This is a genomic window from Methylocystis sp. SC2 (genome assembly GCF_000304315.1).
Classification (GTDB): domain Bacteria; phylum Pseudomonadota; class Alphaproteobacteria; order Rhizobiales; family Beijerinckiaceae; genus Methylocystis.
Map to the genome: position 1 here is coordinate 3703313 of NC_018485.1, position 53535 is coordinate 3756847.

General features: G+C 61.3%; 61 protein-coding genes, 2 tRNA genes and 1 pseudogene (2 of these 64 only partly in view). 36 read left to right on the plus strand and 28 right to left on the minus strand.

All coding sequences use genetic code 11. The features are described 5' to 3' along the window. Positions 1-476, plus strand: the 3' portion of a protein-coding gene (locus BN69_RS17890; protein WP_014893063.1) for a ribonuclease T2 family protein. Its footprint begins 232 nt before the window's first position; the window shows 476 of its 708 coding nt (coding positions 233-708); the start codon falls outside the window, past its left edge; its stop codon occupies positions 474-476. A gap of 5 nt (positions 477-481) precedes the next feature. Beyond that, the gene (locus tag BN69_RS17895) at positions 482-1327 is read left to right on the plus strand and encodes a 23S rRNA (adenine(2030)-N(6))-methyltransferase RlmJ (protein ID WP_014893064.1); all 846 of its coding nucleotides are present in this window, start codon (positions 482-484) and stop codon (positions 1325-1327) included. A 70-nt stretch (positions 1328-1397) separates the two neighbouring features. Here the strand turns inward: BN69_RS17895 and BN69_RS17900 are convergent, their stop codons facing one another. Then, the gene (locus tag BN69_RS17900; protein ID WP_014893065.1) at positions 1398-1640 is read right to left on the minus strand and encodes a hypothetical protein; all 243 of its coding nucleotides are present in this window, start codon (positions 1638-1640) and stop codon (positions 1398-1400) included. Positions 1641-1810: 170 nt separating this feature from the next. Between BN69_RS17900 and BN69_RS17905 the strand changes: the two genes are divergently transcribed. Next, positions 1811-2407 (plus strand): glutathione S-transferase family protein, encoded by a 597-nt coding sequence (locus BN69_RS17905; protein ID WP_014893066.1) that lies wholly within the window; start codon positions 1811-1813, stop codon positions 2405-2407. 73 nt (positions 2408-2480) lie between these two features. Here BN69_RS17905 and BN69_RS20125 read toward each other — a convergent pair. Next, a pseudogene (locus BN69_RS20125) lies at positions 2481-2702 on the minus strand (LysM peptidoglycan-binding domain-containing protein); the annotation flags it as partial. 333 nt (positions 2703-3035) lie between these two features. Between BN69_RS20125 and coaD the strand changes: the two are divergent. From coaD to BN69_RS17955, 9 genes are all read left to right on the plus strand, one after another. Next, the gene (gene coaD, locus BN69_RS17915) at positions 3036-3560 is read left to right on the plus strand and encodes a pantetheine-phosphate adenylyltransferase (protein WP_014893068.1); all 525 of its coding nucleotides are present in this window, start codon (positions 3036-3038) and stop codon (positions 3558-3560) included. A 9-nt stretch (positions 3561-3569) separates the two neighbouring features. Next, positions 3570-4121, plus strand: a complete 552-nt coding sequence (locus BN69_RS17920) for a peptidylprolyl isomerase (RefSeq protein WP_014893069.1) — start codon at positions 3570-3572, stop codon at positions 4119-4121. Between the two features lie 42 nt (positions 4122-4163). Then, positions 4164-4619, plus strand: a complete 456-nt coding sequence (locus tag BN69_RS17925) for a peptidylprolyl isomerase (protein ID WP_014893070.1) — start codon at positions 4164-4166, stop codon at positions 4617-4619. Positions 4620-4785: 166 nt separating this feature from the next. Continuing rightward, complete coding sequence (locus BN69_RS17930; protein ID WP_014893071.1) at positions 4786-5487, plus strand: PRC-barrel domain-containing protein; 702 nt, start codon at positions 4786-4788, stop codon at positions 5485-5487. 93 nt (positions 5488-5580) lie between these two features. Beyond that, positions 5581-6642 carry a tRNA preQ1(34) S-adenosylmethionine ribosyltransferase-isomerase QueA gene (gene queA, locus BN69_RS17935; protein WP_014893072.1) on the plus strand — a complete coding sequence of 354 codons (1062 nt, stop codon included), beginning with the start codon at positions 5581-5583 and terminating at the stop codon, positions 6640-6642. 59 nt (positions 6643-6701) lie between these two features. After that, positions 6702-6971, plus strand: a complete 270-nt coding sequence (locus BN69_RS17940; protein WP_244434991.1) for a hypothetical protein — start codon at positions 6702-6704, stop codon at positions 6969-6971. Then, the gene (gene tgt, locus BN69_RS17945; protein WP_014893074.1) at positions 6968-8092 is read left to right on the plus strand and encodes a tRNA guanosine(34) transglycosylase Tgt; all 1125 of its coding nucleotides are present in this window, start codon (positions 6968-6970) and stop codon (positions 8090-8092) included. Before BN69_RS17940 ends, tgt begins: the two co-directional genes overlap by 4 nt. A gap of 324 nt (positions 8093-8416) precedes the next feature. Next, the gene (locus BN69_RS17950; RefSeq protein ID WP_014893075.1) at positions 8417-8851 is read left to right on the plus strand and encodes a HigA family addiction module antitoxin; all 435 of its coding nucleotides are present in this window, start codon (positions 8417-8419) and stop codon (positions 8849-8851) included. 3 nt (positions 8852-8854) lie between these two features. After that, positions 8855-10057, plus strand: coding sequence for a DNA methyltransferase (locus BN69_RS17955; RefSeq protein WP_014893076.1), 1203 nt, complete (start codon positions 8855-8857; stop codon positions 10055-10057). Between the two features lie 8 nt (positions 10058-10065). Here BN69_RS17955 and recG read toward each other — a convergent pair whose 3' ends face one another. Together recG and BN69_RS17965 are read right to left on the minus strand one after the other, a co-directional pair. Then, positions 10066-12168 carry an ATP-dependent DNA helicase RecG gene (gene recG / locus BN69_RS17960; RefSeq protein ID WP_014893077.1) on the minus strand — a complete coding sequence of 701 codons (2103 nt, stop codon included), beginning with the start codon at positions 12166-12168 and terminating at the stop codon, positions 10066-10068. Between the two features lie 34 nt (positions 12169-12202). Beyond that, on the minus strand, positions 12203-12847 hold the full coding sequence (locus BN69_RS17965) for a M15 family metallopeptidase (RefSeq protein ID WP_014893078.1): 645 nt from the start codon (positions 12845-12847) through the stop codon (positions 12203-12205). An 81-nt stretch (positions 12848-12928) separates the two neighbouring features. Between BN69_RS17965 and BN69_RS17970 the strand changes: the two genes are divergently transcribed. Next, positions 12929-13222, plus strand: a complete 294-nt coding sequence (locus BN69_RS17970; protein ID WP_014893079.1) for a hypothetical protein — start codon at positions 12929-12931, stop codon at positions 13220-13222. Positions 13223-13281: 59 nt separating this feature from the next. After that, positions 13282-13992 carry a superoxide dismutase gene (locus BN69_RS17975; protein WP_014893080.1) on the plus strand — a complete coding sequence of 237 codons (711 nt, stop codon included), beginning with the start codon at positions 13282-13284 and terminating at the stop codon, positions 13990-13992. Between the two features lie 13 nt (positions 13993-14005). On the opposite strand, the gene BN69_RS17980 is transcribed toward BN69_RS17975, so the two are convergent. Both BN69_RS17980 and BN69_RS17985 read right to left on the minus strand, forming a co-directional pair. Then, a complete protein-coding gene (locus tag BN69_RS17980) occupies positions 14006-14689 on the minus strand; it encodes an orotate phosphoribosyltransferase (RefSeq protein ID WP_014893081.1) in 684 nt (227 codons plus the stop codon). Between the two features lie 44 nt (positions 14690-14733). Then, on the minus strand, positions 14734-15438 hold the full coding sequence (locus tag BN69_RS17985) for a glutathione S-transferase N-terminal domain-containing protein (protein WP_014893082.1): 705 nt from the start codon (positions 15436-15438) through the stop codon (positions 14734-14736). Between the two features lie 98 nt (positions 15439-15536). On the opposite strand from BN69_RS17985, the gene BN69_RS17990 reads away from it, so the two are divergent. Beyond that, positions 15537-16019 (plus strand): DUF2165 family protein, encoded by a 483-nt coding sequence (locus tag BN69_RS17990; RefSeq protein WP_014893083.1) that lies wholly within the window; start codon positions 15537-15539, stop codon positions 16017-16019. A gap of 4 nt (positions 16020-16023) precedes the next feature. Here the strand turns inward: BN69_RS17990 and BN69_RS17995 are convergent, their stop codons facing one another. Beyond that, entirely contained in the window at positions 16024-16218 is a 195-nt protein-coding gene (locus tag BN69_RS17995) for a hypothetical protein (protein WP_014893084.1), read from the minus strand. Between the two features lie 146 nt (positions 16219-16364). Next, positions 16365-16982, minus strand: a complete 618-nt coding sequence (locus BN69_RS18000) for a lytic transglycosylase domain-containing protein (protein ID WP_244434992.1) — start codon at positions 16980-16982, stop codon at positions 16365-16367. A gap of 743 nt (positions 16983-17725) precedes the next feature. On the opposite strand from BN69_RS18000, the gene BN69_RS18005 reads away from it, so the two are divergent. Further along, positions 17726-18490: a hypothetical protein gene (locus BN69_RS18005; RefSeq protein WP_051013491.1), complete on the plus strand. Its 765-nt coding sequence runs from the start codon at positions 17726-17728 to the stop codon at positions 18488-18490. A 333-nt stretch (positions 18491-18823) separates the two neighbouring features. Continuing rightward, positions 18824-20170 (plus strand): radical SAM protein, encoded by a 1347-nt coding sequence (locus tag BN69_RS18015; RefSeq protein ID WP_014893087.1) that lies wholly within the window; start codon positions 18824-18826, stop codon positions 20168-20170. A 399-nt stretch (positions 20171-20569) separates the two neighbouring features. Here the strand turns inward: BN69_RS18015 and BN69_RS18020 are convergent, their stop codons facing one another. Together BN69_RS18020 and BN69_RS18025 are read right to left on the minus strand one after the other, a co-directional pair. After that, a complete protein-coding gene (locus tag BN69_RS18020; RefSeq protein ID WP_014893089.1) occupies positions 20570-21601 on the minus strand; it encodes a hypothetical protein in 1032 nt (343 codons plus the stop codon). Between the two features lie 313 nt (positions 21602-21914). After that, a tRNA-Ile gene (locus BN69_RS18025) sits at positions 21915-21990 on the minus strand. A 173-nt stretch (positions 21991-22163) separates the two neighbouring features. Here BN69_RS18025 and BN69_RS18030 point away from each other — a divergent pair. Further along, positions 22164-22817, plus strand: a complete 654-nt coding sequence (locus BN69_RS18030) for a class II aldolase/adducin family protein (protein ID WP_014893090.1) — start codon at positions 22164-22166, stop codon at positions 22815-22817. A 117-nt stretch (positions 22818-22934) separates the two neighbouring features. On the opposite strand, the gene mtnA is transcribed toward BN69_RS18030, so the two are convergent. After that, positions 22935-24023: an S-methyl-5-thioribose-1-phosphate isomerase gene (gene mtnA, locus BN69_RS18035; RefSeq protein WP_014893091.1), complete on the minus strand. Its 1089-nt coding sequence runs from the start codon at positions 24021-24023 to the stop codon at positions 22935-22937. Positions 24024-24142: 119 nt separating this feature from the next. Here mtnA and BN69_RS18040 point away from each other — a divergent pair, with 119 nt between their 5' ends. From BN69_RS18040 to BN69_RS18050, 3 genes are all read left to right on the plus strand, one after another. Then, positions 24143-25357 carry a GNAT family N-acetyltransferase gene (locus BN69_RS18040; RefSeq protein ID WP_014893092.1) on the plus strand — a complete coding sequence of 405 codons (1215 nt, stop codon included), beginning with the start codon at positions 24143-24145 and terminating at the stop codon, positions 25355-25357. A gap of 89 nt (positions 25358-25446) precedes the next feature. Then, complete coding sequence (locus BN69_RS18045) at positions 25447-26205, plus strand: proteasome-type protease (RefSeq protein ID WP_014893093.1); 759 nt, start codon at positions 25447-25449, stop codon at positions 26203-26205. Next, on the plus strand, positions 26202-27167 hold the full coding sequence (locus tag BN69_RS18050) for an L-threonylcarbamoyladenylate synthase (RefSeq protein ID WP_014893094.1): 966 nt from the start codon (positions 26202-26204) through the stop codon (positions 27165-27167). Before BN69_RS18045 ends, BN69_RS18050 begins: the two co-directional genes overlap by 4 nt. Positions 27168-27233: 66 nt before the next feature. Here the strand turns inward: BN69_RS18050 and BN69_RS18055 are convergent, their stop codons facing one another. Together BN69_RS18055 and BN69_RS18060 are read right to left on the minus strand one after the other, a co-directional pair. Continuing rightward, positions 27234-27560: a hypothetical protein gene (locus tag BN69_RS18055; protein WP_014893095.1), complete on the minus strand. Its 327-nt coding sequence runs from the start codon at positions 27558-27560 to the stop codon at positions 27234-27236. 171 nt (positions 27561-27731) lie between these two features. Next, on the minus strand, positions 27732-28772 hold the full coding sequence (locus BN69_RS18060; protein WP_014893096.1) for an Ntn hydrolase family protein: 1041 nt from the start codon (positions 28770-28772) through the stop codon (positions 27732-27734). A 172-nt stretch (positions 28773-28944) separates the two neighbouring features. Between BN69_RS18060 and pgi the strand changes: the two genes are divergently transcribed. Further along, the gene (gene pgi, locus BN69_RS18065) at positions 28945-30579 is read left to right on the plus strand and encodes a glucose-6-phosphate isomerase (RefSeq protein ID WP_014893097.1); all 1635 of its coding nucleotides are present in this window, start codon (positions 28945-28947) and stop codon (positions 30577-30579) included. 285 nt (positions 30580-30864) lie between these two features. On the opposite strand, the gene BN69_RS19350 is transcribed toward pgi, so the two are convergent. From BN69_RS19350 to BN69_RS18080, 3 genes are all read right to left on the minus strand, one after another. Then, entirely contained in the window at positions 30865-32412 is a 1548-nt protein-coding gene (locus BN69_RS19350) for a hypothetical protein (RefSeq protein WP_014893098.1), read from the minus strand. A gap of 15 nt (positions 32413-32427) precedes the next feature. After that, positions 32428-32760, minus strand: a complete 333-nt coding sequence (locus BN69_RS18075; RefSeq protein WP_041927037.1) for a hypothetical protein — start codon at positions 32758-32760, stop codon at positions 32428-32430. Between the two features lie 275 nt (positions 32761-33035). Beyond that, entirely contained in the window at positions 33036-34151 is a 1116-nt protein-coding gene (locus BN69_RS18080) for a methyltransferase (protein ID WP_014893099.1), read from the minus strand. Positions 34152-34282: 131 nt separating this feature from the next. Between BN69_RS18080 and BN69_RS18085 the strand changes: the two genes are divergently transcribed. Next, positions 34283-34359: transfer RNA gene (locus tag BN69_RS18085), tRNA-Arg, on the plus strand. Positions 34360-34449: 90 nt separating this feature from the next. Here BN69_RS18085 and BN69_RS18090 read toward each other — a convergent pair. Then, a complete protein-coding gene (locus tag BN69_RS18090) occupies positions 34450-35325 on the minus strand; it encodes a LysR family transcriptional regulator (RefSeq protein ID WP_244435101.1) in 876 nt (291 codons plus the stop codon). Between BN69_RS18090 and BN69_RS19920 the strand changes: the two genes are divergently transcribed. The 3 genes from BN69_RS19920 to BN69_RS18100 all read left to right on the plus strand — a co-directional run bounded on the left by BN69_RS19920 (position 35227) and on the right by BN69_RS18100 (position 38436). Beyond that, positions 35227-35430: a hypothetical protein gene (locus BN69_RS19920; RefSeq protein WP_244435103.1), complete on the plus strand. Its 204-nt coding sequence runs from the start codon at positions 35227-35229 to the stop codon at positions 35428-35430. The two genes, BN69_RS18090 and BN69_RS19920, sit on opposite strands and share 99 nt — an antisense overlap. Next, complete coding sequence (locus tag BN69_RS18095; RefSeq protein WP_014893101.1) at positions 35427-36833, plus strand: LVIVD repeat-containing protein; 1407 nt, start codon at positions 35427-35429, stop codon at positions 36831-36833. The genes BN69_RS19920 and BN69_RS18095 overlap by 4 nt, the downstream gene beginning before the upstream one ends. Positions 36834-37401: 568 nt before the next feature. Next, entirely contained in the window at positions 37402-38436 is a 1035-nt protein-coding gene (locus BN69_RS18100; RefSeq protein WP_014893103.1) for an AI-2E family transporter, read from the plus strand. A gap of 569 nt (positions 38437-39005) precedes the next feature. On the opposite strand, the gene BN69_RS18105 is transcribed toward BN69_RS18100, so the two are convergent. Both BN69_RS18105 and BN69_RS18110 read right to left on the minus strand, forming a co-directional pair. Then, entirely contained in the window at positions 39006-39695 is a 690-nt protein-coding gene (locus tag BN69_RS18105; protein WP_014893104.1) for an HD domain-containing protein, read from the minus strand. A 116-nt stretch (positions 39696-39811) separates the two neighbouring features. Further along, a complete protein-coding gene (locus BN69_RS18110; protein WP_014893105.1) occupies positions 39812-40831 on the minus strand; it encodes a patatin-like phospholipase family protein in 1020 nt (339 codons plus the stop codon). 368 nt (positions 40832-41199) lie between these two features. On the opposite strand from BN69_RS18110, the gene BN69_RS18115 reads away from it, so the two are divergent. Further along, positions 41200-42801 carry an alpha/beta hydrolase gene (locus BN69_RS18115; RefSeq protein WP_014893107.1) on the plus strand — a complete coding sequence of 534 codons (1602 nt, stop codon included), beginning with the start codon at positions 41200-41202 and terminating at the stop codon, positions 42799-42801. Positions 42802-42870: 69 nt separating this feature from the next. Here BN69_RS18115 and BN69_RS18120 read toward each other — a convergent pair whose 3' ends face one another. The 3 genes from BN69_RS18120 to BN69_RS18130 form a co-directional block, all read right to left on the minus strand. Further along, entirely contained in the window at positions 42871-43200 is a 330-nt protein-coding gene (locus BN69_RS18120) for a hypothetical protein (protein ID WP_014893108.1), read from the minus strand. Between the two features lie 149 nt (positions 43201-43349). Beyond that, positions 43350-44396, minus strand: a complete 1047-nt coding sequence (locus tag BN69_RS18125) for an AI-2E family transporter (protein ID WP_014893109.1) — start codon at positions 44394-44396, stop codon at positions 43350-43352. Between the two features lie 409 nt (positions 44397-44805). Continuing rightward, complete coding sequence (locus BN69_RS18130) at positions 44806-45084, minus strand: hypothetical protein (RefSeq protein WP_041927038.1); 279 nt, start codon at positions 45082-45084, stop codon at positions 44806-44808. A 371-nt stretch (positions 45085-45455) separates the two neighbouring features. Here BN69_RS18130 and BN69_RS18135 point away from each other — a divergent pair, with 371 nt between their 5' ends. The 7 genes from BN69_RS18135 to BN69_RS19980 all read left to right on the plus strand — a co-directional run bounded on the left by BN69_RS18135 (position 45456) and on the right by BN69_RS19980 (position 48797). Continuing rightward, complete coding sequence (locus BN69_RS18135; protein ID WP_014893112.1) at positions 45456-45668, plus strand: cold-shock protein; 213 nt, start codon at positions 45456-45458, stop codon at positions 45666-45668. Between the two features lie 146 nt (positions 45669-45814). Next, positions 45815-45967 carry a hypothetical protein gene (locus BN69_RS19610; protein ID WP_173370399.1) on the plus strand — a complete coding sequence of 51 codons (153 nt, stop codon included), beginning with the start codon at positions 45815-45817 and terminating at the stop codon, positions 45965-45967. 65 nt (positions 45968-46032) lie between these two features. Continuing rightward, complete coding sequence (locus BN69_RS18140) at positions 46033-46299, plus strand: hypothetical protein (RefSeq protein WP_014893113.1); 267 nt, start codon at positions 46033-46035, stop codon at positions 46297-46299. A gap of 15 nt (positions 46300-46314) precedes the next feature. Continuing rightward, the gene (locus BN69_RS18145; RefSeq protein WP_014893114.1) at positions 46315-46557 is read left to right on the plus strand and encodes a hypothetical protein; all 243 of its coding nucleotides are present in this window, start codon (positions 46315-46317) and stop codon (positions 46555-46557) included. A gap of 300 nt (positions 46558-46857) precedes the next feature. After that, positions 46858-48069, plus strand: a complete 1212-nt coding sequence (locus BN69_RS18150; RefSeq protein WP_014893115.1) for a DUF898 family protein — start codon at positions 46858-46860, stop codon at positions 48067-48069. A 240-nt stretch (positions 48070-48309) separates the two neighbouring features. Continuing rightward, positions 48310-48531 (plus strand): hypothetical protein, encoded by a 222-nt coding sequence (locus BN69_RS18155; RefSeq protein ID WP_014893116.1) that lies wholly within the window; start codon positions 48310-48312, stop codon positions 48529-48531. A gap of 131 nt (positions 48532-48662) precedes the next feature. Then, complete coding sequence (locus BN69_RS19980) at positions 48663-48797, plus strand: hypothetical protein (RefSeq protein WP_014893117.1); 135 nt, start codon at positions 48663-48665, stop codon at positions 48795-48797. On the opposite strand, the gene BN69_RS18160 is transcribed toward BN69_RS19980, so the two are convergent. From BN69_RS18160 to BN69_RS18175, 4 genes are read right to left on the minus strand one after another with little or no spacing between them, the layout of a single operon-like run. Further along, positions 48794-49288: a DoxX family protein gene (locus tag BN69_RS18160; RefSeq protein WP_014893118.1), complete on the minus strand. Its 495-nt coding sequence runs from the start codon at positions 49286-49288 to the stop codon at positions 48794-48796. The genes BN69_RS19980 and BN69_RS18160 overlap by 4 nt on opposite strands. Before the next feature lie 56 nt (positions 49289-49344). After that, entirely contained in the window at positions 49345-50118 is a 774-nt protein-coding gene (locus BN69_RS18165; RefSeq protein ID WP_014893119.1) for an HvfC/BufC N-terminal domain-containing protein, read from the minus strand. After that, positions 50102-51028, minus strand: coding sequence for an MNIO family bufferin maturase (bufB, locus tag BN69_RS18170; protein WP_014893120.1), 927 nt, complete (start codon positions 51026-51028; stop codon positions 50102-50104). The genes BN69_RS18165 and bufB overlap by 17 nt, the downstream gene beginning before the upstream one ends. A gap of 8 nt (positions 51029-51036) precedes the next feature. Beyond that, complete coding sequence (locus BN69_RS18175; RefSeq protein ID WP_014893121.1) at positions 51037-51315, minus strand: BufA1 family periplasmic bufferin-type metallophore; 279 nt, start codon at positions 51313-51315, stop codon at positions 51037-51039. Positions 51316-51586: 271 nt separating this feature from the next. Here BN69_RS18175 and BN69_RS18180 point away from each other — a divergent pair, with 271 nt between their 5' ends. Continuing rightward, positions 51587-52162: a sigma-70 family RNA polymerase sigma factor gene (locus BN69_RS18180; RefSeq protein ID WP_014893122.1), complete on the plus strand. Its 576-nt coding sequence runs from the start codon at positions 51587-51589 to the stop codon at positions 52160-52162. Positions 52163-52165: 3 nt separating this feature from the next. Continuing rightward, on the plus strand, positions 52166-52849 hold the full coding sequence (locus tag BN69_RS18185; RefSeq protein ID WP_014893123.1) for an NrsF family protein: 684 nt from the start codon (positions 52166-52168) through the stop codon (positions 52847-52849). Between the two features lie 69 nt (positions 52850-52918). Here the strand turns inward: BN69_RS18185 and bufA2 are convergent, their stop codons facing one another. Both bufA2 and BN69_RS18195 read right to left on the minus strand, forming a co-directional pair. After that, positions 52919-53185: a BufA2 family periplasmic bufferin-type metallophore gene (gene bufA2, locus BN69_RS18190; RefSeq protein ID WP_014893124.1), complete on the minus strand. Its 267-nt coding sequence runs from the start codon at positions 53183-53185 to the stop codon at positions 52919-52921. A gap of 191 nt (positions 53186-53376) precedes the next feature. Then, positions 53377-53535, minus strand: the final stretch of a protein-coding gene (locus BN69_RS18195; RefSeq protein ID WP_041927557.1) for a GYD domain-containing protein. Its footprint extends 177 nt past the window's final position; only the last 159 of its 336 coding nucleotides appear in the window; its start codon lies beyond the right edge, outside the window; its stop codon occupies positions 53377-53379.

The following is a 53535-nucleotide window of genomic DNA, read 5'->3' on the forward strand; positions in this document are numbered from 1 at the left end:
CGGGAAAGGGACTCGGCTTCGTCGTTCACGGGCTCTGGCCGCAATATGAAAGCGGCGTTCCGAGCGAATGTCCGGGCGCGCCGTCCCCATCGCGCGTCGCGCTCGAAAAGGCGGCGGGCTTGTTTCCTGACGAGCGGCTGGCGCGCTACGAGTGGCGCAAGCATGGAGTCTGCAGCGGCAAAAGTCCGAGCGACTATTTCGCCGATGTGGCGCGCGCGCATGCGGCCGTGGCCATCCCGCCGCTTTTCGTCAAACCCGCCCGCGACCAGACCATTACGCCGATCGACGTCGAGCGCGCCTTCTACGACGCCAATCCGCGGCTGGGGCCCGGCATGATGGCGGTGTCGTGCCGGCGGGGCGTAATGGACGGCGTGCGCATCTGCATGTCCAAGGACCTGCGCGAATTTCGCGCCTGTCCCGCCGTTGCGCAGCGCGGTTGCCACGTTCGGGAAATCAGCGCGCCCGCGCCGCTGTAGCGCATATGAATTATCGCCACGGGTTTCACGCCGGCAATTTCGCCGACGTCTTCAAACATGCGCTGCTTGTGCGCCTGTTGGTCTATCTGAGGCGCAAGGAGACGCCGTTTCGCGTGATTGATACGCACGCAGGAGAGGGCGCCTATGATCTTTCAGCCGAGGCGGCGGAGCGCACGCGCGAGTGGCGCGGCGGCGTTGGGCGCCTCGCTGATCTCTCCGGCGCGAGCGCGGACGTTCGCGCGCTGCTTGCGCCCTACATCGAGTGTCTCGGGCCGCGCGATGACGAGGGACAGCCCGCGCTCTATCCTGGTTCGCCGTCGATCGCGCAAAAATTGATGCGCCCGCAGGACCGCGCGATTTTCTGCGAGCTGCGGCCCGACGCCTTTGCGGCGCTGCGTCGCCGATTCTCGCGCGACGAACGCATCAAGGCGATTCATATCGACGGCTATTTGGGGCTTGGCGCTTATGTTCCGCCGAAGGAGCGGCGCGGACTCGCGCTGATCGATCCGCCTTTCGAGCGCGAAGACGAGTTCGAAGCCGCATTCGACGCTTTGCAGAAGTCCCATGCGAAATGGAGTTCCGGCGTTTACGTCTTGTGGCATCCCTCCAAGAGCGATCGCGACACTCGGAAATTGCACAATAGGCTGAGGGAAAGCGGCATACGGCGCATCCTGCGGCTTTCGTTGAGCATTGGCGGAGACGGCGAGGGATTGCGCCGCTGCGGGATGGCGATCGTCAATCCGCCCTTCGTGTTCGAAGAAGAGGCGCGAACGCTCCTCGCCTTCCTCGCCGCGCGGATGGCGCACGGCGAAGGCGCGGGCTACGAGATCGACTGGCTCGCAGGCGAATGAGCCGATCAAGTTTCCCCTACCGACTCCGGCAGAACTCGGAAGAGTAGCTCGACTAAGGGGAGTAAGCCGCTCACCAGCGGCGGCGCCACCGACGACGACGCCAGGTCCGGCGCCAGTATCGACGGCGTCGCCACCAGCTTTTCTCGATCTTTGCGTTCTGCATGTCTTCAGACGTGGCGACGCCGAGCTCGGGCCGGGCGGGAGCCATCCCATCTTGCAGCGGCGCCAGCCCAGAAAGCGCCTGCGCTTGTGAGACGACGACAGTCGCGCCAAAGCCGGCGAGCAGCGCCGTGATAAGGGTGCGGCGTTCCATCTTAACCTCTCCCTGCCAGGACGACCCAATGCTGCGCCGTCATGCATGTCGATCTTTCGACATCTGGCCCGATATGCGCGCTTATCAAGTCCATCCGACGGAGGACGCAAAGGTTCACGGGCGCGCGACAGAGCCGTTGTGGGTTTCCTGCACGGATGATAGGAGCGGCCATGCTCATCTTGCGTTATTCTCCCGCTTCGCCCTACGCCAGGAAGATCCGAATCGCCGCCGAATTGCTCGGCTTGTCCGAAAGGATCGAAATCGCCGCCGCCGATGCGGCCGATCCCGCCGACAGTCTGCGGCGTCAGAACCCGCTCGGGAAAATCCCGACGTTGGTTTTGAAGGATGGATCGACGCTGTACGACAGTCGGGTCATCGCCGAATATCTGGATCATCTCGCCGGCGGCGGGCGGATCATTCCGACCGAGTCTACGGCTCGCTTCACGGCCTTGCGGCTGCAAGCGCTGGGCGACGGGATCAACGACGCCGCTCTCTTGATCCGCTATGAGACCTTCAACCGCCCAGAAGCATTGCGTTACGAGGAAGCGATCGCGCTTCAGCAAGGCAAAATCGATCGGGCGCTCGGCGCGCTCGAAGCCGCCCCGCCGGCCGGTTCGGTCGACATCGGCCATATCGCGGTCGCCTGTGCGCTGGGCTATCTTGATTTGCGTTTTGCCGGCGCCTGGCGAGAGAACCACCAGCATCTCGTCTCGTGGCTTACGGAATTTGCGCGCGCCGTCCCTGCCTTCGACGCGACGAAGGTCTAAAATCGGCCCGAGCGCTTGTGGCGCCTGTCCGGGATCTGCTCCGCCCACCCAGAAGCGAAGCTGTCGGCGAAGCCTATTTGCTGGCGATTTCGCTTGGAGGCTTCCAGTCGCCCCCGGCCGAGGGACCAGTCGGCGCGTCCGGGATGCGCAGGCGTTGGCCTGGCTGGATCTTGTCGGGATCGGTCAGCATCGGCCGATTGGCCTCGAAGATCTCCATATATTTGGCGCCCTTGCCGGCGCCGTAATGCGCTTCGGCGATCTTCCACAGCGTGTCGCCTGGCTTCACGACGTAAAAGGTCTCTGTCGCGGACGACCCTGCGGCCGGAGCTTCGGCCTTAGGGGTGGCCTCGGCGGTTTTCTTGAGCGCGTCTGGGGCGGGCCCCGGTTTGCCCTTTCCGGTCAGAAAATCCAAAAGTCCCATGCTGGAGTCTCCTTCATAGGTCCGGCGGTTCACGCCGGATGCGCCTGATCTATTGTAGCGCCCCGCTCGCAACGCGCGAGTGTAGGCGCGTCCGAAAAGCGGCGCCAGGCGCGACGTCCGGGCAATCGCAGGCGGCGCGCGGCGGGTTGCGGCGGCGAAGGCGCTCGCCGTCTCGCGAAACCGCGCAAAATCTCCTATACCGCTGCGATGATCGCCACCTCTGCCACCACCGCGCGGACGGCCCTCTATCCCGGCACGTTCGACCCGTTGACCTTTGGCCATCTCGACGTGATGGCGCATGGCGGGGCGCTGTTTGACAGGATCGTCGTCGCGATCGGCGTGCACCACGGCAAGAAACCGTGGCTCTCCTTCGATGAGCGCGCGGCGGTCATTCGCGACGCCTGCGCCGGGCTGGGCGCGTCTTGCGGCTTCGAGGTCGCGGGCTTTGAGGGACTCGTCGTCGAGGCGGCGCGCCAGCACGGCGCCTGCGCCATTCTCCGCGGTTTGCGCGATAGCGCCGACTTCGACTATGAGATGCAGATGGCGGGGATGAATGGGACGCTTGCGCCCGACATTCGCACGATTTTCCTGCCGGCTTCGCCAGGGCTACGCCATGTCAGCGGAACCTTCGTGCGCCAGATCGCGGCGCTTGGCGGCGACGTGTCGGCCTTTGCGCCGGCCGCCGCCGTCGCCGCACTTGAACGCGCCGTCAAAAGGCGCGGCAATACATAGGGAGGCTTCATGAAACTCACCCGCCGTCTGCTTCTTGCCGCCGCGGCCGTCGCCGCGCTTAGCGTCGCGCCTGCCAGCGCGGCGGATGATCATCTCCTTTATCTCGACACAAAGGATGGCCGCGTCACCATCAAGCTGCGGCCCGATCTCGCGCCCAAGCATGTCGAACGCATTGAGAAGCTCGCCAAGGAGCATTTCTACGACGGCATCGTATTCCATCGCGTCATCGACGGCTTTATGGCGCAAGCCGGCGACCCGACCGGCACGGGAATGCAAGGTTCGCGCTATACGGATCTGAAGGCCGAGTTTACGGACACGCCGTTCAAGCGCGGCACTGTCGGAATGGCGCGCGAAGGCGGCGACGTGAATTCCGGCAATTCGCAGTTCTTCATCTGCTACGCCGACGCGCCGCAGCTCAACGGCAAATACACCGTATTCGGCGAAGTGGTCTCGGGCATGGATGTCGTCGACAAGATCAAGAAGGGCTCGAAATCCAGTAATGGCATGGTCGACAGTCCGGATAAGATCATCAAGATGCGCGTCGCGGGCGACGCGAGCTGAGTTCAAGAGACGCTGCGCCTGCAAGAATCAAAGGAAATGATCATGACCGAAGCCGCCGACACCATGACGCTTGAGACGACCAAGGGACCGGTCGTCATCAAGTTTCGTTCAGACCTCGCGCCCAATCATGTGGCGCATATCAAGAAGCTCGTCTCGGAAGGATTCTACGACGGCATCGTCTTTCATCGCGTGATCGACGGCTTCATGGCTCAGACCGGGTGCCCGCGCGGCACCGGCACGGGCGGATCGCAATATCCGGACCTCAAGGCTGAGTTCAACAGCGCGCCGCATGTGCGCGGCACCTGCTCGATGGCCCGCGCGCAAAGCCCCGACAGCGCCAATTCGCAGTTCTTTATCTGCTTCGATGACGCGCGCTTCCTTGACAACAAATATACGGTCTGGGGCGAGGTGATCTCCGGCATGGAGAATGTCGATAAGATCAAGCGCGGCGAGCCGGTGAAAGATCCGGACAAGATCGTCAAGGCGACGTTGGGTTGATCGACTGACGCGACAGGTCGAGCCGTTGGTCAAGCATGCGCCCCGGCCTTGGGCGCATGTGCAGTAAAGACCTGAGTTGGACGCGGGATTCGGAACTATCTCTCCAGACGCTGGTTGCAGCGTATCGCTCGCCGAGACGGGCGGGCGGAACAGTGGAGAGTATCCGATGAAATCGCTCAAGTTGTTGATCGCTACAGTCGCGGCGATCGCGCTTTCCGCCAGCGTGACAGCGAATGCAGGGCGCGATCGCACGGGCGCGAGCTCGAGCAAGACTCAAACTCAGTCTCGCAGCAGCAACCAGTGGCAGGAGAAACAAGGCCAATCCGCCAAGGATGCGGAGGATACGACGTCTGGCGGCGGCTGGCGGGAGATGGGCCGCGATGACGACGCGGCGCCGACCTGGCGAGGCAGCGCAGCGCGGGAACGGATGCGCGATCAGGACAGTCAGTCAGGCATGGACCGGACGGGCGTGGATCGGCGGACGACGAAAGGGCGTTCCGCAGCAGAAATGCGCGAACTGGAGCAGCTCGGCTCCGCCCGCGTGATTTTCTACAGGCTCGGCCCCACCGATATGCGCATGTCTCAGCTGATCGGCAGCGACGTCCGCAATCTTCAGAATGATGACATCGGCGAGATCGAGGACGTCATCTTCGACAACAATAGGAATGTGCGCGCGATCATCGTCAGCGTCGGCGGTTTCCTTGGCATCGGCGATCGCCACATTGCGATTGACCCGTCATCCATGGTCGTTTCTCGGAACGAAGATGGCGACGTCGAAGCGATCGTGAACACGACTCGCGACGATCTGCGCAACGCTCCGGAGTTCCGGTTCGACGAGCGCCGCCGACGCGTCGGCTCATATCAGTAGCTTTCGCCGCGGCGCCGCTTGATCGACAATCGGCGCCGCTGACCCTTCTCGCCTACTTGACCTGACGGAGCTTATGGTTTTTGCAAGCTCCGCATGCGCGTCGACCTTTTCGACTTCAACCTCCCGCAAGACAGAATCGCTCTTCGGCCCGCCGATCCCCGCGACAGCGCCCGCATGCTCGTGGTCCCGTCGGGCGGGCCTTTCGAGGACAGGATCATTCGCGATCTGCCGGATTGCCTTCGTGCGGGAGACGCGCTCGTCGTCAATGATTCGCGCGTCATTCACGCGCGGCTTTCCGGTCGGCGCCTACGCGGCGCATTGAGCGCCAATGTCGAAGCGACGCTGATCGAACGTCTGGACGCTTCCCGCTGGCGCGCGCTGATGCGGCCGGCCAAGAAGCTCGCCATCGGCGATCGCATAAGCTTTACGGGCCATGGAGGCGAGATCGACGCGCGCGTTGAGGCGAAGGGCGACGACGGAGAGATTGCGCTTGCTTTCGAGCTTCACGGACCCGCGCTCGACGAAGCGATAGAGCAGTCGGGCGCGATGCCCCTGCCGCCCTATATCGCCGGCAAGCGCTCGGCCGACGCGCGCGACGAAAGCGACTATCAGACCATCTTTGCGCGCGAAGCGGGCGCGGTGGCCGCCCCGACCGCCGGCCTGCACTTCACGCCGCAGCTGCTCGCAGCGATCGAAGCGCGCGGCGTGCGTCTTTACCGCGTGACGCTGCATGTGGGCGCCGGCACATTTCTTCCCGTGAAGGCGGAGGACACCGACCTGCACAGGATGCACGAGGAATACGCCCGGCTTGACGCTGAAACGGCGCAGGCGCTGAACGTGGCGCGGGCGGGAGGCGGGCGCATCGTCGCCGTCGGCACGACGGCGTTGCGCGTGCTGGAAAGCGCCGCGGACGACGCCGGACGGCTCGCGCCTTATGCCGCGCGCACGCGGATCTTCATTACGCCCGGCTATCGTTTCCGTGCCGTGGACATGCTGCTCACCAATTTCCATCTCCCGCGCTCGACGCTCTTCATGCTGGTCGCGGCGTTCGCCGGACTCGAGCGGATGAAGTCCGCCTATGTGCATGCGATCGAAAGCGGCTATCGCTTTTATTCCTATGGCGACGCCTGTCTGCTGCAGCGTCGCGACGCATGAGCGCCGCCCGAGACGTCCGCATTGTAGCGCTCTGGCGCGACGACCCGAAAGAAGCGCCGATGACCATTGACGCGCGGATTGACGATGCGCGCATCGTTTCGCCATGGGATCTTTTTGGCGCATTCGCGCTCGATGGCGATAGCGTGCGTCCGTTCGTCCTGCGGCGCGACGGTCGAATCGACTTCGGAATGGGCGAGCACTGGCGAACCAACTTGCGCGAGGCGACGATAAAAGTCGGATCAGATTTCGGCGTATGGTTCAATGAGAGCGATAGCGGCCATTATCGCATCGTCAAAATTGCGGCGCTTGGCGCAAAGGACAGGACGTGACGCAGGCCTTTTCCTTTTCCGTTCTCGCTACCGACGGCCTCGCGCGTCAAGGCAAAATCCATACGCCGCGTGGAATCATCCGCACGCCGGCCTTCATGCCGGTGGGCACGGCGGCGACGGTGAAGGCGATGTTCGTCGACGACGTGCGCGCCGCCGGCGCCGACGTTCTGCTCGGCAATGTCTACCATCTCATGCTGCGGCCGGGCGCAGAACGGATCGCGCGGCTCGGCGGCCTCCATGACTTCATGCGCTGGCCCTATCCGATCTTGACGGATTCAGGCGGCTTTCAGGTGATGTCGCTGGCGAAGCTGCGCAAGCTCGACGAAAGCGGCGTGACGTTTCAGTCGCATATCGACGGTTCGCGGCATCATCTGTCGCCCGAGCGCTCGATGGAAATTCAGGATCTCCTTGGGTCGGACATTCAGATGCAGCTTGACGAATGCGTGCGTCTGCCATGTTCCGAAAGCGAGGCCGAACGCGCCATGCGTCTTTCGCTGCGCTGGGCCGAGCGCTCGCGCAAGGCCTTTCGCGAGCGGCCGGGCAGGGCGGTGTTCGGCATCGTGCAAGGCGGCGAATCGAAGCGGCTTCGGATCGAAAGCGCCCAGGCGCTCGCCGGCATGGAGTTCCATGGGATCGCCGTCGGCGGCCTGGCCGTCGGCGAGCCTCAGGACGTGATGCTCGACATGCTCGAGACGACCGCCCCGCATTTGCCCGAATCAAAACCTCGTTATCTGATGGGCGTGGGCGCGCCGGATGACATCATTGAGGCCGTCGCGCGGGGAATCGACATGTTTGATTGCGTGATGCCGACTCGCGCCGGCCGACACGGCCTTGCCTATACCCGCCGCGGACGGGTGACGTTGCGCAATGCGCGCCATGCCGACGATCCGCGGCCGCTCGACGAGCAGTCGTCCTGCCCCGCGGCGCGCGATTATTCGCGCGCCTATCTGCATCACCTCGTCAAAGCAGGGGAAATCCTCGGGATGATGCTGCTGACCCAGGCCAATGTCGCCTATTATCAGGAGCTGATGGCGGGTCTGCGCGCAGCCATCGGCGCCGGGCGCCTCGCCGACTTTATCGCCGAAACGCGCGCCACATGGATCGAGGGCGAAAGCGCTTAATGATTTAGAGCGATCGGGTGAAGGATTGTTTTCCTCACCCTCATCCTGAGGAGCCGCCCGCAAGTCGGGTTGCCCCGACTTGCGAATTCCTTGCGAATTCAATGTCGATTTCGGGCAGGCCCGAGATCGAAGGCGGCGTCTCGAAGGACGAGAGTCAGGAAAACATGTGCAAACGGGGACTTCCTCGTCCTTCGAGACGCGTGCTGCGCACGCTCCTTAAGGGATGAGGAAGCCCTTCACCCGATCGCCCTGATTAACGACCTCAGCCGAGTTTACGGACCAGATAATATGGTTTACGAAAACAATATTCGGCGGGGGCGGAACATGGGCCGCTACCATGAAGAGCTCACCAGAAGATTTTTGATCGGCGTTCGGCAGGAAGCGCCAGCAAATGCGCGTCGACCGACGCATCCGCGACGCGAGAGCATTCGCGTGCGCCCGTCAAAATCCAAACCGGCGTCGATGGAGAATGGGATGTCGCATCCTGGCGAAATTCTTGCCCGTCATTTGCAGGAACTCGGTCTGACGGCGTCGGATCTGGCGCGAGACATCGACGTGCCGGTCAATCGGGTGACCGCCATCCTCAATGGCCAGCGGGGCGTCACCGCCGACACCGCGCTGCGACTCGGACACTGGTTCGGCGTCCAGCCCGAAGATTGGCTGGAGCTGCAGACGCAATATGAGCTTTCTCTCGCGCGCCGCGCGGCCGGAGCGAGAATCAAGTCGCTGCCGAGCCTCGCCGATCGTCAGCGCGACTGAGGCATGAGCGCAGTTGAAAAGCTCGCCGAAACGGAATTCTTCCACGACCTGCGTTGGTCCGCGGAATTCGGCGCGGCGACCCGCGCCGTTGTCGCCGACGGCGTTCCTTATTACGTCAACGCCTTCTGGACCGCCGGGCAAAGGCGCGCGCATCCGCTGCATGAGATCAGCTATCGCGCCTGTTTCAAGCCGCAGCTCCCGGCGTTTTTCATCGATCGGCTGACGCAGCCGGGAGACCTCGTCTGCGACCCTTTCATGGGCCGCGGCACGACCATCCTGCAAGCGGCGCTGATGGGGCGGCGGCCCATCGGCTCGGACGCCAATCCGCTGTCGCTGCTGCTGACGCGCCCGCGGCTGCGGCCGCCTGCGCTTTGCGAGATCGAGGCCAGGCTCGCGGCCGCGCCCTGGGGACGCGGCGAGGTTGAGCGCGACGACCTTCTCGTTTTCTACCATTCCGAGACGCTGCGGCAGATATGCGCGCTGCGTGCGTATCTGCTCGCGCGCGAGCATGACCGACGTCTCGACGCCGTTGACGATTGGATCCGAATGGTGGCGCTCAATCGATTGACCGGCCATTCTCCCGGGTTTTTTTCCGTCTATACGATGCCGCCGAACCAGGCCGTTTCCGTGAAGGCGCAATTGAAAATCAACGCGCGTCGGGAACAAACGCCGCCGCGGCGCGACATCGCCGAGCTCATATTCAAGAAATCGCGTACGCTTCTGGCGGAGGCGGAGAGGCCGATGGCCTGCGACGCGCAGCTCGTCGTCGCGGACGCCGCGCATTTGCAGCACATCGCAGAGGCGACGGTCGATCTCGTCGTCACGTCGCCGCCGTTTCTCGACGTCGTCGACTATCGCGGCGACAATTGGCTGCGCAACTGGTTTGCTGGCGTCGACGTCGAGAACATCCGCCTCTCGCAGCTTCGCGCGCCGGAAGACTGGCGCGCGATGACTCGCGACGTTTTCGAAGAGTTGGCGCGAGTCGTGAAGCCGGGCGGTCACGTCGCGTACGAGGTTGGCGAGGTCAGGGGCGGGGCGCTCCCGCTCGAACAGCTGGTCTGGCGCGCGCTCGACGATCTTCCGTTCGAGCGATTGGGCGTGCTCGTCAATGAGCAAAGCTTCACGAAAACCAGCAATTGCTGGGGAGTCGCCAATAATGTGAAGGGCGTGAACAGCAATCGCGTGGTCGTCGCGCGTCGGTTGTGACGCTCGCGTCAGCCGGCGCGCAGCAGGCGCACGGCGTCGTCGCGTTCGAAGAGGTAGAGCAGGGCGCGCAAGGCCCGGCCTCTGTCGCTCGCAAGCTCGGGATCGCGACGCAGAATCAATTCGGCGTCGTCGCGCGCCACGGCGAGGAGTCGCGCGTGGGCGGAAAGGTCGGCGAGCCGAAAGCTCGGCAGACCGGCCTGCCGCACGCCGAGAATTTCGCCTTCGCCGCGCAGCCGCAGATCTTCTTCGGCAATGCGGAATCCGTCCTCAGTCTGGCGTATGATCATCAGCCGCGCCTTCGCCGCTTCGCTTAGCGGGCCCTTGTACAGAAGCAGGCATGAGGACTTGCCCGAGCCGCGTCCAACGCGTCCGCGCAGCTGATGCAGCTGCGCAAGGCCGAATCGCTCGGCGTGTTCGATGACCATGATCGTCGCTTCCGGCACGTCGACGCCGACTTCGATGACCGTGGTCGCCACCAGAATTTTGGCCTCGCCGCGCTGAAAGGCTTCCATCACCGCGTCCTTCTCGCCGGCCTTCATTCGGCGGTGAACGAGGCCGACCGCCGCTCCAAAAATCTTCGAGAGATCCGCATGGCGCGCTTGCGCAGCGGAAAGGTCCAGCTCCTCATTCTCCTCGACGAGCGGACAGACCCAATAGGCACGCGCGCCCTCCGCCAAGGCGCGGCGCAGCCCCGCAATGACGTCGTCGATCCTTTCGGCAGGAAGCGCGCGCGTCGAGATCGGCGTGCGGCCGGGCGGCTTTTCGTCGAGCGCCGAGCAATCCATGTCGCCGAACGCCGTCAGCGCCAGCGTGCGCGGAATGGGCGTCGCGGTCATCACCAGCACGTCGACGGCGTCACCCTTGGCGCCGAGCGCCAGCCGCTGCTCGACGCCGAAGCGATGCTGCTCGTCGACGACGGCGAGGCCGAGGTCGTGAAAGGCGAGATCGCTTTGCACGAGAGCATGCGTGCCGATGACGACGTCGACGTCCCCCGCGTCAATGGCCGCATGGAGCGCCGCGCGCTCGCTCGGCTTGGCGCGGCCTGTCAGCAGCGCGACGCGCAGTCCCGCGGACGCGAGCGTTGGCGTCAGCCGATCATAGTGCTGCCGCGCCAGGATCTCGGTCGGCGCCATCAAGGCGCTTTGCCGGCCGGTCTCGGCGACGCTCGCGATGGCGAGCGCCGCGACGACGGTCTTGCCGGATCCGACGTCGCCCTGAACGAGCCGCAGCATGCGCCGTTCCGACGCAAGATCGGCGCGAATCTCTTCCAGCGTGCGCTGCTGCGCGCGCGTCAGGCGAAACGGCAGGGCGGATTCGATCGCTTTTGCGAAGCGGTCGTCGCCCTTGTGCGCGCGACCCGGAGGGCGGCGCATCTTGGCGCGAATGAGGCGCAGCGCGAGCTGGCTCGCGAGCAATTCATCGAGCGCGAGACGCTGACGGGCAGGATGCTGCGGCGCGAGCGCATCGGCGCTTGCCGGCCGGTGCGCCGCGCGCAGCGCCTCGGCGAATGCGGGAAGCTTGCTGGCGGCGAGAATGCTGGCGTCCTGCCATTCCGGAAGGTTCGGCAGGCGCGTCAGCGCTTCTTCCGTCGCGCGCAAAACGTAACGCGCCTGCAGGCCCTCGGTGAGGCCATAGACGGCTTCATACGCAGGGAGCTTCGCCAATCCGGCTTCGTCGAGCACCCGGTCCGGATGCACGATCTGGCGGCGGCCGTCGTAAAGCTCGATGCGCCCCGAAATCCAGCGCGTCGCGCCGAGCGGCAGGCTGCGTTCGATCCAGTCGGGATTGGCGAGAAAGAACACGAGTTCGACGTCGCCGGTGTCATCCTCGACGAGCACGCGATAGGGCGATTTCGAATACCGGCCCTGAGGGCGACGATGCTCGGTGACGCGCGCCTTCAGCACCACCATCGTTTCGAGCGGCGCGGCGGCGATCGTCGGCCGCAGGCTGCGGTCGATGACGGTCGAGGGAAGATGAAATAGCAGATCGACGAGGCGCGCTTCGGCCCCGGGCTTGGCGAGGAGCCGATCGAACAGTCTGGCGGTTTTCGGTCCGACGCCGGGCAGCGCCGCGACGCGACCGAAGAAGGGGTCGAGCAGGGAAGGACGCATGAAGGTTCAGTTCAGCTCGCCGGCGCGGAGCGAGTCACTTGATCTCGACATCGTAGCTCGGCGCGCCCTCCGCGCCTTTGTAAGTGAAATGCCACCATTCGCGCGGAAAATTCTCAAAGCCGTGGCGGCGCATCAGCGCCACGAGCGCGTCGCGATGCGCCCGCGCCGTCTTCGAGGTTTTGGCCTTCGTCCAAGAGCGCGTATCGAAAAAATCGAACGGCGTGCCGAAATCCCAGCCTTTGACGCCGATGTCGACGGCCAATCCCGTCGAATGGGTGGAATGTTCGGCGATATAGCCTTCGGGAAACAGCGCGCTCTTGGCGAGGCGCGGATAATGTTCGGTTTTCGTCCGCTGGTCGGCGTTGCGCGACCAGTCAACGAAGGCCGAAACGGCGCGCAGCGGTCGATAGCAATCGTAGACGACGAGCGAAATCCCCCGGGCGCGCGCATCCTTCTGCGCGGCGGCCAGCGCTTTGGCGGCCTCAGCGCGAAGCCAGCATTGCGGCGCGCCATAGCCGGGGACCGGGGCGCCGGTGAAATTGTCGGCGCCGGCATAGCGCATCTCCTGAATGATGGTCGGCGCAACGTCAGCCAGGCGCGCGAAGCCCGGCGGCGGTTCGCCGGCGTGCGCATAGGGCGCCGAAAGCGCCCCGACAAAAAGAAACATCACTCTGCGCATGGCGGCTCCACGTGCGTTGGCGCAATTCGCTGCGCCCGAACCTCGACTATAGGTCTTTCCCACGCAATCGGGAGGCCTTTGATGTCCGAGAAACTCGCGCCTTTCGCCGGCCTCACTCTCGCCGCGCTCGCCGCCGCGATCGCGTGGGGCGCGACGGCGCTCGCCGGCGATCGTTGCAAGGCGACAGGCGCCATGGGCGCTTCGATCGCCATCCGCGATCAGCGCAAGAATGTCGTCGGCGCCATCGAAGACGGGAGCGCTATTATCGTGCAGCGCTATGGCGAGGACGATCACGGCAAGCCCTGGGCCTATGTGGCGAGCCCCGGCGGCAAGCGGCTCGGTTGGCTTTATCGCGAATTCATCAGCTGCTCTTGATCGGGGCGTCATGAGCGCCGACTATGTTTCGGGTCGTGACGGGGCAGGTGGGGAGACGTATGACAATTCGGATTGGCCGTCGGCGGTTTCTCGCCGCCTCCGCCGTCGCCGGCGCGGCGCTCAACGCCGCCGCCGCAGCGGGCGCCGAAAACGTCGCCGCTCCTTCGCGTAAGGGCGCGACGAACGCGCCGCTGCCTCTGCCCTTTGATCCCGCCAAGATCAAAGGACTGTCAGAAAAACTTCTGATCTCGCATTACGAGAACAACTACATCGGCGCGATCAAACGCCTCAATGCGATCGGCCAGGAACTTGCGGCGCTCGATTTCGACAAGGCTCCCGGGTTTCAGATCAATGGCTTGAAGCGGGAGGAACTCATCGCCGCCAATTCAATGATCTTGCACGAGATCTATTTCGCCGGACTCGGCGACGCGAGCAAGCCGGGCGCCGAGCTCGCGCAGGCGATCGATCGTGATTTTGGAGGATTCGAGCGCTGGCGGTCCGAATTCCTCGGCATGGGCAAGGCGCTGGGCGGGGGCTCGGGCTGGGTGATCCTCGCCTACGACAAGCATGGCAAGCGGCTCGTCAACACTTGGGCGAATGACCACACGCAGAACATGGCTGGCGGCGATCCCCTGCTGGTCCTCGATATGTTCGAGCACGCCTATCAGATGGATTTCGGCGCCAAGGCGGCCGACTACGTAAAAGTTGTGGCGGAGGCGCTCAATTGGTCGAACGCCGATCGTCTCTACACCCGATGCAGTAGGACGTAAGAAGTCGCAAAGATCACCCCTTCGCCTTGGCGAGGCCGCCATGCGCCGCCGACCAAGCGATTGGATCGGCGATGAAGGCTTCCACCTGGTTCAGCGCGACATCGGGGAAATATTTGTGCTCGCGGGCCACCGCGAGCACGTCGCGCCAGGTCGCGAGCGCATGCAGGCTGATGCCGAGTGCGGCCAGCTCCTCCCGCGCGCCGGCGAAAATATCATAGAAGAAGAACACGAAGACATGGTCGCAGCGCTGCCCTGAGTCGCGCAGCGCCTGCACGAAGTCCTTTTTCGAGCCGCCGTCGGTCGCCAGATCCTCGACCAGCAGGGCGCGGCCGCCCTCCATCACATCGCCTTCGATGCGGGCGTTGCGGCCGAAGCCCTTGGGCTTCTTGCGCACATATTGCATCGGCAGCATGAGGCTGTCGGCGATCCAGGCCGCGAAGGGAATGCCGGCCGTCTCGCCGCCCGCCACGACGTCGAGCGATTCATAGCCGATGTCGCGCTCGATCGTCCGCGTCGCGAATTCGACGAGGCGACGCCGCAGCCGCGGAAAGGCGATGATCTTGCGCATGTCGATATAGACCGGCGACGCCCAGCCGGCGGTCGTTATGAAAGGCTTATCGACGTTCACGAGCACCGCTTGCACTTCGATCAGCGCCTTGGCGGTTTCGCGTGCGGCGGTTTGGCGGTCGTTCGACATGGATGCGGCGTGTCCCTGTTTGCAAAAGGCCGCGCAGCCATAGCCTATTTCGCGCCGCCGCGCTCGGCGGTCTGGCCGAAAAGTATTTCGCGTTCCAGCGCCGTGAAATCGAGACGCGTTCGTTCATAGGGCGCGCCGGCCGCATAGGCGCGGATCACCGCCGGCCGGGAGCGGATCGCCTCGAACCAGCGCTTGACATGCGGGAAGTCGTGCAGATCCTGACCCTGATCCTCATGCGGAACGATCCAGGGATAGCAGGCGATGTCGGCGATCGAATATTCGCCGGCGAGATAGGGCGTCTTGGCGAGCTGACCGTCCATGACGCCATAGAGCCGGCCGGTCTCGTTACGATAGCGCTCGATCGCGTAGGGAATCTTCGCCGGCGCGTATTTTGCGAAGTGGTGGTTTTGGCCGGCCATGGGGCCGAGTCCGCCGACCTGCCAGAACAGCCACTGCAGCGTTCGCGCACGGGCATGGAGGTCCGCGGGGAAAAGTCGTCCGGTCTTCTCCGCGAGATAGACGAGGATCGCGCCCGATTCGAAGAGCGCGACCGGAGCGCCGCCATCGGCGGGCGCGCGGTCGACCATCGCCGGCATGCGATTATTGGGAGAGATCGCCAGAAACTCCGGCTTGAACTGGTCCCCTTTGGTGATGTCGACGGGCTTGATCCGATAAGCGAGCCCCGCTTCCTCGAGAAAAATCGTCACTTTGTGGCCGTTGGGGGTCGGCCAGTAATAAAGATCAATCATGGTCGCATGTCCGACGGGAGACCAGACTGTGTTTTAAGCCCTCGCGTCGCAAGATCAATGGCTCAGGTCATGCTAGGCTGGGCCCGGGAGTGGTCGACATGTTGATGAGATATTCGAAGATTCTGCTGACGGCTGCGCTCGGCGCGCTCATTCTGCTCGTCGCGGTCAATAATGTCACGGACTACGACACGAATTTCCAGGTCGTCAGCCATGTGATGTCGATGGATCAAGTGCCGTCCGGCAGCCCGCTCGAGTGGCGCGCCCTCACCAGCGTGAAGCTGCACAGAATGTTTTACGCATTCATCATCGCAATCGAATTCTCCGCCGCCGCGCTCATCCTCGCCGGCGTGTGGCGGCTATTGCTGGCGCGCAAGGCGCAGGCGACGCAATTCAACGTCGCGAAGGATCTCGCCACTGCGGGCCTTGCGCTCGCCGTCGGCCTTTACCTGTTCGGCTTCATGGCCATCGGCGGCGAATGGTTCCAGATGTGGCGCGCCGGACCCGACATGCAGCAGGCCGCGTTCCGCTTCATCGGCTGCGCGGCGCTGGTGATGCTGTTTCTGGGTCAGCGCGACGACTAACGCGTCACAGACGCTTCAGCATATTATATCCGAGCAGACCGCCAAGGCCTGCGCCGACCACCGCGATGAGCGGGCCGCCGATCGCGACGCCCGTCAGGCCGCCGAGAACGGCGCCGACTCCGCCAAAAAGATATTTGTTCTTTTTAACGGTGGGGTTTTCATCGGTCAGTTGCTTCTGAAGATTTTCGTCATCAGCCATTGCAAAGTCCTCGGGAAAGAGCCGCAATGGCGAATTAAGCAGGCCCACGTTGTTTTCAAGTGTGGTCCGAAGAAACGGTCAGGGCGTAGCGATTCGTCACAGCTACGGAGTCCGCGGCGGCGACCCGGAGGCGTTGAAGTTGCGGATTAATCTGGCCGCGCCAAACTCTCCTGCGCCGTCGCGCCAAGCTCCAAGCTGATCCCCTGCATCTTGAGATGAGCCCAGTTCTTGAGGTCTTTCACGGTGAAGCCTTTCAAGAAGGGATTTCCATTGACGATTTTTTCGCGGGTTTTGCTCGGCTGTCCGTCGACGCTGGCGATCACCGTCGCCGCATCGACCTCTTCCGGCGCGGACAGGATCGCCGCCGCGCCGCCCGGGCCGGCGAAATGCGCCAGATAAAGCGCCCCCGGCGTGATCGGGAGTCCCTTTTTCATCAGGATCGACGTGTTTTGCTCGACATAGCGCGTCGTCATTTCTCGAGAGAGATCAGGGTCCCTTCGCAAGTCGAGAATCTCTTTGTCGCTTAAGTTGCCGGCGAGGTCGGGACGGTGTTTCTTGATCAACCCCATCCATGTGGCGTTGACGAACTGTCCCAGCCCGGCGGCAGAGGAAAACTTGTTTCTAGCGTCCGGATTTCCCTGTGATTCGGACATGGTGATCCTATCGACCAGAGCCTTGAGCGACGAGGCGGCCTGATCGGGAACTGGAAAATGAATGTCGTGGAAGTGCAGTTTCAGTCCGAATCCAACGGCGAAGACCAGCATTAGAGCGACCGGAGAAACGCGCGTGCTTCGTTCGTCGCGGGCCGGCCTCCGCGTGGTGCAAGCCTCTTCCCGATAAGGCGCGGTCAGGCTGATATATTCAGCGGTCGGTGGTTGTAGTTGCGCGTTCTTGAGAGAAGATAGAAAGCTTTGCAGCGTCTGGTCGTCGAACCCAAAATTGATCCTGATCTCAACCTTTCTTCCCGCGTCCGAACTCTCGCCGTCAGAGACCAACGTCGCGTGTTCGCAAGCGGAAATTTTGACCGCGGCTTCCGCCCCCGCGCAAGCTGGCGGAGCTTTGTCCTCGCGCGCTCGCGCGCTTGCTTCTTTGGACGCCTCGTTTGCAGAGCTTGCTTCGTCCATAAGCTCACTCCTCGCTTGCGTGGCGAATATCCGGTGGCAGACGAGGGGAACAGCATCCTGTTATCAAATTGTAAACGATGCTTCAGAAAGCGCGCTTGCGCCTGTGTCGGAAAGGCGCCGCGCCTCGGCGCTTTGAAAATCGCCTTAATCTTCTGACGCCTGCTTCGAGCCTGAAACTGGTTGAGGAAGAGGGCCGCGAGCCCTCATGAAGAAGCTTTTCTATTCCCCAAGAACGAACGATTTTCCTCCGCATCAACTCTATTTCCTGAATCATGGTTTTTGGATTCTTGGCGTGGCCGAGGCGCGCGTCGCGCAGGCCGTTAATCCATTCTCAAGCAATCGGCGTGAGGCTCAAAAGTCTTGCATCGCATTCGAAGCTGCCCATGACCGAGCAAACGGGATTAGCCGCCTTCGACCTCAGCCCTGCCGCGGCTCCCGCGGCTGACGTTCCGGAGCCGAAAGTCGGGTCTGCGGACGCGACGATCTCCCCACATGTGTCGGATCATTCCAGGGCGGCTGTCGCGCAACGCCTGCTTCCGGCGCTCAAAAGCGCTTTCATCCACGGCTCTCGGCTTCTTTGGGCGGCGTTGCTCTATGGCGCCGCCGGCCTCGCCGGCTGGCTGATCGCCGAGGCCGCCTGGCCGACGGTTTCCGCCTTGCCGGACCTCGTCCGCACGATGGCGACGCAGGAAAACGCCGAGCGCGTCGCCTTTCTACGCACGACGCAGAAGATGGAAGAGGAGATCCGCGCGCTCCGCACTGAGATGGAATCGATGAGGTCTTCGATGCAGGCGGCGGCTCCGGCCGCCGACGCCGTCGACACTCTCGGCAAACGCATCGACGCGATGAAGACGGAAACGAATTCCGCGATCGGCGCGCTGTCAGGTCAGGTCGAGGGACTGCGGCGCGACGCAGCCGCCAAGCCTGCGCCGACAGGCGCGCCCTCGGAGCAAGCCGGCGCGCGTTCGCCGCGAAGCGAATACGTCATCCTCGAACAAGGCGCGTCGCGGCGGACGACCGTCTCTGCGACGGTGAAAGTCGGCGAGGGACTGCGGCGTCCCAAAATACGTCGCGGGGACGCGTTCGAGCCGGCAAAGTATCCGGACGCGCCTGGCGCGCCGCGCCCGCTCGGCGCCTACGGGCGGTAGGATAGCGGAGTCGACCGGATCGCTTACTATGGCGGCTTGGGCGACCTGATCGAACTTTGCGACGCGCGCCAAATTGACGGACGACTTATCCGTCCATGGCGAGGTGATGGCGACCGCGATGAGCGCGATTTTTGTATGCGTTCGCATGCAAAACTCGCGCGGTCACAAACCTCAGCGCCGTCTCGTCGCAGAAAATGCCGTTGGACATCGACTTCCGCCGCGCGACAAAACGCCGTCTCGACAACTCGCTTTGGTCGATGATAGCAATTCAAACGATTTGAAGGTCCGCTTTTATCTCCGCCTATGGTGAATGCTATATTTTGGAGAGTGGCAATGGATCGTGTCTCCAACGACATTTCGTCGACATCCCATGCTCTGCTCAGCTTCGACGTCGATGCAGAAAAGTTTGTCTATTCGGCGCGGGACAATAGGCTCTTGCGATTGCCGGCGTCGGATGAGACGGCTTCGGAGATGTTCAGCGATACGTCCGAACCGTTTCATTTGAGCTTCCCGCCACTCGCGACGACCATCCGCCCAAGAACGCTCGAATTCGTGATAACGGGCGCCTGCAATCTGGCTTGTTCGTATTGCGCGACTCGTGAACGATACAAGCTTCCTAACGGGAAAAACGATATTCTCGATGAGGACACGGCGTTTTCATTCCTCGAGCTTGTGCGTCCGTTTTTGACGGGCCAGGACGTCACGTTAAAGTTCTTTGGAGGAGAGCCGCTGCTCGGCTTCGGCGTGATCAAAGCGATCGTCGAGAAGTTAAAGGCATGGAACGTAAAGAGTGAAAAGATCGTCGCCACCAATGGATTGCTGCTTAGCGACGAGATCACCGACTTTTTGATCGAAAATGGATTCTTGACGTTGATTAGCCTGGATGGCCCTCAAGAAATCCACGACACGAACAGGGTCGATCACACCGGCAAAGGTTCATATGAAAAGGTGCTTGAAAACGTGAAACGTTTTCGCGCGAGACACCCAAGCGCATTTGAATCGCTTGTCGCCTTCAACTTGGTCGTGTCTCCTCGCTTTGCCGGCCAGTTCCGACAGCAAGTCGAGCATCTTCTGAGCCTCGGCATATCGAGCGCTCAGATCAATCCCAACGATTGCGCGGCGACTTCCGAATCCTGCACGCGTTACTCTCTCCAGCAATGGCAGGCGATGCAGGAGGAGAAGGTCGCGGTTCGCGAAATGCTGATGGCGAAAAGATATCGGGAAGGGCGCAGCGAAGAGATCGATTGCTATGAGACCTATGCCGGTCTCAATCCCGGTGGCAATGATGGGGAAAAGCTTCCTGAAGAATTGGCTGGAACGTACAATTGTCGCGATTGCCAAGCGTTCGAATGGAACACCCTGACATTGCTGCCCGACGGTTCGATTTCCTCCTGCATCGAATTTGAGCGCGTAGAATCCGTCAGTTTTGGCGATGCGAAAAAAGCGGTTTTGGACATTGCGGCGTTGGTAAAATTTCAGGAGAGCTTCCGGCGTTCGGTTCAATCCGGCCCCTGCGCGCATTGTTGGGCGGTACGCGTTTGCCCCATGGTGAGTTGCTACAAAACATTTGCAAGTTCTGGAGCTCAGCCCAACTGGCAGCGAGAGGAGGATTGCAACTTGGTCCGGGAGGAGATGGCGTCACGCTTTAGGGATGCAGTCAAGCTTCATTTGTTGCGATAGGAGAGCCCGCTATGACAAAGCCGGTACAAACGACGACATATTTGATTCCCATCGCCGCGGAGGGTCCGGCGATGGAAAAAATTCTTCAATCTATCCAGCTGCAGGCGACGTGTGGCACCTGTACGTCAATCGGCTGTTCGTGGTGCAACGCATCAGTTCCCGCGGCTCACATGCGCATCGCGCTCGTTCCGGACGAAGCTGCAAAGAAATAAGCCAGTTTCGATCCTCGTAAAAAAACGCCGGCTCAGGAACGTCATGCGCCGGCGTTTAGTATTTTGAGCCGCCACTAAAGCAGGTTCGGAAAAAGTTGACAGACTTTTTCGTGGAGAGCCTGCTCCAACGTTTTGGTTTCGAGAGATTCCTTATCGATCACATGAGTCCATGTGATCGGGAAGCGCTCTAGCGGCCCAGCGACAGATGCGACATACGGAAAATGCTGGATATAAACTTTATCACAAAGCCAACGAGCCCTGAGCCGCCATAAAAATTGCCTTTGTTGAGTTGGATAAAAACATGGGCGGGCGCGTCAGATTCATTGGTCACTTCGCACACAAAGAATCCCTCGCGGGCGCGCATCGATTCAAAGAGGATTTTCGTGGCGGCGGCGCACTCACGCAGGCGCGTGCGGATCGAACTATCGCGGCTCATCTTTGCGGACGCCGAAATGATTGCATTCGCTCTTGAGCGATCCTGTGCGACTGCGGCGACCCTCATATCCTCAGGATGCGTCTGGCTGGTTGGCCGCAGTTTGGAAACGACGTTGGCGGTCGTCGCAATGACGTTTCCAAGCGCGTAGTCCCGACTCTCGCCGGGCTCGATCCGTTCGCACCAGATCATGGTTTTGCCGGCAAGACATAGAATCGCAGGCGTCGACAGATCGTCGAGAGGGCATGTCTTGTAGACATAAGGCGCTCGCGCCCAACTCATGGTCGATGCGTCACAGGGAACGGATTCAATCACGACATTGGCGGATGAACAAAGATAGGCAGGCTGGAGAAACAGCAGCGGCGCCGAATTGTCTCCTGCAAGTTTCGTCAGATCGATTTTTTCGACGACATTGCCTTCGCCAGCCGTCAGCAAAATCTCTCTTTGCTTTTCCGAAGTGGCGATCCGATTGAGCTTCACGTCTCCGCCGCCGCAGAACACGTAAAGGAATGTCGCGAACTCATTCGCGATCCAGGAGCGTTTCGGCGCCAAGTGAGGAGTTTGACGCGGAATGGTTCGTGTTCCGGGCCACCGGCAAACAGACCTGCTTGGCCGATCGAAAAAGGACGTCTCGGGACCGAGCGTCACGACGAGTCCCTCGCGCGCGCCCAACAAGCGAAAGTCGCTTTCCCCTTTCCGGAGCGAGATCTGTTCGGGACTGGAAAATGGGTTGCGCATGAAGGTGCGGAACCCGAGGTCGATAAAGTCGATGGGCGTCATGTACATGCGCAAAATCCCTCAGCCAATTCCACAATCATCTTGGGGAGATCGTCGCCGCGACGGAAGCCTACGGTCGCGTTTGCTGAAGCGATCGACTCTATAACGCAGCTTGCCAGCGTTCGTTCCGCGTAAGTCGCGATGCAGCGAGGCGAGGCGAGGGCTGACAGAGCGATAGGATTATAACCGGCTGATCTTGAGAACGAACCAAAACCGTGCGGCGCCCTGAAACCAACAGCGGTCGAAAGGCGCGGGCGCTAAATGGCGCTTGAAATTGTTCAAGCCACTGGTTACACAAAACGCTTTAAGTTATTGAATTTTCTGGTGGGCCGGGCAGGACTCGAACCTGCAACCAGACCGTTATGAGCGGCCGGCTCTAACCATTGAGCTACCGGCCCCGAGACGGGGACGCCCCTCCTATACCGCAACCCGAGCGCGCGCAATATCGAGGACTTGCATGCAACGGCTCTCATCGCGCGCGCGTTCGCCCTGGCGCGGACCATGTCGCGAGCCATGCGCATGAGTCGGCATGTCTTGCCACTCCCCGCGCCGCGCCTGTAAGGCTTCTCGCATGAACGAGCGCGACGCGCGCGCGGCGATCGTCGACGCCGCGCAGGAGATGGAGCGGCTGGGCCTCAATCACGGCTCGGCCGGCAATCTGTCGTTGCGGGTCGGCGACGCCGCGCTCGTCACGCCGAGCGGCGTTCCAGCCCGCGAACTTGCGCCCGAACTGATCGCGCGCATGCCGCTGGCGGGGGATGGCGACTTCGAGGGTCCGCTGCCGCCGTCGAGCGAGTGGCGCTTCCATCTCGACGTCTACCGCGCCCGGCCCGACGTGAACGCCATCGCGCATATGCATTCGCCCTATGCGACGACGATCGCGACGCTGCGGCGCGACATTCCGGCGGTGCATTACATGATCGCGGCCTTCGGCGGCCCGACCGTGCGCTGCGTCGACTATGCGCCCTACGGCACGGCGGAACTGTCGCGACTCGTCGTCGCCGGGCTCAAGGATCGCGACGGCGTGCTGCTTGCCAATCATGGCGCGATCGTCACCGGCGCGACGATGCGCAGAGCATTGTGGCGCGCCGTCGAACTCGAAGCGCTGGCGCAAGTCTTCTATCTCGGCGCGCTCGCCGGCGAACCCGTCGTTCTCTCCGATGAGGAGATCATGCGCACGGTGGAGCGCTTCAAGACGTACGGAACGCGCGACGCAAAGAATTGATCGCGGTTTGTCATTTCCGACGAACCGAAGGTTCGATCGGAAATCCAGCTCAGCGTTTGACTGGCGTTTTGTTCTGGATTCCCGATCGCTTCGCAGGCGAAGCGTCGGGAATGACAGCTAACCCGCAAGGTCCGGGAACAATCCCTTGAGCCCGTCTTCCGTCGCGGCGCAGACGCCGCGCTCGGTAATCAGGCCCGTGACAAAACGCGACGGCGTGACGTCGAAACCGAAATTGCGCGCGCGCGACCCATCGGGGGTGAGCTGAATTTCGATCGGCGCGCCGTCGGCGCCGCGGCCGCTGATATGGGTGACTTCGCGCGCGCTGCGCTCTTCGATCGGAATGTCGCGCACGCCGTCGGCGATGCGCCAGTCGACGGTCGAGGACGGCAGCGCGACATAGAAGGGCACGCCATTGTCATGCGCCGCGAGCGCCTTGAGATAGGTGCCGATCTTGTTGCAGACGTCGCCGGCGCGGGTCGTGCGGTCGCTGCCGACGATCACGAGATCGACAAGCCCGTGCTGCATGAGGTGGCCGCCGGCGTTGTCGGCGATGACCGTGTGGGGGATTTCTTCGCCCAGGAGTTCGAAGGCCGTGAGGCTAGCGCCCTGGTTGCGTGGACGCGTTTCATCCACCCAGACATGTATCTCGGCGCCCTGCCGCGCCGCCGCGTAGATCGGCGCCAGCGCCGTGCCCCAATCGACGGTGGCGAGCCAGCCGGCGTTGCAATGGGTGAGAATGTTGATCGGGCCGTCGCCACGCCGACCTTTAAGGATGAGTTCGGCGCCGGCCCGGCCGATGGCCTCGCAGGCCGCGACATCCTCTTCCGCGATCCTCGCCGCCTCAGCATAGGCGAGATCGACGCGGTCGGCGACCGGCGCGGCGAGAAGCAGCGCGCGCAGCCGATCGAGCGCCCAGCGCAGATTGACGGCCGTCGGCCGCGTGGCGAGGAGCAGGGCGTGGGCGTTCTCGATCGCCGCGTCGCTTGCGTCGCGCCAGGCGGCGAGCGCCATGCCGTAAGCGCCGGTCACGCCGATCAGCGGCGCGCCGCGCACGGTCATATCGCTGATCGCCGCAGCGGCGTCTTCGCAGCTCGCGAGCGTTTTCGTCTCGAAGCGATGGGGGAGGCTGGTCTGATCGATGACGTGGGCGCGCCGTCCATCGGAGTCGCGCCAAATCGTTCGGTAGTCGCGGCCGTTGATTCTCATGCTTTCCGCTTTTCGCCTGCTCAAAAGTCGCGCTTGGATGACGTCGACGTTCGCGCCATGTTAGGGGGCTCCGCGACGCCATGCTAGAAGGCTCTCAACGCGGCTGCTCCACTGGACACATGGCGCAAGAACTTCCGGCGCAAGAAACTTCGGCGCAAGAATTTTCGGTTCGATACGCCGAATCCCTCGCCTCCGTCACGGCCGAAGCGTGGGACGCCTGCGCCAATCCGCCGGGGCTCCCGGATTCGGTCGGCGAGCGATACAATCCTTTCGTTTCGCACGCTTTCCTGCGCGCGCTCGAATCGTCGAAATCGGTTGGCGCGCGCACGGGCTGGACGCCGGCGCATGCGCTTGTCGAGGATTCGCGCGGGCGTCTCGTCGCCTGCGCGCCGGCCTATATCAAGACGCACAGCCTCGGCGAATATGTGTTCGATCAGAGCTGGGCGCAGGCCTATGAGATGGCGGGCGGACGCTATTATCCGAAGATTCAGGTCGCGGCGCCCTTCACGCCGGTGACGGGCCGCCGCCTGCTGGTCGCGGCCAATGCGACAAAAGGCGCGCGCGAAGCGCTGATCGCCGGATTGCTCGGACTGCGCAAGGCCAGCGGCGCGTCCTCGATCCATGTCACATTCTGCACGGAGGAGGAACGTCTCGCGCTCAGCGGCGCCGGATTCATTTACCGCGCCGGAGAACAATTTCACTTCGTCAATGAAGGCTACGCCGACTTCGAGGATTTTCTGTCGCGGCTGACGGCGCGAAAGCGCAAGGCGATCAAGCGGGAACGCCGCGAGGCGCTCGGCGGCGACATATCGATCGATCTGCTGACCGGAAGCGACATTCGTTCGGCGCATTGGGATTCGTTTTTCGATTTCTACATGGATACGGGCGCGCGCAAATGGGGCCATCCCTATCTGACCCGCGCCTTCTTCGACGAGATCGGCGCGCGCATGGCCGACCGCATTCTGCTGGTGATGGCGCGGCGCGGCTCTAAACATATTGCCGGCGCCATCAATTTTCTCGGCGACGACGCGATCTACGGGCGCAATTGGGGCGCTCTCGAGGAAGTCCCCTTCCTGCACTTCGAGGTGTGTTACTATCAGGCGATCGAATTTGCGATCCGCCGTGGCTACAAGCGCGTCGAGGCCGGCGCGCAAGGGGAGCACAAGATCGCCCGCGGCTATGGGCCGGCGATCACCCATTCGGCCCATTACTTGGCGGACCCGCGCCTTGCCGAGGCCGTTTCGGACTATTTGGCGCGCGAGCGCGCAGCGGTGGCGGAATGGGCCGCCGAACATGCGGCCGAGCTTCCTTACAAGAGCGAAAACGGCGACTGATTTTCCTTCGCTGTGGCGCCGCAGCACTTGCCTCATGGCCTGAAACTTGTAAGTCCTGCAGCCATTGGCGCGAACCGCTGCGGAGTCACATGACCTATTGTTGCGGCATTCTCGTGCGCGATGGACTGGTGATGATCGCCGACACGCGCACCAACGCCGGGCTCGACAATATTTCGACGTTCCGCAAGCTGTATCTCTTCGAGCGGCCGGGCGAGCGCGTGCTGATGCTCGCCGCCTCGGGCAATCTCTCGGTGACGCAGGGCGTGGTGAATCTGATCAGCGACGGGATCGAGCATCCCGAAAGCGGCGTCGTGGAGAGCGTCATGAATACGCCCAACATGCTGCACGCGGCGCAGCTCGTCGGGCGCGCCGTGCGCCTTTCCCGCGTTCAGACGGGCAGCGCCGAGGAGGAGCCCGCGGCGCAGGGCGTCAGTTTCGACGTGTCGCTGCTGCTCGGCGGCCAGATCGCCGGAGGTCCGCTGCGCCTCTTCATGATCTACACCGCCGGCAACAGCATCGAATGCACGCCGGACACCAATTATCTGCAGATCGGCGAGCACAAATACGGCAAGCCGATCCTCGACCGCGCCGTCACCTACGACACTGATATCTATGACGCGCTGAAGATCGGGCTGATTTCGATGGATTCGACCATGCGCTCGAATCTTTCGGTCGGCATGCCGATCGACATCGCGCTGCTGCGACGTGACGCGCTGCAGATCGAGGTCGCGACGAGGATCAATTCGGACGACGCCTATTTTCGCAGCTTGCGGAACAGCTGGTCGAAGGCGCTGCGCGAGGCGCATATGGCGATCCCCAGGCCGCCCTACAGCGGCCGCGACGCGTGACGACGATTACCCCGGCCGACGCCGCGGCGATCGGCGCGGCCGCGGCGATCCTGCGCGACGGCGGACTGGTCGCCTTCCCGACCGAGACCGTCTATGGCCTTGGGGCCGATGCGACTCAGGCCTGGGCGGTCGCGCGGATCTACGACGCCAAGGACCGCCCCTCCTTCAATCCGCTGATCGCCCATGTCGCCGATCTCGAGGCCGCGCGCCGCGAGGCGGAACTGCCTGAACTCGCGCTGCGTCTCGCCGCGGCGTTCTGGCCGGGGCCGCTGACGATCGTCGCGCCCGTCGCGCCGGGCGGCGCGGTCTGCGATCTCGCTCGCGCCGGCCTGCCGAGCGTCGCGGTGCGGGTCCCCGCGCATCCGTTGGCGCAAGCGCTGATCGCGGCGCTGGGCCGGCCGATCGCGGCGCCCTCCGCCAACCGCTCCGGCCATGTCAGTCCGGTGACCGCCGCGCATGTCGCGCAAGATCTTGCGGGCAAGGTCGACATGATTCTCGACGGCGGCCGCACCGCCGCCGGTCTTGAGTCGACGATCGTGTCCTTCTGCGAGGGCTCCCCCGTAGTGTTGCGGCCCGGCGCGATCGCGCGCGAGGCGATCGAGAAAATCATCGGCGCAAAGCTTGCGGCGCCGGCGCATGCTGAAATCCTCGGGCCGGGAATGACGCCCTCCCATTACGCCCCGGCGGCGCGGCTGCGCCTGGAGGCGCATGAGCTCGAGGAGGGCGAAGCGGCGCTCGATTTCGGCGGCAGGCTCGCCCCGTGCGCCAGGCCCGGGACCTTGGTGCTCGATCTTTCGCCGTCGGGCGACCTCGTCGAGGCGGCGGCCAATCTTTTCGCCCATTTGCGGGAATTTGACGCGCGCCGCATCGCCAATGTCGCGGTGGCGCATATGCCGGAGCGGGGACTAGGGGAGGCGATCAACGATCGGCTGCGGCGGGCGAGCGCGCCGAAGCTAAACTAAGGAAGCTGAACAAAGCGGGCGGCGCATGGCGACTGCGCCGACCCTTTAATTTTCGACCGCGGTCATCTAGCTCACGATATCGACCTTGATCCGCGCGATCGAAGCGCTTTCGAAGAAGACCTCGACTTCGGAATATTTGTCGCTACCCGGAGGTAAAATCTCATCATACCGCGCCGCGGTCCAAGTCATAACCTGTAGCCACATGCCCGGGTGCTGGACGAGATGAAGGTCAAGTAGAAGAATTTTAGGATTGAAGCCCTGAGGCTCCTTAACGCAGAGATACGCATGTACGCCCGGATTGGGGACGAGGACTTTGCCAATGACGTGAAAATCGTCCGGCGGCGGCGGCATCAAATTGAGCCAAGCATACCAATCTTTGGTTTTCGGAGGCATAATTCCTCTCCTGAAAATGTGAGAAAAAATCGGCTTTAGCTGGTTCGCCGTACGCTGGCGAAGCCATTTCAAACGTCGACCATCGCACTAAACCGCGTATTCGCCGACGTCAAACTATGGCGCCTCAGCCGCAGCGTGACAACGCCCAAGTTGTTACAGGGCCAAATGCCTTTAGGCCGCGAGCGCCGTCGGCGTCGCCGCGCGCAGGCAGAAGTCCTGCGTCGCCGGGGCCGGCTGGCCCTTCACATAGGGGCACTCATAGCCGCGCGCGGCGAGATCGCCCGCGCCGACCGAGGACATTTCCACCGCGAGGCGCGTCAACCGGTTGAGCACCGGCTCCCGCACCCAGGAAAAGCGCGGCGCGTCGGGCGCGACGGCGCGCATCGCGGCTTTGCGGCTCACGTTGTTCTCATAGCTCATCCGCGCCTGCCATCCGGCCTGCGGCTCCTGCCAGTCGTTGACGACGATGACCGGGCCGCGCAGAACCCGCGCCTCCAGCTCGGTGCGCTCGATCAGCGCCATTTCCCCGCGCCTCACGCCCGCCAAGGTGAAGAGCGTCGGCCGCGCCAGCGGCGCGCTGGCGATGCAATCGACGGCCTCCTCGAAATTCGCACAATTTTCAAAGGCGTAGCGCAGCAGATGGTCCGGCGGCCAGCCGCCTTCGCTGGCGAAGGCGTCGCGCAGGTTGAGGATGGCGTCATAGGCGAAGCCGATCGAGCCCTGCGTGCGCCGCTTCATCGGCGCCTGGTTGATCGCGGCGCAAAAGCGCCCGGGCGCCATGGCGCTGAGCACCCCCACTGCGCCGGGCCAGGTGGCGTTGTAGAATTCGCCGGCCGGGCCGGACTGCCAGGCGATTTCGACCGCCTTTCCCAGACCGTGAAAGGGCCAGTCGAGCGTGCGCCGCAGCCGCGGCCGGCCGCGTTCGTCTTCATAGGCCTGGGTGGTGCAGGCGAAGAGATAGGACATGTTCAGCGTCATCGCGCCCGGAAAGCCGAGAATGGCGACGATATGCTCCAGCTCCGCCCGATAGGCGGAGGCGGAGCGCTTCAGCCAATTCGCCGCGATACGGTCAATCGGCGGGAGGCACACGCGTCCCATCGGCGCGACCACGCCAAGACAGGCCTTGCGAAGCGCGGCCGCCGCGTCGATCCGCGCCGTCGCATGGGCGACCGGGCCGCCGTCGCGCACGTCGAGGAAGTGAATCGCGTTCATCGTCGTCCTGCTGTCAGAAAAGCGTCATGTAACAGATATGGATTTCACATCCTGCTGTCACAATACAGTAAAAATTTAGGGTCCAGCCTCGCGGCGTAAAGTCGTTGCGCGCCCGCCGCCTTCGAATCGGCTACAAATCGCTAAGGAAGCACGCTTGCTATTTGAGAAAAGAATGTCAGACGCCGTGGCCGTCGCATTTGACGCGTTGAAGTTCCACGCCTCCGCTTTGGCGCGGACGCGAACGCTCGACCTCTTTGCGGAGGATCCGGCGCGCTTCAAGCGTTTCAGCGTCAAGCTCGACGACCTGCTTTTCGACTTCTCCAAGCATCGAGTGACGCGCGAAACGATCGCGCTGCTGACCTCGCTGGCGGAGACGCGCGATCTCGACGCGCGGCGCGAAGCGCTGTTCTCTGGAGAATTCATCAACAACACCGAAAGGCGCGCCGCCATGCATATGGCGCTGCGCGATCTCTCGTCGCGCCCGCTTCTCGTCGGCGGCGAAAACATGCGGCCGCTGATCGCAGCCGAACGCGAAAAGGTGTTCGCCTTCGCGCGCGCCGTGCGCTCCGGCGACGTCCGCGGCGCGACCGGCGCGCCGTTCAGCGATGTGGTCAATATCGGCATCGGCGGTTCGGACCTGGGTCCGGCGATGGCCTCGCGCGCGCTCTCGCCCTTCGCCGGCGAGGGGCCGCGCATGCATTTCGTCGCCAATGTCGACGGCGCCGATATCGCCGACACGCTGCGCGATCTCGATCCGGCGCGCACGCTGTTCATCGTCTCGTCGAAGACCTTTACGACGCAGGAGACGATGGCGAACGCCAGAAGCGCGCGCGCCCGCATCGTCGCCGCGCTCGGCGAAGCCGCGGTGACAGCCCATTTCGCCGCCGTCTCGACCAGGCTCGACAAGGTCGCCGAATTCGGCATCGATCCGGCGCGCGTCTTCGGCTTCTGGGATTGGGTCGGCGGGCGCTATTCGCTGTGGTCGTCGATCGGCCTAGCGCTCGCCATCGCGGTCGGGCCAGAGCGCTTCTTGCAGTTTCTGCAGGGCGGCCACGATATCGACGCTCACTTTCGCGAGGCGCCGCTCGATCAGAACATCCCTGTGCTCATGGGGCTGCTTGGCGTCTGGCATCGCAATGTCATGGGATGCGCCGCGCAGGCGGTCATTCCCTATGATCAGCGGCTCGCGCGTTTTCCCGCCTATCTGCAACAGCTCGACATGGAATCGAACGGCAAGTCGGTGACGCGCGAAGGCGCGCCTGTCGATTATGCAACCGGCCCGGTGATTTTCGGCGAACCGGGCACGAATGGGCAGCACGCGTTCTTTCAGCTGCTGCATCAGGGAACCGATGTTATTCCGATCGACTTCCTCGTCGCGGCCGAACCCACCGCCGCCGACGAACATCATCACGAATTGCTGTTCGCCAATTGCCTGGCGCAGGCCGAAGCTTTTATGCGCGGCAGAACGCTAGAGGAGGCGAAGGCGCAATTGCGCGGGCAGGGGCTCGGCGAAGAAGAGGTCGAGCGCTTGGCGCCGCATAAGATCTTTTCCGGCGATCGTCCGTCGAGCGTGCTGCTCTATCGTAAGCTCGATCCGCGCACGCTGGGGCGCCTCGTCGCGCTCTATGAGCACAAGGTCTTTGTGCAGTCGGTGATCTGGGACATCAATCCCTTCGACCAATGGGGCGTCGAACTCGGCAAGGAGCTCGCGAACCGTCTGGCGCCGATCGTCGAAAACCCGAGCGAATCGACACAAGGACTCGACGCATCGACGGCCGGGCTGATCGCGTGGCGAAGGTCGCATTAATCAAAGGCTATGGATGTTGTCGCCGGCGGGACTCAGGCGTGACGCGGTGTATTGTCGTCGTCGCCTTCGGAAGCTTTGAGGTCGCGCCGGGTTTGCAGCTCATCGACGCGCCGAACTCCCCGGCCCGGCGCGACCGGCATTGCTCGGCGACGGCTCTCTCACGTCCAGGGCAATCGCCGCGCGCTTCGGTGTTGCGAAGGCCATGCTCAGCTGCACCCGCTACTGCAAAAAGGGGGTCAAAAAGCCGGAGCAAACATGCGCGCTTATCCGCGATGCGAGGTCATTCTATCCGATGGCTGGATTACGGCAATCCTTTAAGTACTGATCAATATCAATAATTTCCATTTTCTCAACGCAGGCCCACGGGTAGTCAATGAGATACGAAATCTCGCCCATGGCGTTTGCCCATTTTAGTATATCATCACCAAATTCTAGTTTTATATCTTTTGAACGGAATCGTGACATTGATGCGAATCTTATCGCGGAAGCGAAGCCTACGAGCCCTGAGTCGGGACTGTCTTCATTAGGTTGCCAATCGAAGTGCTCAACAATGTTGTAGGCCGTTAAGTTGGCGGACTTAAACGGTCTATACATCAGTCCATAGAGTCCGGCTTTATCCCCGAACTTCTTTTCCAGTTCTACCGAATTTTCTGGAATGTCCTTCGGCAACTCTTTCGTGAATCCAACACATAAGGCTCCTCTTGCAAATTCAGATGAACGTCCCATAAGGTGACTTTCATAATCCAATTGACCACTATCTTCGGCAAGAAAATAAAATTCCTCATGCGCCGTTTTCCAATATGACGCAAAAGACTGCATCGGCAGTATATTACTCAATCGATATAGCAACCTGAAAATAATTCTCCCTCTAAATTTTGATCTCGATGCCTCAAAATGTAATTCAAATTCTTTGTCCTCTACAGGAACACGATTGAAGATACTGTTAATAAAATAGCATTTTTCAAAGCCCTCAAGCAATGTCGCAACCGTAGTAATTGCGAGACGGTGTGCTCTAGAGCTCATGGAGAGGTAAGAAGTTAAGAAGATACAGGCTACAATATCTGATACTATTTCCTCCCTTAACAATTCAAGTTTAGAAAATATCGCATCTTCGGCGTAGTCAACTCGTTGTTCTATAATTCCAGTCAATGGATTTAGTTTAACAGCTACGAGCGGAGACTCGATTTCATTGGCAATTGCGTCAGCTTCAGAAGCGTAACGCGATAATATGTTTTGTATCTCCTCGTCAACGACTGTAGTGATTGCTTCATGGACTCTATTATTTGCGAAAGCATGATGTCCTATTTCGTGGCCAAGGATGAATAAACTAGATGCAATTGGAATAAACACATCGGTAAGTTCGTCGAGTATTTTTGGCTGTGTCCTAATTTCTGCATTTATATAAGGAAAAGTTTGTTTGTAATCACTAAATTTTTTAATAATAGCGTAACAACAATCTGCCAGACCAAGTGCGGCGTAGGGAAAACCCGATGCAAGAAGCGAGTGTGAAAGATGCCTACAAAAAAATGCGAACGGAAAAATAGGTTTAAAGAAGCCAAGCTTGTAGAAAAGAAGGTGTTCGAGAAACTTCCTTTGGCTGTGATCAAATAAAATAACACCGTGTGATCCAATTTTTAAATATTCAGAAAACGATTCCTGAGTACTAGCTTCCTCAATGAAGACGCCATCCAAAATATCTGGAAATGACTCCTTTATTTGTGCGACAAACGGCTTTATTTGCTCAAGAGAATCTGGGACGGCCGGATTGCGAAAGTCACGTCTAAAGTATATCTTGCAATGGCGTTTTGCAGGCTCTGGGATTGAATCAAACATTTCTCGTGCCCACTTTTAAATGCTGCTGAACATATCGACTATAGCCTTCATATCATCTTTATTAATAGACTTAAATCTATAAGTATTGCCGTTCTTAACGATCTCTACTTCGCCGCGGCGGGCAATTATGTAGCCTAACATACCCGTTACAATGGGAGCCGAAACTTGCACGAGGGGCACTATCGCTTGCATGATGTTAACCGCATCTCCCCGGCTGGCAACTGCAATATCGCCAGCACTAAGCTGCGATGTGCAATCTTGCATTTCGGCTAATGAGTTCCAAAGCTTCAGAAACTCGTCTTTGAATTCTGCTGGAATTCGAAGAACGATGAGATCGCTCTCTTCCATACCTTTAGTCCCCCTACGAAACGATTTTGGACTGCCCAATGCGGCTATTTGAATTCAAAGCTGTGCCTATTGATACCATAATTTCGATTAGAGTGTGATTAAGAATTCAGATTGGAGGGATCAAGCGTTTACAGCGATAAAGGTGCGGGGCCCTTCCCACCAAACAAAGTCGCCGCTCGCATCGGGCGCCCGCGTTTCAGGGCGCCGCTTTTTTATCACGTCGCGACTGCGCCTTTTCCGCAAGCGGACAAGGGAAGCGCTCGTCACGGGAGTCGTCACACCGCCTCGGCGACGAGTATGCTTGCAAGCGCCGGCAACGCGTTCCGCAAGAGCCGAAATTTACCAAAGCCGGCGTCGCGCAGCAGCGCCTCGATCGCTTCCACGCGGCGCGGTTCGCCGCGGCCCATGGCGAGCGTGTAGAAGCCGTAATAGGCGTCGAGCGGCTCGGCGCCTTTGACGCCGGACATGCCCTCGATGATGAGCAGCGTCGCGCCGGGCGCGAGCGCCTTGCGGACGTTGCGCAAGAGTTTGAGCGCCGACGAATCGTCGTGGTCATGCACGATGCGGATGAGCGTCGCGACATCCGCGCCTTCGGGCAGAGGATCGTTGAGAAAATCGCCGCCGTGAATGTCGGTGCGCGCGAGCAGGCCTGCCTCTTCGAGTCGCGCTCTTGCGCGCGCCGCGACGGCGGGCAGGTCGAACAGCGCGAGCTGCAGATGCGGCGTGCGGGCCGCGGCGGCCGTCAGAAACGCGCCTTCGCCGCCGCCGATGTCCAAAAGCCGCCGATGACGCGACATATCATAAGCGTCGAGCGCTTCCTGGGCGACCAACGGCTGCGTCGCCGCCATGAAGGCGCTGTAGGGGGCGACCTGCTGCGCCGAGAGCGATTCCGGCGCGGCGCCGTCGGAATAGGGCCAATAGTCGGCGAGTCGCCCGCGCTTTTCCTGGCGCAGCAAAGCGACGGGATCGATGAGATCGGCGTAAAGCAGCGGCTGATGTTCGACGATCATGAGCGCCGCGGGACTGCCGGCGAAGGCGGCGCCGAGCAGCCCGAGCCCATAGCCGCCGCCGCGCCGCTCGGCGAGGCCGAGCGAAGCGGCCGCCTCAAGCAGGCGGCGCGTCGCGCCTTCGGACAGGGCGAGCCTCGACGCCAGCGCGTCGAGGCTCAACGGGCCGTCGCGCAATACGTCAAAGAGCTTCAGTTGCGTGCAGGCGACGAGCACCTGCGAATAGACGAAGCCGGCGGCGAGATCGAGCCCGGCGCGCGCGCCGCGCCGCGCCAAGGGCCGCGTAAATGGATTCTTCATCGCCCAGCGCTGAAATCGCGGATCGGCGACGAACTTGTCGCGCGCGCTGCGCAATCGCTCCAGCCATTGATCGAGTAGCGCCAAGACGTTCTCTCAAGATTCAGGTTTTACCCTCAGATGCAGGTCTTCGCCTTAGCACGTCGCCGGAACCACGTCTCGGGCCGGACGCCGCCGTTGCGGCGCAGGCGCGCTTCCTGTAGAAAAGCAGCGCGCCTGCGCCCGTAGCTCAGCTGGATAGAGCGTTGCCCTCCGAAGGCAGAGGTCAGAGGTTCGAATCCTCTCGGGCGCGCCATCTCGCTTTAAACCAGCAACGCTCCAGAGCAGGTCATTCTTGCGGACCAAGGCGCCTCGTCACGAGGACGACGGGCGCAGTTGACCGATGTCAGCTTAACCTGGTCGACACCTCGCGAACGACCTCGATAAAGCGCTTCAGTGCTGGCGCATCGTCGCCTGAGCGCCAGATCAGAGACGTCTCGATGGCGAGGCTGCTGTCCTCCAGCGGCGCATAGACAACGCCAATGCGCGCGAGAAAGCGTAGCGAGGCAGGTAATAAGGAAACGCCGAGCCCTGCCTCCACCAAACCGATAATGGTCTGCTTAGGCGTCGCTTCCTGGACGATCATCGGGCTGAATCCTGCGCCTCGGCAGAGCGCGAGAATGTCGTCGTACAGAGTGGGATTGATGAACCTCGGGAACTGCACGAACGGTTCATCCGCCAAATCGGCGACCTTGAGCGCCGGTCGCTCCGCAAGCGGATGATTTTTCGGTAATGCGACGGCCAGAGGTTCTGTGAAGATGGGCTCGATCGCTATGTCTGTCCGAACCATTGGGGGATGGATAAGGCCCGCATCGATGCGCCGTTCGGCCAAGCCGGTCACCTGATCCGGGATCAACATCTCTCGCAGCGAGAGATGGACGGACGGGTAGAGCTGGTGAAAGCGCCGGACGACGGCGGGAACGACGCTATAAATGGAAGCGTCGATGAAGCCGAAGGCGAGTTGACCGCTTGTTCCCCGATCTGCCCGGCGAGCCAGATCGATCGCTAAAAAGGACTGCGCAAGTGTTCGGCGCGCCTCGTCGAGGAAAACGCGCCCTGCTGCGGTCAGCGTCACATTGCGATGGGTTCGGTTCAGCAGAGTCACGCCGAGAGCGTCTTCGAGTTGCTGGACGTGCTTGCTCAGCGGCGGCTGGCTGATCCCGAGCCGAACGGCGGCGCGGCCAAAATGCAATTCTTCGGCGACGGCGACGAAGGACCGCATGAGGCGCAGCTCAATCATTCCGATGCACTCTTAATCTCTATCCAAATTGTATTGGACGGAATGGTAGGCGCTCACCATGTTGCGGTCGATAGGAGAACGCCATGACCGCAAGATTTTCGCGCCGCGATGTGCTGGAGACCTTTCCGGCGGGCTTGGCTGCTTCCGCGGCCTCCGTTTCCGCCTCTGCCGAACCAATCCGCGCACGCCCGCCCGCAACGCGCCGGTCACTGCCGCCTGGGGCCTACGCGAAGAATGTGGAGGCCGTCGGATATACCGACATGCAAGATCGCCCCGCCTTCAAGATGGCGATACGCGAGGTTGCCGGTCGTTGGTATCTTTACACTGGCCACTTCTGGCATTCTGGATGGAGCGTGGTCGATGTGACCGACCCGGAAGTCCCAGAAATCGCCCGATTTATCCCGGGGCCGACCAATACTTGGACGCTGCAGGTCGATCTGCACGGCGACACGATGGTCACCGCTTTAGAAAAGGTTTTTGCGAATTTTGGCGGGCGCGCCGATCACCCCTTCGAGGAAGGGGTGCTGATCTGGGACATCGCCGACCCTGTGAACCCCCGCCAACTGGCTCAGTTTCGCACCCATGGAACGGGCACGCATCGCAATGGCTACCCCGGCGGCCGATATGTGCATCTGGCCGCGGGTGCGACCGGGTATAAAGGCAACATCTATATCATCTTGGATATCTCCGATCGCGCCAAGCCCAGAGAAGCGGGCCGCTGGTGGGTTCCCGGACAGCACGAGGCGGAAAGGGAAACCGCGGCGACCACATTTGCGGCGCTAGAAAAAAGCGATCACAGCAATCGCGGCTGTCTTTGCGGGGCATTTTGCGCGAGCGGTCAAGACGTGTCCTTGCATGGCCCGCCTTACATCTCCGGCAATCTCGCCTATCTGCCTTATGGCGCGGCCGGAATGATTGTCCTCGACATTTCGGATGTCTCCAAACCGGTTCAAATCGGCGGACTTGGCTTCAGCCCTCCCTTCCACTCGCGCTTCGGCGTTCACGGCGTCCTGCCGATTCCGGGTAAAGGAATAGCCTTCGCCAATTCTGAGGATACGTCCTACGGCAAGGGACCGGCGCATCACGCCTCGATCATCGACATCAGCAATCCCGCCCAACCCTTCCTGCTTTCGCTCTTCCCTGAGCCGATCCCGCCCGATGGCGCGTCATATAAGGAGTTCAGTACACGCGGTGGCTGGTGTGGCCCGCACAACATGAATCATCACCAGCATCATCCAGATGTCCAGCAGCAGGGAGATTTGTTCTACATCGCCCATTTCAATGCGGGATTGCGCATCTATGACGTATCGGCGCCGCGTTTGCCGCGCGAAGTCGGATACTTCCTGCCGCCGGAGCCGACTCGCCGTTACGGCCCGATGCCAGAAGGAAAACTCGTGCTGCAAAGCGAAGATGTAGTAGTGGACCGCCGTGGCTACATCTATTTGAGCGACAAAAATCAGGGTGTCTGGATACTCCGCTACAGCGGCTGACAATCATGCCAATGATTGTTTCACCTCGCAGCCATAACGACACCGAACGACAGGCGGTTGTCGCTATAAGTGACGCACGGGAGGTCGCTCGCATGAGTCAGACTTCACCTTCATCGGTCGTCGCAGTCGCCAAACTCGTCTCAGTCGCGAGCGCGCATCCGAAGTGCGAGCCAACTACAAATAGTCAAACTAAATCTGTGATCGCGAGAGCAGACAATCGTTGACAAGAGCTGGGCGGCGGACTCAACGGCTGGGCGATCGCGCTTTGGGGAGTTACTCGATTCGAAACATCTACCGCTTCAATAGCGAACACATTGCGGCGACGCCGCTCGCGCAATTCATCGCTATGCTCCGGGCTTGCGCTAACGATCCAGGGGTTTTCCGGGCAATTTCAGGAATGAAGGGATAATGTCCGTTCGCTTGCTTTTTTCGCCACACACAGGTCGCGGAAGCCGGCGTTCAGAGGACGGCGAGCGATCAGTCGGTCTTGGCGCATCAGCGCACGCCAGACTCTTTCTCTCAGGCGCGCGGTCGCATATGATCTGTATTCCAGCAGAGCGAGTCCGAGATGAAGATCAATTTCTTGACCAAGAGCATCGATCAGAACGACTTCGCCTCTCGAACAGCCGTGGTGGCTATGATCGCGGCGGCGACCGGGGCCGTCGTCTTCATTCTTTGGCAGCTGACGGATCTCCTCCCGGCGGTTTTCGCGACGATTCTCATTGCGCTCGCTTGGCGTGGCGTCGCCGAGCGGGTCTCCAGGCTTCTTGGCCTATCGCAGGGCGTTTCGCTCGCCATGGTCGCGCTTGGCTCGCTCGTCGCCGTCGTCGTGGCGTTGATGCTGTTCGGCGGTCAGCTCGTGCGTCAATATGATGAGGTCGCTCTCGACATTCCCGCTGCGATCGCCATGCTCGAGCGCTTGGTGGAAGAGCACCCGTGGGGACGTTTCGTCGAAAAATTCGTGGTGCATGTCGACTTTTCCAAAATGACGACCCCGGTCGCCCAGCAATTTGGCGCGCTTCTCGGTTCCGTCGGCAGTGGCCTCGGCTATGGCATTTTCACGATCATCGGCGCCGCATATCTTGCCGCCGATCCAGGTAGGTACGCCGCTGGCGTTATCGCCTTGGCGCCGGCGTCGCGGCGCGCCGACATGGCGCTGTTCTTGGACCGGTCGGGCGCCGTCTTGCGGCAGTGGCTCTTCATCCAACTCTATGTCGTCGCCATGAACGCGCTTTTCGCAGGGGCGGCTCTCTGGGCCTTTGGCGTGCCAGCGCCACTGGCGCTGGCGACAATCAGCGGCGCACTGGCCTTCGTTCCGTATTTCGGCTCGATCATCGCGATGATTATCGGGGTGCTCGTCGCCTTGCCGCACGGGCTCGACAACGCCGCTCTGGCGGCGCTCGCGATCGGATCTGCGAGTTTCGTCGAAGGCTATCTGATCACGCCCTATCTACAGAGCCGTTCACTTATGGTGCCGCCGGTCGTGCTGCTCTTCTGCATGCTTGCCTTCGCCTCGCTCTTCGGGACGATGGGCGTGGTGTTGGCGGTGCCCGCGACGGTCGTTCTGGCCGTGGCCTATGGCGTCTTCGCCGAAAATCGATAGAGAAAACCGGCTGTTTGCTGTCGGCCCGCCGAGCAGGGGGCGCATGACAAGTTCGGCCGACGACGTCGCGCGCGCCGCTCACGACTCGGAGCGACGCGCGTCATTGAGCCAATATCTATTGTTTAACCTCAGGAGCCGTCTGCGTGGGACCCGTACGTCGCACACGGGCGACGCGCCTGTGACGGCGTGACCCTCTCGTTGAACTTCGGGGCCGCGACACGCGCGGCTGGTGATGGAAGGTCGTAAATTGCCGCTCGTTTGACTCCAGCGCCTCCGCATCGGAGGACGCGAGCGTCGCCGCGGGGATCACAGCGGCTGCAGAAAATAGCGCTAAGATGAATGAGCGGCGCGACAGTTTCCTGTCTTCTACAATCCCGACATCCATTTCACCCTCCCAATTTTTTGTTCTGACATCTGCAATCCTGATCAGAATCATGATCGTCGTCAAGCTGCGTCACTTTGGCGACATGTCTTTATGATGTCGGGCCCGCGCGATTCAGCCGCGTCGCGATCGCTTGCAGACCGGAAAGGCTCGTTCCGCAAAAGCAAGTGTCAAAGCGCGAGTCGTGTCACGGACATTGCGGCGCGCCGACATCGCCCATTGAAAGATTGTTCAGGCAATGCCGTATGTTGATCAGCGCCGCCTCCCGCCACATTTTTATTGTTTCCGGCCGCCGGAACAGCCTGTCTTCATGCGACAGAAGATTCCTCAGAAAGGCCGCCTGGCCCGCGTTAAAGACCTCTTTGGGAATCCAACTGAATTCAAAACGTATGTCTTGAAAATTTGCAGCGAACTGCTCCCACGGCAGGGCGAGCGGACTGAGGTCCAGATCGACGAACAGGTCCAGATCTCGCGAGAACCCCGCATAACGCTCTTTGCTGGCCTTGGCTTCCAGGTGATTGGTCGTCGCCATAATCATTTCGCGAACGGCCTCGACGTCAGCCGAATTCATCAGCGTATAGCTTTGAAACAGATCAGCGCTGTCTTGAACGTTCAAAAAATCCGCCCGTCGGGATTCGCCTGAGCCGCGCGTTCGATAGACGACGTCGTGCCAGAAAATAGCTGTCGCGATGAGTTCAGGCCGCGCCGCGAGCGCGGCAAGTTCGTCGAATGCTTGCAAGAGGTCGCTGATATGGCGCCAACTATGGTAGGCGCGCCCGAAATCGCCATAGGCGGCGTCAAGCGCCTCCCAGGCTCCAGCCCGGTGGCTTGCTTGAAGCGGGACCCAATAGCGACTTTTGATCTGAGGCGTGTTCATGTGATAGCTGCGGCGGTTCTAAAGGGTGAAAGCATCAATGATTATTTCGTAGCCGGAGAGGGAAGGCGACAGGACATAGAGAGCCGTAACGGCGGGCGCCGGCGGAGCCCATGGCGTCAGACTTCCTCCAACAGCGCGTCGAGGTCGAGAGTCGAACGGACGCCGAGGTCGCGTTCATGCCGATCAAGGAAATCTTGCGCCGACCGGCGACCCTCGTCGCGCAGCATGCAGAGAAAATCCCATTCAGCGATCAGCTTCGACGACGCGCTCAGCTCGGTCATCATCTGTGTCGAGATCCGGTGCATGCGCATCGCGGCCCAGCGTGAGCCCTCTTTGTCGGCGGGATCGGCGGCGCGGCGCAGCACGGCGATCATGCGCAGCTCTTTGAGCAAAACCGCGTTGAACGACACTTCGTTGAGACGGTTCAGTATCTCGGTCGCGGACCGCGGCGTGTTCCGGCGTTCGATGGGATTGATCTGGACAAGGATCGTATCCGTCGACTCGCATTCGCGAACCAGCGGCGTGATGGTTGGATTGCCGGAGTAGCCGCCGTCCCAATAGGCCTCGCCGTCAATTTCTATGGCCTGAAACATGGTCGGCAGACACGCCGAGGCCAGAAGCGCGTCAGGCGTCACATCCGCGTTTCTGAACACGCGGCCGCGGCCGGTCGAGACGCTTGTTGCGGTGACGAAAAGCTTTATCCGCGCACGCGCAAGCCGCTCGAAATCGACGGTTTCGGCGATAATCTCCCGCAGCGGATTGACGCCCTTAGGATTGAGGTCATAGGGCGAAAACAGGCGCGACATGATGTCGGTCGCGACAAAGATAGGGGAAGCATCCAGCGTCCAGCGACCCATCAGGACGTCAACAAGATTGCGCTGCAAGGGACTGAGCCGCGCCGCCTGCGAAACACGCCGCCAGAAAAGTTCGAGCGCCGCGCGCGCGCCGTCCGCCCCGCCGTCAACATGGCCGCTGACCAGCGCCGCCGCGTTCATGGCGCCGGCCGACGTGCCCGAAATGCCATCGATCTGGAGCCAGGGCTCCTCCAGCAGACGGTCGAGAACGCCCCACGTATAGGCGCCATGCGCGCCGCCGCCCTGTAAGGCGAGATCCACGAGAATCACGTCGCGCGTCATATTCGGGGGCCTCCAACCTCTGCGTCAGTCAGACCGAGCGAGTCTGGATCCAACCGAACCCGTCCTGCGCGTCATTCGGTAGCGCTGTCCACATCGTCCGATCGATTTATCCGCTGGGTTTAGGTCGAAATGAATTATAGTCTGTGTGCGAAGCCTCGATTGGGCAAGCAGCTTTTGCGCGGAGTTGATTTTATAAGTTGGCGCGATCGCAAAAACTGCGCTTGCCGCTGTTTGCGAGAGCGACCGCATGTCGCGCGGCGCATTGTCGTCGCGTCGCATCGACTCGGCTCACCTGTAGCGCGGCGTTTTGATGCGGAAGTCAGCCAAGAGATTTACCGCGCGCCGGTCAAAGCTAATGGGGACGCATGATGCTAGGCATGGCGCTGAGAGCGGCCAAATGGTTTTTGGCGTTGCTAAGCCTTTTCGTCTTCACGTTTTTCGCAGTGCGAATTTACAGCTCTCAGCGCGGGCTGCCGCTTGATGTCTGGCATACTTACGTGCCGCAAGAGTTGAGCAAGACAGAAATCGACGCCGCCGATTGGGAGGCCTATCTCGAGGCTGAGGCGAAAATATTCGCTTCCCTGCGCGTCAACGTCAGCCAGCAGTTGACGCCAGAGGAACAAGTTCCCTTCAACCGCTACTTCGAGGGCAGTCCGGTCTACCCGGGTCATTTTGCGCGGGACTGGAACCGGTCTTATGTGCTCGAACCCGCAGAACCGCCGATCGGCGCCGTCGTTCTCCTGCATGGATTGACCGACTCGCCCTATAGTTTGCGGCATATTGCGTCGCGCTACCGCGATCGCGGCTTCGCAGTGGTCGCGATCAGGCTGCCTGCGCATGGCACAGTGCCGGCGGCTTTGACCAAAGTGGAGTGGGAGACATGGCTGGCCGCGACGCGTCTCGCCGTGAGAGAGGCGCGGCGGCGCGCGCCCGAGCCGACGCCGCTGCATGTCGTCGGGTTCTCGAACGGCGGATCGCTCGCGGTGAAATATACGCTCGACGCCATTGAGGATAAGCGTCTTGCTCGGGTCGACCGTCTGATCCTGATTTCGCCGATGGTCGGCATTACGAGGTTTGCGCGTTTTGCCGGCCTGGCGGGACTGCCGGCGATGTTGCCCGCCTTCGCCAAGGCGGCTTGGCTCAGCGTGTTGCCTGAATTCAATCCCTTTAAATATAATTCGTTTCCGGTGAATGGCGCGCGCCAATCCTATCGCCTGACGGATGCGCTCGGCGCGCAGATGTCGCTGGCGCGTCGAGAGGGTCGACTGACCGCGCTGCCGCCAATTCTGACGTTCCAATCTGTCATGGATTTCACTGTCAGCACCCAGGCCGTGCTTTCCGGGCTTTACGATCATCTGCCGGCGAACGGCAGCGAACTCGTCCTGTTCGACCTCAATCGCAACGTCAAATTTGGTCCGCTGCTGCGCCCCTCCGCGGAGTCCGCGCTCTCTCGGATCGTGCCGCCCGGCGTCAGAAATTACCGTTTAACGGTTGTGACGAACGCTGGCGAAGGAACCGACGATGCGGTGGAGCGCGTCGTTGAGGTCGGGGCTTCGGCCGAGCGCGCTCGACCGCTGGGGATACAATATCCGAAAGGCGTGTTTTCGCTCTCGCATGTCGCATTGCCCTTTCCGCTCAGCGACTCGCTTTATGGCCTTACGCCGGACGAGACCGAGAATTTTGGCGTTCACCTGGGTTCGCTGGCGCCGCGCGGCGAGCGCGGCGCGCTGATCGTCAGTCTGGACGCGCTGCTGCGCATGTCGTCGAACCCGTTCTTTTCCTATATGGCGCAGCGTATTGAGGAGCATCTTCCAGCGCGGCCGGTCGGCGAGGCGACTGAGCAAGTCGGAGAGCGCGTCCAGTCGCCGCCACTGGCGCCGCCGCCGCCGCGTCGCCTTCCCAGCGCAGCGCCCGATACTCCTGCGGCGGCCAGCGGCGACCGGCCTGCAAAAAAGCGGATGCGTCGTTGAAGCAGCGGGGTCCGCTCGCTCGTCAAGAAGCGAAGAGCCGATCCGGCCGAGAATCCCTCAAGCTTAATCCTAAGACCGCTTCGCGCGCCTCAGGAACAAACGCCCCAGCAGACCAACGAGATAGCCGCCGATCGTGATTGCGAAATAGACAATGATCACGAAGGCCCAGCGGTCGCTCGCGGAGGCCACTCTGCGGAAGATATCCGTCAGATAGTTTAGATCGATGAACCTGTTTGCGAACAGCCCGCTCGCCACGGCGAGCACTGGCGCGATCCACCACGGAGCCCTGAAATAGCCAAGGAGAATGGCGAGCAAAAAGACGATCAACCCGAAGATGTGCAAAAATTCCAGGAAAATCGCTTGGGAAAGCAAGCCGATGAATCGGATCAGCCAAAGCATCTGACGCCTCTTAGCACGAACTCAGTTTTATCTTATCCGAATCCGGCCGCGGCAGCCATCTCGTTCCAGGCGCGCGCGGCGGAATCCTACAGCGCGCGTCAACGCGGCGGCGAAATTTTTCAAGCAAAGCGCAAGAGCCCCCGCGCAGCTCAGGCCGCCTGTCGGGTCGAGGCCCCGCGCCGCTCGCCCGACAAGATCTCCGCCACCCATCGGGTCGATGGGAATTGTTCGAACATCGTCAGAGCTGCGATCGAAAGCGGGACGCCGAGAAACGCGCCAAGCGCGCCCCACAGGAAAGTCCACAGAACAATCGAAAAAAGGACGATCGGAGGGGAGATCGAGAGCGCCGATCCCGAAAACACCGGCTCCAGATAGCTCCCGATGATGAACTGGATGACCGACACGCCCAAAAAAACGAGTAAGGGCGCTTCAAAAGTTCCGAATTGAACGAAGGCGAAAAGCGATAGAAGCGCCGTGACGATGAAGGAGCCGATGTAGGGCAGGTAGTTTAGCGCGAAGGCCAGCACGCCCCAGGCGCCGGCCATTTCCAGATTCATGAATTGAGCAAATCCCCATACCGCGAGACCGGTCGCGATGCTGGCGATCGTCCGAACGAACATATAGGTGCGAAATTTTTCGCCGATCTTCCTGCCGCTTTCAAGCAGCCGCCGGCTTGTCTCCTGATTTTCCAGCGCTGCAATTCGGGACTGAAAGGCGTCGGTCTCCGCTAGCCCCAAAATCACATAGACGAGCACGATGACCGCGAAGGCGAGAACTGTGTTCACTCTCACCGCAAGTATGTGAAGAAGTCTGATAAGCGACGCGGTGTTGAAATGTTCCGCAAAGAGCGTGAAGACAAAGATGTCATGCTCTTCGAGCCACGCTGTCGATGTCATCGCCGTTTCCTGAATGCGGTCGAGATTCTGTCTGACCCATTCCAGCACCTCATGGCCGCCCCAAGCGATCAGAGAAAAGAGCGCAAGAATCAGGGCGGCGGCGATCACGACCGTCGCGGTCAATGCAATGGCCTTGCCCAGTTTTGGCTGCAGCGCCTTTTGCAGGGGCCAGGCGATCGCGATAATGAAGACGGCGAAGGCCACGGGCTCAAGGACCGCCTGTCCGAGCTTGCAGGCGGCCAGAAGGATAAAAAGGATCACGGTGACGGAAGTCACGCTCGTGATGCGGCTTTTTTCCATAGTGATCCTCTTGCCATCAGACGCGTAGTCGGTCGTTGAAAACAGTATGACGGCGAGCGGCGCGATTATGTGCGGCGTGGCTGATCTGACAGTTAAGTTTATGAGATGATCAGTTGGCCTTGCAAGCCGCCATTTGGCATGGCGCGCAACCAATCGCTGCGCGGGGCCTGCTGTGACTCGCGGCGATCAGCGCGCCATCAGATGCGTCGTGACCAATCGCATCGACACGGTCCTTGGACGCGCCAGCGCAAAAAATCTGGGACGCGCACAGCGGGTCAGCTCACCAGCGGCGCGGTCAGCAGACGCAAACGACGTATCGAGCGAAGTCAGAGCGCTTGTCGACGCGGCGGACGGCAATATCGCATGGAGGGAAAGTCGGCGCGGCTTTCCGCTACCGGCGCCGACGCCTTTAGATCGAGAAGGGCGGCGCATCTCCGCGAAATGCTCTCGACAGGATGCGCCAAGCCATCCCGTCGCCAGTTAACGCCAAGTCGCCGTCATCGCAGCAGTCCGCGGCCAGTTCAGCCACTTTTCGCCACTCGTCGGTGGTCGGCGAGCGCCAGATCTCCTCTGGGGTCCGATCATCGGTGGAGAGCGAAAGAATCGCATGCACGACGACCAGATGGGCGCGGGGATGCTCTGCCCACCACGCGGATGACGCAAAGCGGAGAGTGGCTTGTTCATTCATCGCCCTCGCTCCTTCGCTTGCCGCTGCCGCGAATTGGGCGTCTTCACGACATGGGCGCTGCGACCGATGAAAGCAATTTCTTTGGACCTTATTTCGTCTCGAAGTTTAAGCTGAACCTATTCTTGCACCCATCAAGGGGTCGGAATGTTTGGCTTTCGACGCTCGGCCGAGGCTTCATATTTGTCAGTTCTTCCCGCGTTTCAGCTTGTATTTTCGCCCATATGCGCTAGATATTAAACATCGAGTTTCGGCCGAATGATCTTGCTTCCGCTCCCTTGGCGCGTCGGCTTCTGACTTCCTCTCCAGAACTTCGATCCCAAAGCGCCAGCAATCTTGCATGGCGCAGACAGCTGTTCTCGAAAGGACATGTCATGCAGACCGGTATCGTAAAATGGTTCAACGCCCAAAAAGGCTTCGGCTTCATCCAGCCGGAGTCCGGCGGCCCGGACGTATTCGTCCACATCAGCGCGGTTGAGCGCGCCGGACTTATGGGCCTCGCGGAGGGCCAGAAGCTCAACTACGAAATCGCCATCGATCGTCGTAGCGGAAAGTCTTCGGCCGATCAGCTGCAAGTCGCAGCGTAATCATCTTGCCGGCCCCTGGCGGTCGGGCCGCAATGCGGCCGATCGCCAGGGGCCGGCGCGTTCCTACCAAGACAATATTTAACGTCCGCGCAGGATTGCGCAGCAGCGGATGTGGAGCGCGCGGCCCATTCATATGAGGTGCGGACATGGCCAAAGGCCAACAACGCAGTAATCGCGAAGCGAAAAAGCCCAAGAAAGATAAACCCCGCGACGGGGGTGCGGCGGTCGTCAAGGATTCGTCCTGGCAGACCGTTGAAAAGCTCCAGGCGCGCGAAGCCGAAGCGAAGCGACGGCGGTAAGTCGGGCGCGTGGCAGGCTCCGGCGCCTGAATGCGTTCACGACGATTATTCGAGGAGCGCACTATATGACCAATGACAACGACACGTTTCGACGCTTTCGGCGTCCGGCGCAAAGGCTCACCGCCACCCCGTCGCATAAATTCGCGATCGGGGTTCGCGTGATCCAAAAATTCGGAGCCGCGACGGGGACGGATTCGTTCAGCGTCACGCGCCATCTGCCGGACGCCGGCGCCGGCCTGCAGTACCGGATGAAGAGGGAACGCGATGGGCAGGAAAGGGTCGCCGTAGAATCCGCACTCGAACTCGTCGCGCGGGAAGACTTCATGCAATAGTTTCTGGAGGGGTCGATGGACGCGAAGCAATATCGAACGGAAGCCGCCCTCTTTTTTTCCAAGGCCGCCAATTCGAATTCGAAATCCCTCAATTTTCGGCGCTTCGCGCACGCCTCGGAGGCCATACGCTTCGCCGTAGAGGAGCTTACGCCAAAAGCGCTCGCCAGCTGTTCCCTCGAAGTCGATGAACAGCATTTTTTCGGCCGCGAGATTCGGCCGCTTTACGACAGCGAAGATTACCCGCTACGCCGGCGCTGATAAAGGCCGGGCGCGCCGCGTGATAGGCCGATCCGCTTGGTCGCGGCGCGGGCCATTCAGCATCGTCGCCCCGCAGGTTCGGCGCGCTCCTTCCGCCTAGCAACATCGAAGACAGAATCTTCGAGGCCTCGGTCTTAAGGGGCCTGATTTCGATATAATTGGCGACGGGCCGTCGAGCTTCTCCATAATTGAACGGTGCTTGCTGGAGCTTTCGGCGTGGGCTTAGTCTGCAGCTTGTAGGCGTCAAACCATCGTCCAGTATCGGCCCTTTATGAAAAAATTTCATGCCAGAGAGCATCGATGAATCTCGGAGTTCGCCAAGGCAAGAAGTCGATCTCTTTTGTCGACCGAGACCCCGATTTCACTTTTATCGCCAGCTTGGGAGTCGCCGTAAGCCTTCTTTCGCTAGGCGTTGGCCGATTTTGGCTTGCGTCGAACCTGCGCCGTTATTTGTGGTCGAACACCACAATTCTCGGCCATCCGCTGGTCTATGACGGCGACGCGCGGGTCGAGCTATTGCATTTCGCCGTGGGCGCTGCGCCGTTGGCGGTAATTGGTTTCGCCCTGTATCGTTTTGAGTCGCCCATACCGGGCGATTATGGGGAATATTTCTATCTAGCCACGGCTATATTTGCATTTGCCTATTGGCGCGCGATGAGATTTGCCAATTGGCGCTATCGCCTGAACCATACCCTCTGGCGTGGTCGCCATTTCCACGTGGAGGGGTCGGTTGTCGCGTATTTTCTGCGGGCTTTTGGATGGGGAACTGCGAACGCTATATCGCTTGGGCTCGCTTGGCCCTCAGCTCAGGCCGCGCTCAACCGATACACGCTGAGGCATGCCCATTACGGTTCGCGTTGTTTCGAATTCGTGGGAAGCGGCGCCATCTTGAGGAGGCGCGGAATCTTTTTGTTGCCCGCCTGGCTTTGGTCCAGGGTCCTGTTGATTATTTCCGTACTGGCGATTTGGATTTGCAACACAGCTTTGAACGAGAACATGCTCAAAATGCCAGATGATGAATGGGCGGGGAGCGCCGCGGACGCAGCGGGACGTTCTATGATGGGCTACAGCCTTGTCGTTGTCGTTTTGCTCCCTATCGTGGCGTGTGCTTATCCAAGATTCGTGGCGCTCACCTGGAAATGGCAGCTTGAAGGCGTTCGGTTTGGCGAGGCCTACGTAACGTCCGGTCTCAAATTGTCTTCGTTCATGGGAATCTACTTCGTATTCTACGCGTTCGTCGCTGGTATCGTTTTATTGACGCTACTCGCATGGTCGACATTGGAATGGTGGTACACGGACGATCCGATGTATCTCGTTGCGGTTTTTTACTATTGCGTCATCGGAGCCGATGTTGCTTGGAACTGGCTGTTCGCGCCGCGTTTCTGGGCGATTTTCATCGGCTCGCTAACCCTTCATGACCCCGTTTTACTATCAGTGATTGCAGCTGAGGCGTTGATTGCAGCTGAGGCGTTTCCGGTTCACGGCCAAGCGTTCGCCAAACTGCCCGAATAGCGATCAAAAGAATCATGCCGCTGTCTCAGCAGTTTAAATCGGCGCCTCACATTGTCACGGCTGCGGTTAACGTAAATGCTTCGCATAAATGCAGCCATCGAATTTGCGGCGATGGCGCTTTTCATCCGAGCGAGAGCCACTTGACGCGCCAGGAGGCCTCGTCTGTTCACAAAGGGGCGCCCTATCTGTCTTGCGAGCGCGACCAGGCGGAAGGCCTGAGCGCAAGCGAGGATCAGAACAATGGCCAAGATGCCGAAGACGGCCAACACAGACGCCAAAACATTCTCCAAGACCTCTGACGACATCAGCGGCGCGACGGCTCCGCTCGCCTTTGCCGGCATAGGCTCCGCGCTGGCGGCAGGTTTGGGCGTCGCCGCGGCAGGACTTTCCATTGCATTCATATGCGCCATCGCCGGCGCGATCGGCGGCGCGGTCCTCGGCGTGTGGGTCAACCGCCGCTGAGGCGATCTCCTGCTGAAGGCGCAGAGAAGCGAGGCGACGATCGGTCCTCGTGAGGGCCGCGTGCGAAGGCGCACATTCGCATGGTTCTGTAACGGGTAGCGTTCTCCTCACCAAAACAACAGGAGGACGTCATGTCGAAATTCACCAGCGCGATTGTCGGAGCCATTATCGGATCGGTCATCTTCTTCGGAGTCGGCGCCGGTTTGGCTCATGCCCATACTGCGCCTCAGCAGACAGGTTCTGTCGTCTATGTCGAGGCGCCTTAAGCGCGCCTCGGCGACCGCGCTCGAAACAGCAGATGGTCCAAGGAGATCGCGCCGGGCCCACGGGCGATCAACACAGTGAGGATCGCCGTCCAATAGGCGTGGACCGTCCACCATGCATCGGGAAAGACGAAGATCTGGATGACGATTGTCATCCCCAGAAGAAGGAACGCCGACAAGCGCGTCAACAGCCCGAGGACAAGCAGCAGCGGCAGGACGAATTCGAGGCCGCTCGCCACATAGGCGGCGGCGGTCGGCGAAATGAGCGGCAGTTTATATTCGTCGGCGAAGAGCGCGAAGGTTGCGCTGCGCACCGCTGTCGGGATTTGGAACGACAGATCGAGGCCGAAAATTTCGCGGCCGAGAGTTGGTCCTTCAATTTTTGTCTGCCCGGAGACGAAGAACGGATGGGCGGCGACGATGCGCAGGAGGAGGGCGATCAGAGAGTAGGGGATCGCATCCAACCAGCATGTGATCTTTCTTATGAAATTCATCGCGTTCAAGCTCCATGAATGATCGCCGCGGCCACGCCAAAACACGTTTTTTAAGTTCAACGCGCCAAGCTGATGGCCACAAAAGTCTCGGCCACGAAAAGCTCGCGTAGGCAGGCCGTCAACGCGAAGTCCGCAGCGACGCGGGTCGCCGCATTCACGGCTTCGCCGAAGGTTCCTCCGCTCTTAAGCGCGTCGACGAAGGCCGATCCGCCGGCGGGAAGAGCCGTTACCTTGATCGCCAACTTGGGACGAACGACAAGCGCCTCTTCGCCGCGATCCTGCTCTACCGGCGTCATCTTTTCATCCGACATGTGCCGTCGCCAGATCGAAACGATCGGATGTTTAGATGCGATGACATGCGTCGAGGGGTGGAAAGCGGCCGTTGCGCTCTCCAATCGATCGAGCGGCAGGGCGCGGATCACATCCAACGGCAGCGGCGCGGCGTCAGCGGCGTGATAGGCTTGGCCGACGGCATATTCGAGCCGCGCGACGTCCGGAAGAAAAGGAAGATCGCGCGCCGGCTCAAATTCCGAAACGAATGTCGCAAATGCGTCGCCATATTCGAAAAGCATCGGCGTGCGCGGAAGGCGCTCGCGCACATAGCATTGCGCCATGGCGCGAAAAAATTCGTCGCCGACCAACTGCGAGCAAATCGGAAAGCGCTCCGTCAGCGCGTCGACCAGTCCGACGCACACATTGTTGCGATAGACGGCGAACCGTCGCTCCGGCGGAAGGCCGCCGGGGGTTTCGAGTCCATGGGGCGGCGGCAGCTCGGGGTCGAGCAGCGCGCGGACAAAAGCGCCTTGATCGAAGTCAGCCGAGGTCGTCATGAAGCGCCTCCGACTTCAAGCTGTCTTCGACAGCGCGACGCCGCCTTTCAAGGAAAGCCTCCGCTCGCGCAGCTTGCGCACAGAGGCTCGGCCAGGAGGGAAGGTCATTGTCCCATTCGATCAGCGTCGCGACCGGTCCGCGGCGCGCCAGCGCGCGATCATAGAGCCGCCAGACCGGGTCAGGGACCGGCGCGCAATGCGCGTCGATCAGCAGAGGGCCGCCGATTTCGTCGACATCCTCGGCATATCCGGCGAGATGAATCTCTTCGACATAGGAAATCGGGAAGGCGTCGATATAATCCTTCGCCGAAAAAGCGAGGTTCGTGGCGCTGACATAGACGTTGGTCACGTCGAGCAGCAGCCGGCAATCCGTGCGGCGCACCACTTCGCGCAGGAAGTCGATCTCCGAATATTCCGAGGATCGGAACCGCAGATAGGCCGCCGGGTTTTCGAGGAGGATCGGCCTGCCGAGCGCCTCCTGGATTTGATCCACATGCGCGACGACATGCGCCAAGGTCGTCGCGTTGTAGGGCAGGGGCAGCAAGTCGTTGAGAAATCGCGCGCCCTGCGTCGACCAGGCGAGATGTTCGGAGCACGCCGCCGGGTCATAGCGCTCGACGAGCGCCTTCAGGCGGCCAAGATGCGCGCGGTCGAGAGGCTCGGCGCCGCCGACCGACAGGCCGACGCCATGGATCGACAGGGGCGACTCTCGGCGCATACGCATCAGCTGCGCGTGCGGAGCCCCGCCGGCGCCCATGTAATTCTCGGCGTGGATTTCGAAAAAACCGACATCGCGCGCCGAGGCTTCGATGTCGGCGAGATGCGCGCTCTTGAAACCGACGCCAGCGCGGGCGGGCAGCGAGGACGCTGCGCGCGCGCGGCCATGTTCGGGGGCGGAACGCGTGCCCATGCCGGACCTCAGTGCGAAATCGGCTCGAGGCTGCCCTTGCCCTTGGGCGTCACGATCGACGTGCAGGTGCCCTTCGGAACATATTTCCATGCGTCGCCTTGATAATTGGTCTTCGACGTTCCCGCGCAGCTGGTTCCCGGGCCCGCGGCGCAATCATTCTTGCCCTTCAAGGAGACGCCGAAGCATTTTTCTTGGTCGTTCGCGGCCTTGGCCGTTTCCGCCAGAGCGACGGCCGTCGCGAAGGCGCCCGCGATCGCAAAGGCGGCGCACAGCTTCTTGTCTGACATTCTAATCTCCCTCTGCTTGAGTCCGGTTCACCCAAAATGACAATCGTTGGAGCCTGAGGCGTTCGGAGCGAAATCAAGGCGACCTTCGCCGCCTCGTGGGTCAATTTCGTCGCGACCGCGTCAAAGGTTACAATGTGCGTTCTTCTGCGCAAGCAAGTCAGGCGAGATGGCGCGCCGACGCCTGATCGATTAAAACGGGCGTCGGCGGAGTCCCCGCTCCAGCGCAGCGTCAATATCAGCGGCGGAGCGGCGACGCAGATTCGCAGCGGACATGAGCGAATTGAGCGATACGTCGAACGACCGGGAAAGCCGCTGGCGCGCGCTCATGGCGTCGGCGCAGGACGGCGATCATGCCGCCTATGGCGAGCTCCTGTCCGATCTCTTTCCCGTTTTGCGCCGGTTTGTCGTGCGAAAATGGCCGAATGCGCATGATACGGAAGACGTGGTTCAGGAAATCCTGGTGTCCATTCACACGGTGCGCCAGACCTATGATCGCGAGCGCCCGTTTACGCCCTGGCTGATGACCATCGCGGCGCGCCGCGTCGCCGACGCCGCGCGAAGTCGCTACGCACGCGGCGCCAACGAAACGACGGTCGATGTTTTGCCTGAAACCTTTGACGGCGACGGCGCGAAATCCGAACAAGAGACGCGGGACGATCGCGAGGCGCTTCGCAAAGCCATGGCGATCCTGCCGGCGGGCCAGCGCCAGGCGATTGAACTGATCAAGATCCAAGGTCTTTCGCTGGACGAAGCGTCTCAGGTCACGGGGAAGAGCGTCGGTTCGCTGAAAGTCGGAATCCATCGAGCCATCAAAGCGATGCGGCAGGCCCTGGAGCGGATTGGCTAGCGAATGTTGAACCAAGACCTGATCGAAGCCCTGACCGACAATTGCGCGCCGATACGCCCGCTCCCGCATCCTGCGTGGCGCGCGCTCGTTTGGTTCGCGGCTTCGCTTTGTTATGTCGCGATCGTGGTGGCGGCGATGGGGGTGAGGCCCGATTTTTTCCACAAGATCGCCGACCCGCAGTTTGCGACGGAAGTGGCTGCGGCGTTCCTGACGAGCGTCGTCGCCGCGGCGGGGGCCTTCAGCGCCGGCTGTCCGGCGCGCCCGATCTGGGAGCGGCTCGCCGCCGGATTGTTCTTCTTGCTCTGGGCGGGCGCGCTCGCCGTTGGATGCTGGAGGGACGTTGACGCCTTCGGGGTGTCCGGTCTCTTCTCGCATTCGGACATTTATTGCCTGCCCACCATTCTCGCCATCAGCATCCCGGCGGCGGTGTTGATCCTTTCGATGGTCAAGCGCGGCGCGCCGATTGCGCCATTCGTGACGATTGGACTTGCCGCGCTGGCGTCGACGGCCTTGGCGGCGGCGGCGCTGCGCCTATCCTTCAGGCAGGACGCGGCGGCGTCGGTCTGCATCTGGCAGTTCGGTTCCGTCGTCCTGCTGACGGGAGTCGCCTCGCTGTTCGGCCGGGCGCTCCTGCACTGGACCATGCGCGACGAGTTGATCGCCTCCTTGCGCGCGCATCGCCGCTGATCGTACGCGCCGGAAATCGAAGGCCGGCGCGGAACGGACGAAGAAAACGCATCCGTCCGCGCCGCCTGGCTACATCTCTGCGACCTTGCCGCCCTTCGCCTCGCAGGCCGCTGCTGATTTTTCGGGCAGCCACCCCTGACCCTTGCATGAGTTCATGCCCTTGCAGGCGTTGTTGGCGGTCTTACAGGCGCTGGTTCCCTTGCATGAATTGATTCCGCCGCAATGGACAGATTTGCTCATCTTTTTGGCGAGCGCCGGCGTCGGCGCCGCGCCGCTCAGAACCAGCGCGATCGCCGCGGCGGCCATTGAGGCGCCCGAAACGATTTTGGCGTTCATTTCCATCTCCTTGCACATCCGCTCGCGGGACGAGCGCTCCAGGTTCATAAGGAACCTGCGGACGCTATTCGTCGCCGTTGCGAATAAGGTTACAGCCATATCGACGCGCCCGCCGCCGGGCATGGTTTCGGGAGATGGCGCTTATTGAATGCGCACACCGGTTTGCGGAAAGCGCATGAAGCCGAAATATGCTACGCCGCGCTTTTAGGCGTCATGCTCGGCGCCGTGGCCGCCTGCAGAAGCATCGCGCTCGTCTCGTCAGCCGAGAATACTCTGGTGAGGCGATTGCGGCTCAGATGCCCTGCGGCGACGTCCGCGATCTCAATAGCCGCGGCGGTGGTTTCATCGGG

Excerpts from the sequence above, each read along its gene's own strand:
- BN69_RS17940 (WP_244434991.1), top strand. The coding sequence starts at position 6,702 with ATGACCATTGACGCGCGGATTGACGATGCGCGCATCGTTTCGCCATGG.
- BN69_RS17985 (WP_014893082.1), bottom strand. The coding sequence starts at position 15,438 with ATGATTGATCTTTATTACTGGCCGACCCCCAACGGCCACAAAGTGACG.
- BN69_RS18000 (WP_244434992.1), bottom strand. The coding sequence starts at position 16,982 with ATGCTGGTCTTCGCCGTTGGATTCGGACTGAAACTGCACTTCCACGAC.
- BN69_RS18125 (WP_014893109.1), bottom strand. The coding sequence starts at position 44,396 with ATGGAAAAAAGCCGCATCACGAGCGTGACTTCCGTCACCGTGATCCTT.
- BN69_RS18155 (WP_014893116.1), top strand. The coding sequence starts at position 48,310 with ATGGCCAAGATGCCGAAGACGGCCAACACAGACGCCAAAACATTCTCC.
- bufB (WP_014893120.1), bottom strand. The coding sequence starts at position 51,028 with ATGGGCACGCGTTCCGCCCCCGAACATGGCCGCGCGCGCGCAGCGTCC.
- BN69_RS18135 (WP_014893112.1), top strand. The coding sequence starts at position 45,456 with ATGCAGACCGGTATCGTAAAATGGTTCAACGCCCAAAAAGGCTTCGGC.
- BN69_RS19350 (WP_014893098.1), bottom strand. The coding sequence starts at position 32,412 with ATGTTTGATTCAATCCCAGAGCCTGCAAAACGCCATTGCAAGATATAC.
- BN69_RS17990 (WP_014893083.1), top strand. The coding sequence starts at position 15,537 with ATGTTGATGAGATATTCGAAGATTCTGCTGACGGCTGCGCTCGGCGCG.
- BN69_RS18130 (WP_041927038.1), bottom strand. The coding sequence starts at position 45,084 with ATGAATGAACAAGCCACTCTCCGCTTTGCGTCATCCGCGTGGTGGGCA.
- BN69_RS18020 (WP_014893089.1), bottom strand. The coding sequence starts at position 21,601 with ATGTACATGACGCCCATCGACTTTATCGACCTCGGGTTCCGCACCTTC.
- recG (WP_014893077.1), bottom strand. The coding sequence starts at position 12,168 with ATGCGTCCTTCCCTGCTCGACCCCTTCTTCGGTCGCGTCGCGGCGCTG.
- BN69_RS17995 (WP_014893084.1), bottom strand. The coding sequence starts at position 16,218 with ATGGCTGATGACGAAAATCTTCAGAAGCAACTGACCGATGAAAACCCC.
- BN69_RS17970 (WP_014893079.1), top strand. The coding sequence starts at position 12,929 with ATGTCCGAGAAACTCGCGCCTTTCGCCGGCCTCACTCTCGCCGCGCTC.
- BN69_RS17965 (WP_014893078.1), bottom strand. The coding sequence starts at position 12,847 with ATGCGCAGAGTGATGTTTCTTTTTGTCGGGGCGCTTTCGGCGCCCTAT.
- BN69_RS19610 (WP_173370399.1), top strand. The coding sequence starts at position 45,815 with ATGGCCAAAGGCCAACAACGCAGTAATCGCGAAGCGAAAAAGCCCAAG.
- pgi (WP_014893097.1), top strand. The coding sequence starts at position 28,945 with ATGTCAGACGCCGTGGCCGTCGCATTTGACGCGTTGAAGTTCCACGCC.
- BN69_RS18115 (WP_014893107.1), top strand. The coding sequence starts at position 41,200 with ATGCTAGGCATGGCGCTGAGAGCGGCCAAATGGTTTTTGGCGTTGCTA.
- BN69_RS18145 (WP_014893114.1), top strand. The coding sequence starts at position 46,315 with ATGGACGCGAAGCAATATCGAACGGAAGCCGCCCTCTTTTTTTCCAAG.
- BN69_RS18180 (WP_014893122.1), top strand. The coding sequence starts at position 51,587 with ATGAGCGAATTGAGCGATACGTCGAACGACCGGGAAAGCCGCTGGCGC.
- BN69_RS17905 (WP_014893066.1), top strand. The coding sequence starts at position 1,811 with ATGCTCATCTTGCGTTATTCTCCCGCTTCGCCCTACGCCAGGAAGATC.
- BN69_RS18030 (WP_014893090.1), top strand. The coding sequence starts at position 22,164 with ATGAACGAGCGCGACGCGCGCGCGGCGATCGTCGACGCCGCGCAGGAG.
- BN69_RS17900 (WP_014893065.1), bottom strand. The coding sequence starts at position 1,640 with ATGGAACGCCGCACCCTTATCACGGCGCTGCTCGCCGGCTTTGGCGCG.
- BN69_RS18160 (WP_014893118.1), bottom strand. The coding sequence starts at position 49,288 with ATGAATTTCATAAGAAAGATCACATGCTGGTTGGATGCGATCCCCTAC.
- BN69_RS18095 (WP_014893101.1), top strand. The coding sequence starts at position 35,427 with ATGACCGCAAGATTTTCGCGCCGCGATGTGCTGGAGACCTTTCCGGCG.
- BN69_RS18105 (WP_014893104.1), bottom strand. The coding sequence starts at position 39,695 with ATGAACACGCCTCAGATCAAAAGTCGCTATTGGGTCCCGCTTCAAGCA.
- BN69_RS18120 (WP_014893108.1), bottom strand. The coding sequence starts at position 43,200 with ATGCTTTGGCTGATCCGATTCATCGGCTTGCTTTCCCAAGCGATTTTC.
- BN69_RS18100 (WP_014893103.1), top strand. The coding sequence starts at position 37,402 with ATGAAGATCAATTTCTTGACCAAGAGCATCGATCAGAACGACTTCGCC.
- BN69_RS18055 (WP_014893095.1), bottom strand. The coding sequence starts at position 27,560 with ATGCCTCCGAAAACCAAAGATTGGTATGCTTGGCTCAATTTGATGCCG.
- BN69_RS18040 (WP_014893092.1), top strand. The coding sequence starts at position 24,143 with ATGGCGCAAGAACTTCCGGCGCAAGAAACTTCGGCGCAAGAATTTTCG.
- BN69_RS18005 (WP_051013491.1), top strand. The coding sequence starts at position 17,726 with ATGACCGAGCAAACGGGATTAGCCGCCTTCGACCTCAGCCCTGCCGCG.
- BN69_RS18185 (WP_014893123.1), top strand. The coding sequence starts at position 52,166 with ATGTTGAACCAAGACCTGATCGAAGCCCTGACCGACAATTGCGCGCCG.
- BN69_RS18140 (WP_014893113.1), top strand. The coding sequence starts at position 46,033 with ATGACCAATGACAACGACACGTTTCGACGCTTTCGGCGTCCGGCGCAA.
- BN69_RS17975 (WP_014893080.1), top strand. The coding sequence starts at position 13,282 with ATGACAATTCGGATTGGCCGTCGGCGGTTTCTCGCCGCCTCCGCCGTC.
- BN69_RS17930 (WP_014893071.1), top strand. The coding sequence starts at position 4,786 with ATGAAATCGCTCAAGTTGTTGATCGCTACAGTCGCGGCGATCGCGCTT.
- bufA2 (WP_014893124.1), bottom strand. The coding sequence starts at position 53,185 with ATGAACGCCAAAATCGTTTCGGGCGCCTCAATGGCCGCCGCGGCGATC.
- coaD (WP_014893068.1), top strand. The coding sequence starts at position 3,036 with ATGATCGCCACCTCTGCCACCACCGCGCGGACGGCCCTCTATCCCGGC.
- BN69_RS17895 (WP_014893064.1), top strand. The coding sequence starts at position 482 with ATGAATTATCGCCACGGGTTTCACGCCGGCAATTTCGCCGACGTCTTC.
- BN69_RS18060 (WP_014893096.1), bottom strand. The coding sequence starts at position 28,772 with ATGAACGCGATTCACTTCCTCGACGTGCGCGACGGCGGCCCGGTCGCC.
- BN69_RS17980 (WP_014893081.1), bottom strand. The coding sequence starts at position 14,689 with ATGTCGAACGACCGCCAAACCGCCGCACGCGAAACCGCCAAGGCGCTG.
- mtnA (WP_014893091.1), bottom strand. The coding sequence starts at position 24,023 with ATGAGAATCAACGGCCGCGACTACCGAACGATTTGGCGCGACTCCGAT.
- BN69_RS18015 (WP_014893087.1), top strand. The coding sequence starts at position 18,824 with ATGGATCGTGTCTCCAACGACATTTCGTCGACATCCCATGCTCTGCTC.
- BN69_RS18075 (WP_041927037.1), bottom strand. The coding sequence starts at position 32,760 with ATGGAAGAGAGCGATCTCATCGTTCTTCGAATTCCAGCAGAATTCAAA.
- BN69_RS18150 (WP_014893115.1), top strand. The coding sequence starts at position 46,858 with ATGAATCTCGGAGTTCGCCAAGGCAAGAAGTCGATCTCTTTTGTCGAC.
- BN69_RS18110 (WP_014893105.1), bottom strand. The coding sequence starts at position 40,831 with ATGACGCGCGACGTGATTCTCGTGGATCTCGCCTTACAGGGCGGCGGC.
- BN69_RS18045 (WP_014893093.1), top strand. The coding sequence starts at position 25,447 with ATGACCTATTGTTGCGGCATTCTCGTGCGCGATGGACTGGTGATGATC.
- BN69_RS17950 (WP_014893075.1), top strand. The coding sequence starts at position 8,417 with ATGGGCCGCTACCATGAAGAGCTCACCAGAAGATTTTTGATCGGCGTT.
- BN69_RS18165 (WP_014893119.1), bottom strand. The coding sequence starts at position 50,118 with ATGACGACCTCGGCTGACTTCGATCAAGGCGCTTTTGTCCGCGCGCTG.
- BN69_RS17955 (WP_014893076.1), top strand. The coding sequence starts at position 8,855 with ATGAGCGCAGTTGAAAAGCTCGCCGAAACGGAATTCTTCCACGACCTG.
- BN69_RS18090 (WP_244435101.1), bottom strand. The coding sequence starts at position 35,325 with ATGCGGTCCTTCGTCGCCGTCGCCGAAGAATTGCATTTTGGCCGCGCC.
- BN69_RS18175 (WP_014893121.1), bottom strand. The coding sequence starts at position 51,315 with ATGTCAGACAAGAAGCTGTGCGCCGCCTTTGCGATCGCGGGCGCCTTC.
- BN69_RS17920 (WP_014893069.1), top strand. The coding sequence starts at position 3,570 with ATGAAACTCACCCGCCGTCTGCTTCTTGCCGCCGCGGCCGTCGCCGCG.
- queA (WP_014893072.1), top strand. The coding sequence starts at position 5,581 with ATGCGCGTCGACCTTTTCGACTTCAACCTCCCGCAAGACAGAATCGCT.
- BN69_RS17925 (WP_014893070.1), top strand. The coding sequence starts at position 4,164 with ATGACCGAAGCCGCCGACACCATGACGCTTGAGACGACCAAGGGACCG.
- BN69_RS19980 (WP_014893117.1), top strand. The coding sequence starts at position 48,663 with ATGTCGAAATTCACCAGCGCGATTGTCGGAGCCATTATCGGATCGGTC.